40 protein-coding genes and 1 pseudogene (1 of these 41 running past the window's edge) are annotated in these 57,671 nt (G+C 63.0%); 17 read left to right on the top strand and 24 right to left on the bottom strand.

What is annotated here, in order from left to right; translation table 11 throughout:
• Positions 1 to 78: 78 nt before the first annotated feature.
• Positions 79 to 369 carry a GIY-YIG nuclease family protein gene (locus IYW40_RS03095; protein ID WP_196399329.1) on the top strand — a complete coding sequence of 97 codons (291 nt, stop codon included), beginning with the start codon at positions 79 to 81 and terminating at the stop codon, positions 367 to 369.
• Positions 370 to 591: 222 nt separating this feature from the next.
• On the opposite strand, the gene IYW40_RS03100 is transcribed toward IYW40_RS03095, so the two are convergent.
• The 3 genes from IYW40_RS03100 to IYW40_RS03110 all read right to left on the bottom strand — a co-directional run bounded on the left by IYW40_RS03100 (position 592) and on the right by IYW40_RS03110 (position 3,906).
• Positions 592 to 2,220 (bottom strand): CTP synthase, encoded by a 1,629-nt coding sequence (locus IYW40_RS03100; protein WP_196399330.1) that lies wholly within the window; start codon positions 2,218 to 2,220, stop codon positions 592 to 594.
• A 105-nt stretch (positions 2,221 to 2,325) separates the two neighbouring features.
• A complete protein-coding gene (gene secG, locus IYW40_RS03105) occupies positions 2,326 to 3,258 on the bottom strand; it encodes a preprotein translocase subunit SecG (RefSeq protein ID WP_196399331.1) in 933 nt (310 codons plus the stop codon).
• A 168-nt stretch (positions 3,259 to 3,426) separates the two neighbouring features.
• Positions 3,427 to 3,906 (bottom strand): hypothetical protein, encoded by a 480-nt coding sequence (locus tag IYW40_RS03110; protein ID WP_196399332.1) that lies wholly within the window; start codon positions 3,904 to 3,906, stop codon positions 3,427 to 3,429.
• A 245-nt stretch (positions 3,907 to 4,151) separates the two neighbouring features.
• Here IYW40_RS03110 and leuB point away from each other — a divergent pair, with 245 nt between their 5' ends.
• Positions 4,152 to 5,261, top strand: a complete 1,110-nt coding sequence (gene leuB / locus IYW40_RS03115) for a 3-isopropylmalate dehydrogenase (protein WP_196399333.1) — start codon at positions 4,152 to 4,154, stop codon at positions 5,259 to 5,261.
• A 14-nt stretch (positions 5,262 to 5,275) separates the two neighbouring features.
• Here the strand turns inward: leuB and folE are convergent, their stop codons facing one another.
• Both folE and IYW40_RS03125 read right to left on the bottom strand, forming a co-directional pair.
• Positions 5,276 to 5,848 carry a GTP cyclohydrolase I FolE gene (folE, locus tag IYW40_RS03120; protein ID WP_196399334.1) on the bottom strand — a complete coding sequence of 191 codons (573 nt, stop codon included), beginning with the start codon at positions 5,846 to 5,848 and terminating at the stop codon, positions 5,276 to 5,278.
• 158 nt (positions 5,849 to 6,006) lie between these two features.
• Entirely contained in the window at positions 6,007 to 7,086 is a 1,080-nt protein-coding gene (locus IYW40_RS03125; RefSeq protein WP_246720601.1) for a hypothetical protein, read from the bottom strand.
• 316 nt (positions 7,087 to 7,402) lie between these two features.
• On the opposite strand from IYW40_RS03125, the gene IYW40_RS03130 reads away from it, so the two are divergent.
• Both IYW40_RS03130 and smbP read left to right on the top strand, forming a co-directional pair.
• Positions 7,403 to 8,659, top strand: coding sequence for a cytochrome c peroxidase (locus IYW40_RS03130; protein WP_196399335.1), 1,257 nt, complete (start codon positions 7,403 to 7,405; stop codon positions 8,657 to 8,659).
• Positions 8,660 to 8,786: 127 nt separating this feature from the next.
• Positions 8,787 to 9,125 (top strand): small metal-binding protein SmbP, encoded by a 339-nt coding sequence (gene smbP, locus IYW40_RS03135; RefSeq protein WP_196399336.1) that lies wholly within the window; start codon positions 8,787 to 8,789, stop codon positions 9,123 to 9,125.
• Here the strand turns inward: smbP and murI are convergent.
• From murI to IYW40_RS03215, 15 genes are all read right to left on the bottom strand, one after another.
• A complete protein-coding gene (gene murI / locus IYW40_RS03140) occupies positions 9,122 to 9,943 on the bottom strand; it encodes a glutamate racemase (protein ID WP_196399337.1) in 822 nt (273 codons plus the stop codon). The genes smbP and murI overlap by 4 nt on opposite strands.
• Before the next feature lie 129 nt (positions 9,944 to 10,072).
• Positions 10,073 to 10,975 carry a tRNA pseudouridine(55) synthase TruB gene (gene truB / locus IYW40_RS03145; RefSeq protein ID WP_196399338.1) on the bottom strand — a complete coding sequence of 301 codons (903 nt, stop codon included), beginning with the start codon at positions 10,973 to 10,975 and terminating at the stop codon, positions 10,073 to 10,075.
• Positions 10,972 to 11,400 (bottom strand): 30S ribosome-binding factor RbfA, encoded by a 429-nt coding sequence (gene rbfA / locus IYW40_RS03150; RefSeq protein ID WP_026222605.1) that lies wholly within the window; start codon positions 11,398 to 11,400, stop codon positions 10,972 to 10,974. The genes truB and rbfA overlap by 4 nt, the downstream gene beginning before the upstream one ends.
• A gap of 151 nt (positions 11,401 to 11,551) precedes the next feature.
• Positions 11,552 to 14,173 (bottom strand): translation initiation factor IF-2, encoded by a 2,622-nt coding sequence (gene infB / locus IYW40_RS03155; protein WP_196399339.1) that lies wholly within the window; start codon positions 14,171 to 14,173, stop codon positions 11,552 to 11,554.
• 37 nt (positions 14,174 to 14,210) lie between these two features.
• Entirely contained in the window at positions 14,211 to 14,864 is a 654-nt protein-coding gene (locus IYW40_RS03160) for an RNA-binding protein (RefSeq protein ID WP_246720603.1), read from the bottom strand.
• Between the two features lie 16 nt (positions 14,865 to 14,880).
• Positions 14,881 to 16,476 (bottom strand): transcription termination factor NusA, encoded by a 1,596-nt coding sequence (gene nusA / locus IYW40_RS03165; RefSeq protein ID WP_196399341.1) that lies wholly within the window; start codon positions 16,474 to 16,476, stop codon positions 14,881 to 14,883.
• A gap of 2 nt (positions 16,477 to 16,478) precedes the next feature.
• Positions 16,479 to 17,234, bottom strand: coding sequence for a ribosome maturation factor RimP (rimP, locus tag IYW40_RS03170; RefSeq protein WP_196399342.1), 756 nt, complete (start codon positions 17,232 to 17,234; stop codon positions 16,479 to 16,481).
• 395 nt (positions 17,235 to 17,629) lie between these two features.
• The gene (gene rfbD / locus IYW40_RS03175) at positions 17,630 to 18,754 is read right to left on the bottom strand and encodes a dTDP-4-dehydrorhamnose reductase (protein ID WP_348644225.1); all 1,125 of its coding nucleotides are present in this window, start codon (positions 18,752 to 18,754) and stop codon (positions 17,630 to 17,632) included.
• Entirely contained in the window at positions 18,751 to 19,827 is a 1,077-nt protein-coding gene (gene rfbB / locus IYW40_RS03185; RefSeq protein WP_196399343.1) for a dTDP-glucose 4,6-dehydratase, read from the bottom strand. Before rfbB ends, rfbD begins: the two co-directional genes overlap by 4 nt.
• A gap of 159 nt (positions 19,828 to 19,986) precedes the next feature.
• Positions 19,987 to 21,888, bottom strand: a complete 1,902-nt coding sequence (gene cysN / locus IYW40_RS03190; RefSeq protein ID WP_196399344.1) for a sulfate adenylyltransferase subunit CysN — start codon at positions 21,886 to 21,888, stop codon at positions 19,987 to 19,989.
• Positions 21,888 to 22,790 carry a sulfate adenylyltransferase subunit CysD gene (cysD, locus tag IYW40_RS03195; protein ID WP_196399345.1) on the bottom strand — a complete coding sequence of 301 codons (903 nt, stop codon included), beginning with the start codon at positions 22,788 to 22,790 and terminating at the stop codon, positions 21,888 to 21,890. Before cysD ends, cysN begins: the two co-directional genes overlap by 1 nt.
• Before the next feature lie 526 nt (positions 22,791 to 23,316).
• Entirely contained in the window at positions 23,317 to 29,331 is a 6,015-nt protein-coding gene (locus IYW40_RS03200; RefSeq protein WP_196399346.1) for a DUF3320 domain-containing protein, read from the bottom strand.
• Positions 29,332 to 29,620: 289 nt separating this feature from the next.
• Positions 29,621 to 32,704 (bottom strand): efflux RND transporter permease subunit, encoded by a 3,084-nt coding sequence (locus IYW40_RS03205; RefSeq protein WP_196399347.1) that lies wholly within the window; start codon positions 32,702 to 32,704, stop codon positions 29,621 to 29,623.
• 16 nt (positions 32,705 to 32,720) lie between these two features.
• Positions 32,721 to 33,863 carry an efflux RND transporter periplasmic adaptor subunit gene (locus IYW40_RS03210; protein WP_210327171.1) on the bottom strand — a complete coding sequence of 381 codons (1,143 nt, stop codon included), beginning with the start codon at positions 33,861 to 33,863 and terminating at the stop codon, positions 32,721 to 32,723.
• 28 nt (positions 33,864 to 33,891) lie between these two features.
• A complete protein-coding gene (locus IYW40_RS03215; protein ID WP_246720604.1) occupies positions 33,892 to 35,502 on the bottom strand; it encodes an efflux transporter outer membrane subunit in 1,611 nt (536 codons plus the stop codon).
• 352 nt (positions 35,503 to 35,854) lie between these two features.
• Here IYW40_RS03215 and IYW40_RS03220 point away from each other — a divergent pair, with 352 nt between their 5' ends.
• The 13 genes and pseudogenes from IYW40_RS03220 to IYW40_RS03280 all read left to right on the top strand — a co-directional run bounded on the left by IYW40_RS03220 (position 35,855) and on the right by IYW40_RS03280 (position 51,894).
• Positions 35,855 to 36,574 (top strand): TetR/AcrR family transcriptional regulator, encoded by a 720-nt coding sequence (locus IYW40_RS03220; protein WP_246720605.1) that lies wholly within the window; start codon positions 35,855 to 35,857, stop codon positions 36,572 to 36,574.
• A 385-nt stretch (positions 36,575 to 36,959) separates the two neighbouring features.
• On the top strand, positions 36,960 to 37,091 hold the full coding sequence (kdpF, locus tag IYW40_RS03225; RefSeq protein ID WP_246720606.1) for a K(+)-transporting ATPase subunit F: 132 nt from the start codon (positions 36,960 to 36,962) through the stop codon (positions 37,089 to 37,091).
• A 31-nt stretch (positions 37,092 to 37,122) separates the two neighbouring features.
• Positions 37,123 to 38,832 carry a potassium-transporting ATPase subunit KdpA gene (gene kdpA / locus IYW40_RS03230; protein ID WP_196399350.1) on the top strand — a complete coding sequence of 570 codons (1,710 nt, stop codon included), beginning with the start codon at positions 37,123 to 37,125 and terminating at the stop codon, positions 38,830 to 38,832.
• A 12-nt stretch (positions 38,833 to 38,844) separates the two neighbouring features.
• Complete coding sequence (gene kdpB / locus IYW40_RS03235; RefSeq protein ID WP_196399351.1) at positions 38,845 to 40,893, top strand: potassium-transporting ATPase subunit KdpB; 2,049 nt, start codon at positions 38,845 to 38,847, stop codon at positions 40,891 to 40,893.
• Between the two features lie 11 nt (positions 40,894 to 40,904).
• On the top strand, positions 40,905 to 41,504 hold the full coding sequence (gene kdpC / locus IYW40_RS03240) for a potassium-transporting ATPase subunit KdpC (RefSeq protein WP_196399352.1): 600 nt from the start codon (positions 40,905 to 40,907) through the stop codon (positions 41,502 to 41,504).
• Positions 41,505 to 41,531: 27 nt separating this feature from the next.
• On the top strand, positions 41,532 to 44,231 hold the full coding sequence (locus IYW40_RS03245) for a sensor histidine kinase KdpD (protein ID WP_196399353.1): 2,700 nt from the start codon (positions 41,532 to 41,534) through the stop codon (positions 44,229 to 44,231).
• A complete protein-coding gene (locus IYW40_RS03250) occupies positions 44,228 to 44,917 on the top strand; it encodes a response regulator transcription factor (protein WP_196399354.1) in 690 nt (229 codons plus the stop codon). The genes IYW40_RS03245 and IYW40_RS03250 overlap by 4 nt, the downstream gene beginning before the upstream one ends.
• Positions 44,918 to 45,287: 370 nt before the next feature.
• Complete coding sequence (locus IYW40_RS03255) at positions 45,288 to 47,294, top strand: hypothetical protein (RefSeq protein ID WP_196399355.1); 2,007 nt, start codon at positions 45,288 to 45,290, stop codon at positions 47,292 to 47,294.
• Positions 47,295 to 47,437: 143 nt separating this feature from the next.
• Positions 47,438 to 47,647 (top strand): annotated as a pseudogene (locus IYW40_RS21615) (sensor domain-containing diguanylate cyclase); the annotation flags it as partial.
• Between the two features lie 63 nt (positions 47,648 to 47,710).
• A complete protein-coding gene (locus IYW40_RS03260) occupies positions 47,711 to 48,325 on the top strand; it encodes a diguanylate cyclase (protein ID WP_246720611.1) in 615 nt (204 codons plus the stop codon).
• 749 nt (positions 48,326 to 49,074) lie between these two features.
• On the top strand, positions 49,075 to 49,257 hold the full coding sequence (locus IYW40_RS03270; RefSeq protein ID WP_196399358.1) for a hypothetical protein: 183 nt from the start codon (positions 49,075 to 49,077) through the stop codon (positions 49,255 to 49,257).
• 76 nt (positions 49,258 to 49,333) lie between these two features.
• Positions 49,334 to 50,884 carry a CHAD domain-containing protein gene (locus tag IYW40_RS03275; RefSeq protein ID WP_196399359.1) on the top strand — a complete coding sequence of 517 codons (1,551 nt, stop codon included), beginning with the start codon at positions 49,334 to 49,336 and terminating at the stop codon, positions 50,882 to 50,884.
• Positions 50,885 to 51,045: 161 nt separating this feature from the next.
• Positions 51,046 to 51,894, top strand: coding sequence for a hypothetical protein (locus tag IYW40_RS03280; RefSeq protein ID WP_246720607.1), 849 nt, complete (start codon positions 51,046 to 51,048; stop codon positions 51,892 to 51,894).
• 51 nt (positions 51,895 to 51,945) lie between these two features.
• Here IYW40_RS03280 and IYW40_RS22030 read toward each other — a convergent pair whose 3' ends face one another.
• From IYW40_RS22030 to IYW40_RS03295, 4 genes are all read right to left on the bottom strand, one after another.
• The gene (locus IYW40_RS22030; RefSeq protein ID WP_281432857.1) at positions 51,946 to 52,074 is read right to left on the bottom strand and encodes a hypothetical protein; all 129 of its coding nucleotides are present in this window, start codon (positions 52,072 to 52,074) and stop codon (positions 51,946 to 51,948) included.
• 119 nt (positions 52,075 to 52,193) lie between these two features.
• Positions 52,194 to 53,900, bottom strand: coding sequence for a protein kinase (locus tag IYW40_RS22200; RefSeq protein ID WP_196399361.1), 1,707 nt, complete (start codon positions 53,898 to 53,900; stop codon positions 52,194 to 52,196).
• 14 nt (positions 53,901 to 53,914) lie between these two features.
• Positions 53,915 to 55,177, bottom strand: a complete 1,263-nt coding sequence (locus tag IYW40_RS03290) for an MFS transporter (protein WP_196399362.1) — start codon at positions 55,175 to 55,177, stop codon at positions 53,915 to 53,917.
• Positions 55,158 to 57,671, bottom strand: partial view of a nitrate reductase gene (locus tag IYW40_RS03295; protein WP_246720613.1) — the 3' portion only. The gene runs 243 nt beyond the window's last position; only the last 2,514 of its 2,757 coding nucleotides appear in the window; its start codon lies off the right edge, out of view; it ends in the stop codon at positions 55,158 to 55,160. Before IYW40_RS03295 ends, IYW40_RS03290 begins: the two co-directional genes overlap by 20 nt.

The raw sequence follows: 57,671 nt of genomic DNA on the forward strand, positions 1-57,671 counted from the left end.
CGTGGATGGCCGGGACAAGCCCGGCCATGACGCGCTGAAACTCTTGCCGCGACGCTCTCTCGTCCGCACCATGCGCCTATGCGTGGCGGTTGGGTTTACATCATGACCAATCGGCCAAACGGGACGCTCTATCTCGGCGTCACCAACCACCTCGCGCGCCGCGCCTTCGAGCACCGCGAGCGCCGCATTCGTGGGTTCACACAACTCTATGGCCTCAAGCGCCTCGTCTGGTACGAACCGCATGACGACATCCGCACGGCGATCCAGCGCGAGAAGACTATGAAGCATTGGCCCCGAGCGTGGAAGGCCCGGCTCATTCTCGAGATGAATCCCGAGTGGCGCGACTTGTACGAGGATCTGGCGAACTGATCGGCGAGGAGAGGATCCGCCTCCTCTCCGCGTCATGCCCGCGCTTGTCGCGGGCATCCACGCGGCGCCGCAGCGCGAGCCCCGCAGCATTTGCGCATCGTCCCGGCGTGGATGGCCGGGACGAGCCCGGCCATGACGGCTGCGCACTCTTTCCGCGTCATGCCCGGCCTTGTCCCGGCCATGACGGGGCTGCACGCATTCCGGCGAATTGGAACTGCTATGTCACACCAACCGGCTCTGCGCCTTCGCCGCGGCGATAAAGCTTGCAAACAGCGGGTGCGGCTCGAAGGGGCGCGACTTTAATTCGGGGTGATATTGCACGCCGATGAACCAGGGGTGGCCCGGGATTTCGACCGTCTCGGGCAATAGGCCGTCCGGCGAAGAGCCCGCGAACAAAAGCCCGCAGTCCTCCAGCCGCTCGCGATAGGCGAAATTCACCTCATAGCGATGGCGGTGGCGCTCGGAGATTTCCGTCTCGCCGTAAATTCCCGCGATGCGCGAACCGGGCTTCAACAGCGCGGGAAAAGCGCCAAGCCGCATGGTGCCGCCAAGACCCTCGCCGACGCCGCGCTTCTCCAGTTCATTGCCCTTGAGCCATTCGGTCATCAGGCCGACGACCGGCTCGGCGCAGGGGCCGAACTCTGTCGAATTCGCCTTGTCGATTCCGGCGAGCGCGCGCGCGGCCTCGATCACCGCCATCTGCATGCCGAAACAGATGCCGAAATAGGGCACGCCGCGCTCGCGCGCGAAACGCGCCGCGAGGATCTTGCCCTCGGCGCCCCGCTGGCCGAAGCCGCCGGGAACGAGAATGCCGTGCACATGTTCAAGATGCGCGGCCGGATCGGCGGTTTCGAAAATCTCCGATTCGATCCAGTCGAGATTAACCTTCACGCGGTTCGCCAGCCCGCCATGGGCAAGCGCCTCGATGAGGCTCTTATAGGCGTCCTTCATCTCGGTATATTTGCCGACGACCGCGATGGTGACTTCGCCCTCGGGATTGTTGATGCGCTGCGTCACCGCGTTCCAGCGGCTCATGTCGGGCTTTGGCGCGGGCTCGATGCCGAAGGCGGCGAGCACCTGCGCGTCCAACCCCGCCGAGTGATAGGCGCGCGGCACGTCATAGATGTTGGCGGCGTCGCGCGCCTCGATCACCGCCTGTTCGCGCACATTGCAGAAGAGTCCGAGCTTGCGGCGTTCCTCGCGCGGGATCTCGCGGTCGGTGCGGCAGAGCAGAATGTCGGGCTGAATGCCGATCGAGCGCAGCTCCTTGACCGAATGCTGCGTCGGCTTGGTCTTCAACTCGCCGGCGCTCGGAATGTAAGGCAGGAGCGTCAGATGGATATAGATGCAGTGATGCGGCGGCAGATCGTTCTTGAGCTGGCGGATCGCCTCGAAGAACGGCAGGCCCTCGATGTCGCCGACCGTGCCGCCGATCTCGATCAGCGCGAAATCCACGTTCTCATTGCCATCGACGACGAACTCCTTGATGGCATTGGTCACATGCGGAATGACCTGGATCGTCGCGCCGAGATAATCGCCGCGCCGCTCCTTGCTGATGATGTCCTGGTAGATGCGGCCGGTGGTGACATTATCCTGCTTCGAGGCCGGGCGGCCGGTGAAGCGCTCATAATGTCCAAGGTCGAGATCGGTCTCCGCGCCGTCGTCGGTGACGAAGACCTCGCCGTGCTGATAGGGCGACATCGTGCCCGGATCGACGTTGAGATAGGGATCGAGCTTGCGCAGCCGGACCGTATAGCCGCGCGCCTGCAACAGCGCGCCAAGCACCGCCGACGCCAAACCCTTGCCAAGTGAGGAGACCACGCCGCCGGTGATGAAGATGTACCGCGCCATGGGACCTAACGCCTAACGCCTTTCCAGCGATTCTGATAGCGGATTCTATCGGGCCGGGGGCGGTTGCCCCCAGCCAAGAACATCGGATGGCGGATTTGACGCCGGTTACTGGGTCGGCGCTTTCCAGATCGTCGAAGGCGCGGGCTTGGTTTCCGGCGCGGCGGGTTTCGGGGCTTCCGCGGCCGGGGCCGGCGCGGCTGGAGCCTCCGTCTTCGGCGCTTCCCACTTCAAGCCGTCACTCTTCGAGGCGTCGGGCTTCGGCGCTTCGGCGGCGGGCGCAACCGCTTCCGCCTTGGGGGCTTCAGCAGGCGGCGCGACGGGCTTCGGGGCTTCTGCGGCCGGGGCCTGCGGAGCCGTCGCCGCTGGGGCCTCGGTCTTCGGCGCTTCCCACTTCAAGCCGTCAGTCTTCGAAGCGTCGGGCTTTGGCGCTTCGGCGGCCGGGGGCGTTGCGGGAGCAACCGCTTCAGGCTTGGGAGCTTCGACAGGCGGCGCGACAGGCTTCGGCGCTTCAGCGGCCGGAGCCTGCGGAGCGGGCTCCTGCGACGGGCGCAGCGCCGGCGCCTCGGCGGCGGGCGGAGTCGTCGCTGGCGGGATTGCGGCCGGCGGCGTCGCTGCAGCCGGCGGCGCCTCTACCGGCGCGCTCTGCTGGCGCTTCTGCTGGGCGCGCTGGAGCTGCTCGAAAATGCTGTCCTTGCCGGGTTCGGGCGCCTTTTCAGGCGCGCCCTGCTCGCCCTTGCCTTCGGTCTTGGGAAGCTCCTTGAGCTGGATCGATCCTGGGTCGAGCGCCTTGGTCCAGTCGTCGCCGCCCTCGCTGCGCCGCTCCCAGGCCGGCAGCACGGTCAGCGCGATGCTGGTGATAAAGAAGATCGTCGCGAGAATGCCCGTGGCGCGGGTGAGCGCATTGGCCTGGCCGCGGCCGGTGAAAACGCCGCTGCCGCCGCCCATGCCGAGCGCGCCGCCCTCCGACTTTTGATAAAGCACCAGAATGACGAGCGCCGTGACCACCATCAGGTGGATCGCGATAATGACCTGCTGCATGTGCACCCTTCCAGCCGCGCCTGAGCCGCGCTCGACGCGCAATCCGTTGGGCGGCCTTTTACACCAAGCGCCACGCGCAAGGAAGGGGATAAAGACCGTGCGATCAGCCGTCTAAACGAAGAATCGCGAGCCTTGCGGCTCGCGATCAATTAGAGTCTCGGACGTCGCTCAATAAAAATTGCCGTCCTGGCCCTTCCACTTCGAGCCTTCTTCGTCGAATCGGGTCTCGTCATTGAAGTCGACGACCTTGCCCGGCTCGATATATTGCTTGTCCTTGATCATCTGGTTCTGGATCGTCGTCGAATAATAGCTCGTATTGTCCGAACAGCCGGGCTTCGCCGCGCCGCCTTCCGGCTTGCATTCGAGATTGGCGCCCTTCGGGAAGCGCACTTTCGCGGTGTAGTAGAACTCATAGCCGGCGTGACCGGCCCCTTCGACGTCGAGCGGCCAGAAGCGCGTGACTTTGAAGTCCTCGATCACCACGTCCTTGTCGAACTTCTTTTTGATGAGATTTTCGAAGACCTTCTTCGCGTCGTCGGGCTTGGGCTCGCAATTGACGAGGCAGAAGGCCTTGGCGGGCGCGACGCCGGCGAGGGCGCCGAACAGGCTAAGCGCCATAATATGCACGATCGTTTTATAGCTCTTCATCTTTGCGTCTCCCAACTGCGCACAGCCTGCGCATCGCTTCTCGCGGACGTCGCTCGTTGATTGACGCGTCTCGCGCGAAGCCCCCTTGCGTTTGACATTTTTCAAGCTGCACGGCTTAACGCGCTGCGGCAAGGGCGGCGTGCCGGGCGAATTGTCGCACGACCAAAAGAGATTTCGCGCGGTTGCGTCGCCTTGTCGCGCGCTCTATTGACGGCGCGAGTTTCAAAGCCGACGACGAGGTATTCATGGCCGCTTACAAGCTTCTGCTCCTGCCGGGCGACGGCATCGGTCCGGAAATTTCCGCCGAGGCCGAGAAGGTCCTCGCCCTTCTGAACGAAGCGGGCGTCGCGCGCTTCGAGGTCGAGCGGGGGCTCGTCGGCGGCGCCGCCTATGACGCGCATAAGCAAGCCATCAGCGAAGAAGACATGACGCGCGCGCTTGAGGCCGACGCCGTGCTGCTCGCCGCCGTCGGCGGGCCGAAATGGGACGGCGTGCCTTATGACCTGCGTCCCGAATCCGGCCTGCTGCGCCTGCGCAAGGATTTGGGTCTTTTCGCCAATCTGCGCCCGGCGATCTGCTATGCCGCGCTGGCCGACGCTTCTTCGTTGAAGCGCGACATCGTCGACGGCCTCGACATCATGATCGTGCGCGAATTGACGGGCGGCGTCTATTTCGGCGAACCGAAGGAGATTACCGATCTCGGCAATGGCCAGAAACGCGCCGTCGATACGCAGGTCTACGAGACCTATGAGATTGAGCGCATCGGCCGGGTCGCCTTCGAACTGGCGCGCAAGCGCGGCAACAAGGTGACCTCTTCCGAGAAGTCGAATGTGATGAAGTCGGGCTATCTGTGGCGCGAGGTCATCACCGCGCTGCATAAGCGCGAATATGCCGACGTGACGCTCGAACATATGCTCGCCGACGCGCTCGGCATGCAGCTCGTGCGCTGGCCCAAGCAGTTCGACGTGATCGTCACCGACAATCTGTTCGGCGACATGCTGTCCGATGAAGCCGCGATGCTCACCGGCTCGCTCGGCATGTTGCCGTCGGCTTCCCTCGGCGCAGCTGACGAAAAGGGCAAGCGCCATGCGATGTACGAGCCCTGCCATGGCTCGGCGCCGGACATCGCCGGCAAGGGCATCGCCAATCCGATCGCCATGATCGGCTCGCTCGGCATGGCCCTGCGTTACAGCTTCGATCTGCCAAAGGCGGCCGACGCCATCGACGCGGCGATCGCCAATGTGCTGGCCAAGGGATTGCGCACGGCCGACATCAAGGGCGACGCGACGTCAACCGTCTCAACGAAAGAGATGGGCGACGCCATCGTCGCGGAGCTGAAGATGACGCTGTCGTAAGGCGTCCGCGCGATTTACTTCCCGTGCACCATGCCGAGGAATTCCTCGCGGGTGCGCGGGTCGTCGCGGATGACGCCGAGCAGGCGGCTCGTCGTCAGCAGCGAGCCGGTGGTGTTGACGCCGCGCAGCGTCATGCAGCTGTGCTCCGCCTCGATGACGACGCCGACGCCCTGCGGCTCCAGAATATCCTGGATCGCTTCGGCGATCTCGGCGGTGAGCTTTTCCTGAATCTGCAGCCGGCGCGCGAAGCCATGCACGACCCGCGCGAGCTTTGAGATCCCGACCACACGATTGTTCGGCAGATAGCCGACATGCGCGCGCCCGGTCACTGGCAACATGTGGTGTTCGCAGAAGCTGACGACGCGAATGTCCTTCAATACCACGAGCTCGTCGTAGCCGCCGACCTCGTCGAAGGTGCGCTTGAGATAGTCGCGCGGATCGACTTCATAGCCCGCGAAAAGCTCGCGGTAGGAGCGCGCCACGCGCTCCGGCGTGTCGATCAGACCCTCGCGACTAGGATCGTCTCCCGCCCATTCGATGAGAACCCGCACGGCCGCTTCTGCGTCAGCTTGAGTGGGCTTGGCCATGCCTTAGCTCTCCAGGATCTTCGAGGCGGATCGCGCCGCCCAGTCGCTGGATAAAGTCACAGGCTATGGCGTTTGGCAAAGGCCACCGCCGCTCCATTCGCCAAAAGAAAAACGCCGGCGCGGGGCGCGTCGGCGTTTCGATGGCTCCACGCGTTCGCTCAGCGCCCGAGCCCGATCGCCGATCCGACACTGTTCACGGTGCGCTTGACGAAGCCGAACGGACCGTCGCTCGGGGGAGGCGGCGGCGGAGCCGCCGGGGCAGGCTCGGGCATCGCGACGGCCACCGGCGGCGGCGCCTCGGCGGCGGGCTTGGCTCGGCTGGCGACCGGCTTCGGCGGCTTCTTCTGCTTCACCAACTTGGCGCGCGGCGCGGGTTTTGGCGTTTCAATCGTTTGTTCGGCCGCGCTCGGCGGCTGCGAAACTGGCGCGGCGGGCGCAGTCGCTTGCGGCGGCGTCAGCGCAGCGGCTCGCGGCGGAACGGCCGCGGGCGGCGATGTCGGCGCAGGGGCCGACGGCGCCGTCGCCGGCATGGGAAGCGGCGCCGTCGCCGTCATGGGCAGTGGCGCGAGTTGCGGCGCAGCCGCGGCGCCGGCGGGAACAGGAATGCTCGCGCCAAGCGGCGCAACCGCCGGCTTCGGCGGCGTCATCGCGGCGCCCGCGGCCGGCGTTGTCTCCGATTGGACGTCCGCGCCAGACGCGGATTCAGCGGCGGCGGCCGCTGGCGGCGCAGGCTCGGCCGGCGCCCTGGCGCTTTCCTCAAGCGCGGGCGCTTTGGCGGCCGCTTCGTCCGTCGGCGCAGTCTCTTGCGGTTGCGGCGCGGCGCTGCCGAGAACGGGTTCAGCGGCTTCCGGAGCGGCCAAAGGCGGCGCCGTGGCCAGCGCCGGATCCTCGCTCGGCTCGACCGTGCTCCACGGCCCCAAGACCCAGGTCAGGGCCGCCAGTCCGGCGATAACCACCGCGGCCGCCGCGAAGAACAAGGCCCGACGGCCGCCTTCGCGTTCGTCCTCCGGCTCGTCGTAGAATTCTTCGTCGGTCGCATGGACCGCGCTCCAAGCTTCCTCTGCGCGCGGCGCCTGAGGCGAAGGACCCGGATTGATCGCTGCATTCGTTGGCGGGCGCTCGAAGCCCTGACCCGGCCCTGCGGTTGGCTCGGGGGCGTGGCCGAGGTCGCGACGCAGTAACTCTTTAAACTCGGCAAATTCAGCCATCAGCTCCTTATCGTCGCCGATATCCATCATGCCTGAACCCTTTCATTGGCCGCGCGCCAAGGACTCGGCGATGAGTCGCGCGCGGTCGCACCATCCGCGCTCAGACAATCGTTAAAATGTGGCTGTACTGCGCCGGGTTGCTTTCAGGACATTAAACCTGCTTAATTTCAGTCTCTTGGATGTGCGTTTACGGCGCAGCTTGCTGCTGCGTGCGCTGCATGCGGCGTAAATGCGCGGCCTTGCTGGAAGATATCCAAATTAACGAAATTGACCTTTGCGCCGCGCGATTCCTAAAGTTTCGCAGGGCGCGAAGAAACGCGCTTGTCTTCTCCAACGGGCTGCTCAAGTGACCCTTTCCTGTCTACGCAAGGCGCGCCGAGCTGCGCTTTGCGCCGTCTTCGCAGTGCTCGGCTCCCCGCTCTACGCTCAGCCCGCGCCAACGCGCGCCGGCGCGGCGGACGAACGCGGCCTGACGGCGCTCGAACTCCTCGGCAAGCGCGTGTTCGAAGACGCGAGCCTGTCGCGTCCGGCGGGCGTCTCCTGCGCCTCCTGCCATGACGCTGCGACGGCCTTTCAAGGCAATAATGGTTCGAGCGTCCCTGCCGTGGCGCGGGGCTCGCTGCCGACGTCTCTGGGCAAGCGCAACACGCCGTCGATCATGTATGCGTCCTTCGCGCCGCCTTTCGAATTCATCGACGATAAGGATGAAGAGACCGGCAAGATCGAAAAAATCCCGGCTGGCGGACAGTTCTATGACGGCCGCGCGAGCGATCTCCTCGCCCAGGTCGAAGGTCCGATGCTCGATCCGCTCGAAATGAACGCCCCGTCGAAACGCTTCGTCGTCGAGACGGTGCGCGATGGCGCCTACGCCGACCTCGTCCGCCAGGTCTATGGCGACAAAGTCTTCGCCGATCCGGACGCCGCCTTCGTGAAGCTCGCGCAAGCGGTCGTCGCCTTCGAGGCGAGCGCGCGCTTTCATCCCTTCGCCTCCAAATTCGACGATTATTTGCGCGGGCAAGCGCAGTTGACGGCGCTGGAGAAGAAAGGCTTCGAACTCTTCAAGGACACGAAGAAGGGCAATTGCCTCGCCTGCCACGCCGGCAAGGAAGATTCGCGCAATCCGCAGGACTGGCTCTTCACCGATTTCACCTATGACGCGCTCGGCGGCCCAAGAAACAAAGCGATTCCGAGCGCGTCGAAGCCTGAGTCGGCTCCCGATCTTGGCCTGTGCGCGCGACCAGGACTCGCTGAAGTCGCCCCTGCGGACTTCAAGGTCGAGAGCGTCTGCGGCGCTTTCAAAGTGCCGACCTTGCGCAACATCGCCGTCACCGGCCCCTATCTGCACAATGGCGTCTTCGACAAGCTGCGCGACGTCGTCGCCTTTTATGCGACGCGCGACACCGATCCCGGCCGCTGGTATCCCAAAGACCGGCGCGGCAAGCCGGCAAAATATGACGACCTGCCGGCCTCCGCGCATGAAAACGTCAACGTCGAAGAGGTTCCCTACGATCGCAAGCCGGGGGAAAAGTCGCGGCTGTCCGAAAAAGACATCGACGCCATCGTCGCTTTTCTCGAAACCTTGACCGATCGCCCAAGACCCTAACGCGCGTCAGCGAGACGCGCAGGCGTCGCGGCTCTTGCGCGGAACCGTGGGCGCATTAATCTACAAAAGCGGAGCTGACGGTAACGGTCAAGGCCGCGTTTAATCAAGGTTATTGGGAGGGGAAACTATGATCCGCAGAACGTTCATCGCCCTCATCTCACTATCGGTCGCGGCGTTGTTCTCGCCAATTGCGCTCGCACAGGAAAATCATGTCGCCGAAGCGATCACCCATACGCGCCAGGCGGTGGACGCCGGTCTAGAAGGCAAGGCCGACGGGGTCGTGGAACACGGCAAGGAAGCTTTGAAGCACGCTCAGGCCGCCCAGAAGGAAAAGTCGAACCGCTTCGTGCGCGCCGGCATCGTCCATCTGAAGCAGGCGATCAAGTTTGGCGAAAAAGGCGACGCCAAGGGCGGCGTCAAGCACGCGAAAGAGGCGCTGGCGAAACTCGACCACGCCCCGCACTAGGCGGTAGGGGCGACAGCGGTCAACGCAAGGCCGTAGCGCGCGAGCGTTGCGGCGAGCGGCGCCGGGGGACGAGCGCCGCTCGTGAAGATGATGCTACGGGAGACCGGCTGGCCTCCCGGCGCATCTGCGCCGAAGCGCTCGACAAGCAATTGATCCGCGCGCCGCGCGATCGCTGGCGCGGGGTCAATCCACTCGACCGGCCAGGGCGCAAGCCGTTTGAACTCGTCGACCAGCAGCGGGTAATGCGTGCAGGCGAGCGCGACGGCGTCCGTGCGCCTGCCGCCTTCTTCCTTGAAGCAGGGAGCAATCTCCGCGGCGATGTCGACGTCTCTCACGCTTTCCCCATGCATGTAGCTCTCAGCGAGACTGGCCAAGCGTTTCGAGCCCACCAGGGTCACCGAGCAATGTGCGGCGAATTGCGCGATGAGGTTTTGCGTATAGTCGCGCGCCACCGTGCCCTGCGTGCCGAGCACCGAGATCATCTTTGACGTGGTGCGCTCGGCCGCCGGCTTGATCGCCGGCACCGTGCCGACGAAAGGCAAGGCGGGCCAATGCACGCGCAAATGGGGCAGTACGATCGTCGAAGCGGTGTTGCAGGCGATGACCACGATGTCCGGCGCGTGCTCGGCGATCAGCCGCTCCATGAGATCCATCACACGTTGGACGAGTTCCGGCTCTTTCCAGGAGCCGTAGGGGAAGCCGGCGTCATCCGCGCAATAGAGATAGTCCGCCGATGGCCGCAGCTTGACGATCTCAGCAAAGACCGTGAGGCCGCCGAGACCGGAATCGAAGACGAGGAGTTTGGGCGGACGGGTCATGTGCAGCGAATCTCGGAGCCCATAGGACAAGCTTCGAGGAACAAGATCAACATCGCCGAAAATGCGGCGTCAGGCGCCTGGCGCACCTGTCCTCGCGATGGTCATCAGCAGTCGGCGAGACACGCTTGGTCAGAACGGCAGATTAAACACCCGCGCCGGCGCCAGCGCGCCCTGGACGATTTCGCCGAAGGCGACCGGCACGCCACCGCAAGCGGCGTAGACAATGCCCTCATGCGGCGCGTCGCGGCCGCGCAAAATCACCGAGCCGCCGCGCCGCAACCGCGCCGCCGTGTCGCGATCGACGACGACGCAAGGCAGTTCGGCCAGTCCAGCCTCGACCGACAGCAGCGCCTCAGCGGCCATGTTCTGAGTTTCGATCTCGTCGAGCGTATAGGCGTCTTCCTCGAGGAAAGGTCCGACGCGGGTGCGTCTCAGCGCCGTGACATGGCCGAAGCAGCCCAATATCCGGCCGAGATCCCGCGCCACCGCGCGCACATAAGCGCCCTTGCCGCATTCCATGACGAATGTCGCGTCGTCGCGAGACGCGTCGATCAGCGTCAGCGAGCGGATCCTGACCGCTCGCGGCTTCAAATCGACCTGCTCGCCCTCGCGGGCGATGTCATAGGCGCGCTCGCCGGCGATTTTGATCGCCGAGAACTGCGGGGGCGTCTGCAAGATTTCGCCGACGAACTGCGGCAGCAGAGCTTCGATTGCGGCGCGCTCCGGCCGCACGGCGCTCTCCCGCGTCGCGCGCCCATCAGAATCGTCCGTATTGGTCTCGACGCCCCAAAGCACGGTGAAGCGATAGGCCTTCTCGCCGTCCTGAACGAAAGGCACGGTCTTTGTCGCTTCCCCGAAGGCGACGGGAAGAATGCCGGACGCGAGCGGATCGAGCGTGCCCGCATGGCCTGCCTTTTGGGCGTTGTAGATGCGCTTGAGGCGCGACACCGCCTGTGTGGACGTGAGCCCGACAGGCTTATCCAGCGCCACCCAGCCGTCGACGACGACGCGGTCCGATTTCTTTTTGCTCATTCCTCAACGCCATCCTCTTTGGCGTCGTCGCCATCGGCGAGATCGCGCTTCACACGGTCGGAACTGAGCAGCGCGTCGATGCGCGACACATTGTCGAATGTGTCGTCGATGCGAAAGCGGATTTCGGGCGCGAACTTCAAATTCACCTCTTGCACAATCTCTCCGCGCAAAAATCGCTTGTGGCGATCCAGCGCGGCGAGCACCTCCGGCTCATCCTTGCCGCCAAGCGGAACGACGTAAATCGTCGCGAGCTTGAGATCGGGACTCATCTTCACCCGCGAAACAGTCACGACATGCTGTTCGAGCACCGGATCGCTGATTTCGCCCCGCGTGAGCAGCCGGGCGGCGGCGTGGCGCACGAGTTCGCCGACACGCAACATGCGCTGCGACGGCGCGCCCGCCTGTGAGTGATGAGCTCTGGACATTTTGGACCCGATGATTGCAGTCGTCTCACGCCCGCGCCTGTGGCGGACATTCCGCGCATGAAGCGTAACGAATGAAGGTAGCGCGGCTCAGCGCAACGAGGATGGCCGGGACGCGCCCGGCCATGATGTTTTTGCGGCGGCGCAGCGCCGCCTACAGCGTTCGCTTGATTTCCTCGACGCGATAGCACTCGATGACGTCGCCGGCGCGCATGTCCTGGTAGTTCTCGAAAGCCATGCCGCATTCCTGTCCGGCCGTGACTTCCTTGACCTCGTCCTTGAAGCGCTTGAGCGTCGAGAGCTTGCCCTCATGCACGACGACATTGTCGCGGATAAGCCGCACATTGGCGCCGCGCTCGACATTGCCATCCGTCACGCGGCAGCCGGCGACCTTGCCGACCTTCGAAATATCGAAGACCTCGAGGATCGTGGCGTTGCCGAGCATGGTCTCGCGCAGCGTCGGCGCAAGCAGACCCGACATCGCCGCTTTCACATCGTCCACGAGATTGTAGATGATGTTGTAGTAGCGGATCTCGATGCCGGCGCGTTCGGCCGCGTCGCGCGCCTCTTTGTGAGCCCGCACGTTGAAGCCGATGACCGCGGCGTTGGAGGCTTCGGCGAGCGAAATATCGGATTCCGAGATGCCGCCGACGCCGGCATGCACGATGCGCGCCCCGACTTCTTCGGTGCCGAGCTTTTCGAGCGCCGCGGCGATGGCTTCGACCGAGCCCTGCACGTCGCCCTTGATGACGAGCGGGAATTCCTTGCGGCCCGCCGTCTTGAGCTGGCTCATCATGTCGGAAAGCGAACCGCGCGCCGAACCGCCGCGCGCGGCGATCTTGTCGCGCTTCATACGCTCGCGATATTCGGCGATCTCGCGGGCGCGGGCTTCCGACTCGACGACAGCGACGCGGTCGCCCGCTTCCGGCGTGCCGCTGAAGCCCAGAATCTCAACGGGGAAGCTCGGACCGGCTTCGGGTCGCGCGGCGCCCTGATCATCGAGCAGCGCGCGCACGCGGCCCCATTGGGTCCCCGCCACGACAATGTCGCCGACACGAAGCGTGCCGCGTTGAATCAGCATGGTCGCGACAGGCCCTCGGCCTCTGTCGAGCCGCGCCTCGATGACCGTGCCTTCGGCGGCGCGATCGGCGTTGGCCTTCAGGTCGAGCACCTCAGCCTGCAGCGCGATCAGTTCGAGCAGCTTGTCGAGATTGGTCTTCTGCTTCGCCGAGACTTCGACTTCGAGCGTCTCGCCGCCCATGGTCTCGACCTGCACTTCATGCTGCAGCAGTTCGGTGCGCACCCGCTCGGGCTTCGCGTCCGGCTTGTCGATCTTGTTGATAGCGACGATCAGCGGCACATGAGCGGCGCGGGCGTGATTGATCGCCTCGATCGTCTGCGGCATGACGCCGTCGTCGGCCGCAACGACCAGCACCACGATGTCCGTCACCTTGGCGCCTCGGGCGCGCATCGCCGTAAAGGCGGCGTGGCCGGGCGTGTCGATGAAGGTGATGGCGTGACCGTTCGGGGCCGTCACCTGATAGGCGCCGATATGCTGGGTAATGCCGCCGGCCTCGCCGGAGACGACATTGGCCTGTCGAATGGCGTCAAGCAACGACGTCTTGCCGTGGTCGACGTGGCCCATGATGGTGACGACCGGCGGACGCGCCGTCAGATCGGCGTCGACGTCGGGCGTGTCGAACAGGCCTTCCTCGACGTCGGATTCGGCGACGCGCTTGACCGTGTGGCCCATCTCTTCGGCGACGAGCTGCGCCGTATCGGCGTCGATGACGTCGTTGATTTTGTGCATCTCGCCCTGCTTCATCAGCAGGCGGATGACGTCGACGGCGCGCTCCGACATGCGGTTCGCGAGTTCCTGAATGGTGATCGTCTCGGGAAGGATCACCTCGCGCAGAACCTTTTCCTTCTGCTCCACCTGACCGCGGAACAGCCGCTGCTGCCGGCGCTTGAATGAGGCGACGGAGCGGGTGCGCTCTTCGTCGGTGCCGGCGGTGGCGGTGGAGACCGTCAGACGGCCGCGATCCTTCATCGCGCCGCCGCGAGAGGGAGTCGGGCGTGGCGGCTGGGGCGGCGTAAAGCCGCCGATGGTGCGCACCGGCGGACGACGCACCGCGGCTTCGCCCTCGGTGCGAATGGGGGCGCGCGTCGCGGCCGGACCAGGCGCGGCAGCCCCGACGGGAGGACTGCGGGGCGCCCCAACGCCGGCGGCGTCAGCCGGCAGCCGGCGACGCGCCTCTTCCTCGGACTTGCGTTTCGATTCGGCTTCGCGCGCGAGACGCTCTTCTTCCTCGCGCTTGCGCGCGTCGGCGGCGGCGCGCTCAGCGTGTTCGCGCTCCTCGCGTTCGTTGCGCGCCTTGGCGTCGATTTCCGCGCGGCGGCGATCGTCCTCTTCGCGCGATTTCGCGTCGACCAGCGCGCGAGCGCGCGCTTCGCGCTCCTCATCGGTCAACGCGCGCAACACGACGCCGGAGCCGGAGCGCGGCGCAGGCGCGGGACGTTGGGTCGCGGATTTCGGCGCGGCCTTCGGCGGCGGCGGCGGCGACTCCGCAATCGGGGCCGTCGCGCCGGCCGGCTTCGCCGGCTCGGGCTGTCCGGGCGCGCGACGCTTCACCTTCTCGACCACGACCACTTTTGAGCGGCCATGGGAGAAGCTCTGACGGACCATGCCATGCTCGACCGGTCGCTGCTTTAAATGCAACGTCTTCGACGGCGCGACGGTCAGAGTTTTGTCGCCGCTGTTCTCGCCTTCGCTCATCCAGTTCCCAATCCTGGGTCGCTACGACCCGTTAACTTTACTCTGCGCAGCCGTTCGGCTTCGCTTCGATTTCGTCGCCCGTCGCCGGCGCGCCGTCGATGCATACGCCCCGATAGGCTGCGAGTCGACGGCATCGCCCGATGAAAGCCGTCGTCGGACCGCTCCCGGCGAGGGCAGCATGTATCACATTTGTGCGGCCCAACGCCAAATCCAATTGCAGCGACGAAAATAAGCCGATGACGGGGGTCGTCGACCCCGCGCGCCGGGCGGCTTGGGCAAGCTTGCGCTTGCCGTCTTCGCCGCCGTCGCGCGCTTCGATAAGGGCGCGGACAGAACCTTGCGCCAGGGCGTCGGCGACCTTGCCGAAGCCGGCCGCAACGGCGCCCGCCTTATTGGCCAGCGACAGCATCTGCAGACAATCGGCTTCGAGCAACCGGTCGACGTCCTCGGCCAGTTGCGGCGCGGCGTCGATCTGCGTCTTCAGCGCGCGCGCGAACAGACGCTTTTGCGCCGCCTGCGCCACGACGTCGGCGCGCGCCGTCACCCAGACGCCGCGGCCAGGGAGCCGCGCCTTGATGTCGGGCGCGAGCGCGCCGTCCGGCCCGCGCACAAAGCGGATCATCGCCTCGGGCGCGCCGCTCTGGCGCGTCACGATGCAGGTCCTCTCCGAAACATGCGGCTCGCGCGTCATGCCCTCGATCAATCCGCTATTCGCCTTCGGCCGGAGCTTCAGCTTCGACCTCGACCGGCGCCACAGGCTCCTCGATCCAGCCCACGCGCACCCGCGCGAACATGATCATCGCTTCAGCCTCTTCACGCGACAGATCAATGCCTTCGAAAAAGCCCTCGTGCTTGGTCGTCTCGCCATCCTTCTTCTCGCTCCAGCCGACGAGGTCGTCCGGCACGCAGCCGGCGAAATCCTCCATCGTCTTCACGTCGTTCTCGCCGAGCTTGACCATCATCGCGCTCGTCAGGCCCTCGATCTCGCGCAGGTCGTCGGCGACGCCAAGCGCCTTTCGGCGCTCTTCGTTCTCCGCCTCGATGCGCTCCAGATAGTTCTTGGCGCGGTTCTGAATTTCCGCGGCGGTATCCTCGTCGAAGCCCTCGATCGTCGCGAGTTCAGGAAGTTCGACATAGGCGAGCTCCTCGACCGAGCGGAAGCCCTCGGACGCCAGCAGCCGCCCGACGACCTCGTCGACGTCGATGGCGTTCATGAACGACTTCGTGCGTTCGACGAATTCCCTCTGCCGGCGCTCCGACTCTTCGGCCTCAGTGAGAATGTCGATGTCCCAGCCGGTCAGCTGCGAGGCGAGACGCACATTCTGGCCGCGCCGCCCGATCGCGAGCGAAAGCTGATCGTCAGGCACCACGACCTCGATGCGTGAACTGTCCTCGTCGAGAACGACCTTAACCACTTCCGCCGGCTGCAGCGCATTGACGATGAAGGTCGCGGCGTCCGCTGACCAGGGAATGATGTCGATGCGCTCGCCCTGCAGCTCGCCGACGACCGCCTGAACGCGGGAGCCGCGCATGCCGACGCAGGCGCCGACCGGATCGATCGAGGAATCGCGCGACACCACAGCGATCTTGGCGCGCGAACCCGGATCGCGGGCGACCGACTTCACCTCGATGACGCCGTCATAGATCTCCGGCACTTCCTGCTTGAACAGCTTCGCCATGAATTGCGGATGGGTGCGCGAGAGGAAGATCTGCGGGCCCCGCTGCTCGCGGCGCACATCGTAGACATAGGCGCGGGCTCGATCGCCCGGGCGAAACATTTCGCGCGGGATCATCTCGTCGCGGCGGATAATGGCTTCGCCGCGGCCAAGGTCGATGACGACATTGCCGTATTCGACGCGCTTGACCACGCCGTTGACGATTTCGCCGATGCGATCCTTGTATTCCTCATACTGGCGGTCACGCTCGGCCTCGCGCACTTTCTGCACGATGATCTGCTTTGCAGACTGCGCGGCGATGCGGCCGAAGTCGAAAGGCGGCAGCGTTTCGGAGATCCAGTCGCCGGACTGCGCCGCCGGATTGCGCTTGCGCGCTTCGGCGAGCGAAATCTGCGTCGAGTCGTTTTCCACCTCGTCGACGACAAGCAGCAGCCGCGAGAAGCGAACTTCGCCCGTCTTGGAATTGATCTCGGCGCGCACTTCGGTTTCCTGGCCGTAGCGCGAGCGCGCCGCCTTCTGCAGCGCGTCCTCCATCGACGCGATGACGATCGAACGGTCGATCGACTTTTCGCGCGCGACGGCTTCGGCGATCTGCAAAATCTCAAGTCGGTTGGCGCTGACGGCCATTGTTAGTCTCCCCTCGAACGGCCGGAGGGCTTTGGTTTGCCGCCGGCCTTCTTGAACTGGGTTTGAACGCCGGCCGGAGCCAGCGGTTTCTGCTTCTGTTGCGCGGGGCCGCGAAAGCGTCCCGGTCCACGGCGCGGACGTTCCTCCGCGTCCGCCTCCTCCTGCTTCTCTTCAGTCTGTTGGAGCTTTCCAGCCCGCAGCGACTCGCGAATGAGCGCCTCGGTCAGCACCAGCCGGCCTTCGTCGAGATCGGCGAGCGGCAGCGACACGGCTTTTTCTTCGTCCGAGCGCGCGTCGGTGCGCTCCAGCGCGAGCGTCGCGCCTTGCCCCTCGCCTTCGACGCCGCGAATGACGCCGCGAAAGCGCTTGCGGCCGCTCGCCACGGGATGGGTCAGTTCGATCTTGACCTCATGACCGATGGCGCGGTGAAAATCCGACAGACGCACCAGCGGACGATCGACGCCCGGAGAAGAGATCTCCAGACGATATTCGCTGGCGATGAGATCGGCGACGTCGAGTTCCGGCGACAGCGCCTGGCTCGCCGCCTCGCAATCATTAACGGTCATCGTTCCGTCCGGACGCTCCGCCATGATTTGCAGAATCGGTCCGTTCTGCTGCAAGAGCCGCACGCGCACCAGTCGGTAGCCCAACTGCCCCAGCACCGGCTCTACAAGATGCGCTACGCGCGCGGCGACGCCGGTCTCACTGACGAGACGCGGTTCGTCAAAGGTCGTGCTGGCGGCGGCGTTTTGCGTCAAGCCTTGTCCTTGAAGCTCTCGAACGATCAAAGCAAAAAGAGCGGGTCCCCGGAGGGCCCCACTCTCAATCGGCGATCATCCGAGAATGATCGTTATGAGATGAAGTTCGGCCCTATATGGCAGGGAAAGGGCCAAAAATCAAGAAATCTTGAAACTAGTCGCTCAGCCGGTCGTCGCACGCCGCACGCAGGGGCGTAAGCCCCCGCCATTGCGGCCTTTGAATTCACATCTGATTTTGCGAGAATTGCACGCGAGAGCGCGTGTTGACCTTGCGGCGATGCGCCCAGGCCCGAATCGCGGACGCGCCATCGCCGCGAAATTCTTCGGGTTTCGTGACGTCTGCGCCGATGACTCTCGCGCACGCGATCGAGCGTTCTCTACTGATGATCGCCGGTTCAGTGGGGAAGTAATCGCGCGACGCAGGCGTTGACGGAGTCGCGCCAGTTGGGCAGCGCGACGCCGTAGCTGGCTTCGAGCTTGGCGTTGTCGAGCCGTGAATTCGCCGGACGGCGGGCCGGCGTCGGATAGTCTGCGGTGGCGATGCGCTTGACGCGCACGGGCTTGCGGCCCTGCCTCTCCGCCGCCGAAAAAATCGCGTCCGCCATGTCCGCCCAGCTTGCTTCACCCTGCCCGGTCATGTGGAAAACGCCACGCAGACGCGGATCGGAATCGTCGACCAGCCTTTCGGCGATGGCGAGCAACGCGTCGGCGATGTCCAGCGCGTTCGTCGGATTGCCGATCTGATCGGCGACGACGCCGATTTCATCGCGCGTTTCGCCAAGACGCAGCATCGTCTTGACGAAATTCGCTCCAAACGGACTGTAAACCCAGGCGGTGCGCAAAACGGCGCAATTCTCGCAGCGCGCGGCAATCTGCCTTTCGCCTTCGAGCTTCGAACGTCCATAGGCCCCGGTCGGGCTGGGTTCGTCGTCTTCGCGATAGGGGCGATCGAGCGTTCCATCGAAGACGTAGTCGGTCGAAAGATGCAGCAGCGGCACCTTCAGTTCGGCGGCGGTTTCGGCGACGAAGCCCGCGCCCGCGCCATTGACGCGCATCGCGACGTCGGGTTCGCTCTCGGCCTTGTCGACCTGAGTATAGGCGGCGGCGTTGACGATGGCGTCGCAGCGCACGCTGCGCAGCGACGCCAGAACCATGTCGCGCGAGGAGAGGTCGAAGCGCGGACGGCCGAGCGCGAGCAATTCGACGCCTCTCGGCGCGCGCTCGATGAGGGAGCTGACGACCTGGCCGGTGAGCCCGGTGACGGCGATGCGCTTCATCCTGCCCACTTTACCCAAAAACCTCCGCCAGATCACGCAGCCGCAGCCATTTGCGATCCTGTCCGACAGCACGGCGCTTCCGGCGGCGGCGGGCCACGCGATCCCGATGTCAGGGTCGTCCGAGGCGACGCCGCAATCATACTGCGGCGAATAGACGTTCGTCACCTTGTAGATGACTTCCGTATCGGGCTCGAGCGTGACGAAACCTGCGCGTCCGACAGACAGCCCCCTGTCGCGCGTCAGGCGACGGCGTCTTCATCTTGCTCGGCAAGAACGCCGAGGCGCTCGCCCCGATAGGCGCCCGAGCGGATTGCTTGCCACCAATCCGAATTGTCGAGATACCAGCGCACGGTTTTGCGAAGACCGGTTTCGAACCGCTCGGCCGGCCGCCATCCGAGTTCGCGCTCGATCTTGGAGGCGTCGATGGCGTAGCGCCGATCATGTCCCGGCCGATCGGCGACGAAGGCGATGAGATCGCGATGCGGTCCGGCGCGCCGCGGACGGAATTCGTCCATGAGGTCGCAGATCGCTTCGACCACGTCGATATTGCGCCATTCGTTGCGTCCGCCGACGTTATAGGATTCGCCGACTTCCCCTTCGCGCGCAACGCGCATCAGCGCGAAGGCGTGGTCCTCGACATAAAGCCAGTCGCGCACATTCTCGCCGCGCCCATAGACCGGCAGCGGCTTCTCCTCGATCGCGTTGATGATGGTGAGCGGAATGAGCTTCTCGGGAAAATGATAGGGGCCATAATTGTTGGAGCAATTGGTGACGATCGTCGGAAGACCATATGTGTGGCGCCAGGCCCGCACGAGATGATCCGACCCCGCCTTCGACGCCGAATAGGGCGACGTCGGCGCATAGGGCGTGTCTTCGCGGAACAGGCCTTCCGCGCCGAGCGCGCCGAACACCTCATCGGTGGAGATATGCATGAAGCGGAAGGCGCGCGCGTGGGCGCGATCGAGCCGCCGCCAATAGTCGAGCGCCGCCCGCAGCATGACGAATGTGCCGACGACATTGGTTTCGACGAAGGCGGCCGGCCCGTCGATCGAGCGATCGACATGGCTTTCGGCGGCAAGATTCATGACGACGTCCGGCTGAAAATCGGCGAAGGCGCGGGCGACCGCCACCACGTCGCAGATATCGGCTTGAACAAAGGCGAAACGGGAACTGTCGGCGATCGGCCGCAGCGAGGCGAGATTTCCCGCGTAGGTGAGCTTGTCGAGAACGAGAATCTGGTCGACGCTCTTGCCGATCACGGCGCGCGCAACGGCCGAGCCGATGAACCCCGCGCCCCCGGTGATCAATATCTTCATCAAAAGCCCGCTTCTCGCGATCGACTCCGCCCTGAAATTCGCGCCCTCACCCGCCAGGGCGCGCCCTATTGCGAAGGCGGCGGTTGTCGCTCAAGCCGCTTACGCGGACTCTGTGGCGGAACAACGTCATGGCGCTGACCTGAGCGACGCCTTGCGCCGCTATACGCTCAGCAATTCGTTCGCCTCGAGATAAGCGATAATCTGGTCAGCAATGGATTCGGCCGAGTGTTCGGCGGAACTGAGCCTTAATTCCGGGGATTCCGGCGCTTCGTAGGGCTGATCAACGCCGGTAAAATTCTTGATCTCGCCGGCGAGCGCGCGCTTATACAAGCCCTTGGGATCACGCTCCTTGCAGACATCGAGCGGCGTGTCGATGAAAATCTCGATGAACTCCTGTTCTCCGACGAGCGAGCGCACCATCCTCCGTTCAGCGCGGAAGGGGGAAATGAAGGCGCAAAGCACGATCAAGCCCGCGTCGACCATCAGTTTCGCGACTTCTCCCACCCGACGGATGTTTTCGACGCGGTCGGCTTCGGTAAAGCCGAGGTCCTTGTTGAGGCCGTGCCGCACATTGTCGCCGTCGAGCATCAGCGTATGGGCGTGACGTTCGACAAGTTTGGATTCGACGAGATTGGCGATCGTCGATTTTCCCGCGCCGGAAAGCCCGGTAAACCATAGGACCGCGGGCGACTGATGTTTGAGACGCGCGCGCGTCGCCTTGGAGACGGATTGCTCCTGAAGATGGATATTCGTGGCGCGGCGCAGAGGAAAGGCGATGATCCCTGCGGCGGCGGTCGCATTGGTGAAGCGGTCGATCACGATAAAAGCGCCCGTCGTGCGGTTTTCATCGTAAGGATCAAAGACGACGGGCGCGGCGGTCGCGACGTTGCAAAAGCCGATCTCGTTAAGGCTCAGCGTCTTGGCGGCGCTCTTTGCGCCAGTGTCCACGTCGAGCTTGTGCTTGATCTCCGTCACGCTCGCGGCAAGAGACCGGCCGTTGATCTTGATCAGATAGGAACGGCCAGGCAGAAGGGCGTCGTCGCTCATCCAAATCAGATGCGCGGCAAATTGGTCGGCGACGTTCGGGCGCGTTGTCGGATGGCAGAGAACGTCGCCGCGCGACGCATCGATTTCGTCGGCGAAGGTCACCATGACCGAGTCCGGCGCAGCGGCGCTGAACAGGTCACCGCCCATGGCGACGATACGCGCGATTTTGGTCTTCCGTCCGGAGGCGGCCGCTACGATCTCATCGCCGACCTGGAGGCGGCCGGAAGCGATGGCGCCGGCGAAACCACGGAAGGCGTCGCTTCGGCGATTGACCCATTGCACCGGCAGCCGCAGCGGCGCATCGGCGCCATCCGTCTCAACGTCGACGTTTTCGAGATAGGCCAGGAGACTGGGGCCGTCACGCCACGGCATATTCGCCGAGTCCGCGACGACATTGTCCCCGTGGCGGGCAGAAATGGGGATTGCTTCGACGGAGCGAAAGGCGAGCGATGCGGCGACGCTTTCAAATTCGCCGACAATTCTTTCAAACACGGCTTGGTCGTAATCAACAAGATCCATTTTGTTGACGGCGAGCACGATGTGCCGAACGCCAAGCAGAGAGGCGATCGTCGCATGTCGCCGCGACTGCGTCAGCAGACCCTTGCGGGCGTCGACGAGCAGTATGGCCAGCTCGGCGTTAGACGCTGCCGTCGCCATGTTGCGCGTATACTGCTCATGGCCGGGCGCGTCGGCCATGATGAACGAACGCGCGGGCGTGGAGAAATAGCGGTAAGCGACATCGATCGTGATGCCTTGCTCGCGTTCGGCCTCAAGTCCGTCGACCAGCAAGGCGAAATCGATCTCCTCGCCCAAAGCGCCATGGCGCAGCGAGTCGCTGCGCAGAGCGGTAAGTTGATCGTCGAAGATCAGCCGACGTTCATAGAGAAGACGCCCAACGAGCGTTGACTTGCCGTCGTCGACCGATCCGCAGGTCAAGACCCGCAAAGTAGGCCGCGGCCGGCTTGGCTGGGCTTTTGCGAGGATTTCCGCTTCTGCGATAAAGGGAGCGGTCATCAGAAATAGCCCTCGCGCTTCTTTCGCTCCATCGACGCAGACTCATCGAAATCGATCAGCCTGCCCTGACGTTCAGAGGTCGAGGCCTGTCGCATTTCCGCGATGATCGCCTCCAGCGTGTCCGCCTCCGATTCGATGGCTCCGGTCAATGGATAGCAGCCAAGCGTTCGAAAGCGCACGCGCCGCGATTCGACGACTTCATCCGGCCCCAGCGGAAACCTTTCATCGTCGACCATGATGTAAGCGCCGTTGCGGCGAACGATCGGCCGTTCCTTTGCGAGATAAAGAGGCACGACCGAGATGTTTTCCGCGGCGATGTAATCCCAGACGTCGGTCTCGGTCCAATTCGACAGCGGAAAGATTCGCATGGTCTCGCCGGCGCCGAGACGGGTGTTGAATATCCGCCAAAGTTCGGGACGCTGAGTCTTAGGATCCCAACCGTGGGAGGCAGTTCGATGCGAGAAGATGCGCTCCTTCGCCCGACTTTTCTCCTCGTCGCGACGCGCGCCGCCGAAGGCCGCGTCGAATCCGCCTTCGTTCAGCGCCTGTCTAAGCGCCTCGGTTTTCATTGCTTGCGTGTATGCGGATGAGGAGCATGTGAAGGGCGAAACGCCGCGCTTTCGCCCGTCTTCATTTGTATGAACGATCAAATCCATTTCGACGCGCGCCGCGGTTTGGTCGCGGAACGCAATCATTTCGCGAAACTTCCACGTGGTGTCGACATGCAACAGCGGGAAAGGCGGCTTGGCTGGAAAAAAGGCTTTGAGCGCGAGATGCAACATCACGCTCGAATCCTTGCCGATAGAATAGAGCATCGTCGGACGCCGGAACTCGGCCACCGCTTCTCGCAAAATGAAAACCGCTTCGGCTTCGAGCCGGCGCAGATGGGGCGTGAGAGGCATTCTTCCTCAAAAATTAGGAAATGAACTCATAGTGTTCGTCGTCAAAGGAGTCGAAAATGTGATATACTGCGTTTTGCACAGGGCTCGCTTGAATCGCCTCACCGGCGTCTACCTCGGTGGATGCGGACCGTAGAAATGTAACTCTGTGCGCTGCAACGATTGGCCAAGGCGTGAGCCGCGCGCCGTCGTCAGGCAATTGATCGAAGCATTCAACCCGTTTCGTCAAACAAAGATTGCGCCATGTCACGGCGCTTGCAAAATGGGTATTTCAGGCGCCCGCGCCGACGATGGCGTGGGATTCAGCAAGCGGCTCGCGCGCAGCTCTCACGCGAGATGATCCGCGCACTTCCCTCGAAAGCAATAATCGCTCTGCGCCATCGCCATGGAGGCCTGCGTGAGCGCGCATCACTGAGGGCGAACGATTTGCGGCCTTTAGCTCGCTTGATTCCGCCCGCTGACGTCGACATTTTGTCGGGTGGCGGAAGAAGCACGATGCCGCCGACGCGGGAGGCGATCTCTCTGGAATCTAGCCGCCTTCAACGCCGCGCGGTTTCGACAAATAGTTTCTCGCCCGATCAAGCGCCTCATCGAGGCGCGCGCGCGCCGTCGCCGCGAGCCGTTCCACGCCAAGCAACCGTGCAAGTGCGAGCGCCGGATCCGGCTCTTCTAAAATATCTTGGTTCGCGGCCACGGCAGAGGCGAGCTCGGCGAGCGAAATTTCTGAGACGGCCCGACGGGCGTCGGCGTCGCGGGGCGGACGATAGTCAATCAACTCCGCGACGGTTCCTTTTTTCCAAATGAAATCGCCGCTCGATTCCGACGTTCTATCTGCATCTTTCAAATGCAGCATGACGCGCTCCCGGATTTTGTTCCCGGTTCGCAGCCACCCATGCGCACGCGCGATACGTTGCGCCAGTATGTCCTCGCGCAATGGCGCTTCGCAATCGACGACGGCCTCCACCATCGCACGTAACGTGCTTCGATATTCCAAGTCATGGAAGCGATCCGGCACGGCGCGGACGATCGACAAATCAGCGATTTTATAATGCGCTCTGTTTGACGTCTCCTCTGACAGCGCGGCGGCTGCAGAGGACGGCGCGCCTGATTGCGCTTCGCGCAAAACGCCAAGTGGCGCATCAGCCGCCGGCGCCAGCGAAATCGTTTCGTCAGGACCGCCGACGCGCTCCTCCCCTTCCTCCCCTGGCGGGCGCGGCGATTCTTCTGCGTCTTCGGATGGCTCCGCTTCGTCTACCGATTGATCGCTTGGTTCGATTTCATGCCCCAAGTCCCAATGCGTCGTTTCGACAGACGTTGACCGGTCTGTCGATGTATGGCGCCAGTCTTCGAGTAACGCCGAGAGCGCATTGTGCAAGCGTTCGGCCGCTCCCTTGGGATCGAACCACCAATCGGTCGACCAGACGCGGAGGATGTTCCATCCAAGGCCGCGCAGCACCTGCTCCCTAACCTTGTCGCGGTCACGCGCCGTTGCGGAACGGTGATAGGTCGCGCCATCGCACTCGACGCCCGCAAGATAGGCGCCTGCACGTTCAGGATGCTTGATCCCGATATCCACTCTGAACCCGGAAACGCCGACCTGCGGCGTTATATGCCAGCCAAGCCGGTCGAGCTCGGCCGCGACCGCTTCCTCGAAAGGCGATTCGGGCGGCCCCTTCGACCCTTGGTCCTGCGCGGGGAGCGCGATAGGGCCGCGGGCCGCGAAATCCAAGAACGTCTTCAGATGATTCACTCCAATCGCCTTAGTCCTGCTGGCGTCGATCTGATCGGCCGTGAACCCCGAAAAGACGAGAAGCTCCTGACGCGCGCGAGTGAGGGCGACATTAAGCCTACGCTCTCCGCCATCGCGATTGAGCGCGCCGAAATCCATGCTGCGCTTGCCGGCCGCGTCCTGCGTGAAGGTTATCGAGAACAGGATCACATCGCGTTCATCACCCTGCACATTCTCGAGATTCTTGACGATCGTGGGCTCCACGCGCTCGTCTGCGAAAAACCATTCGAGATCGGGATTGTCGCGCCGCGCGTCGTCCAGCAAATCCTGGATCAGCGATTGTTGCTGCGCATTGAAGGTGATGACGCCGAGCGTCGGCCGATTCTCTCTCGGCAAATCAAGCCAATGCAGCATGCGTCTCTTCGCCTCAGCCGCGACAGCGAAAGCTTCAATCCGGTTGGTGCGGCTCTTGCCCCGGTCATAAACGCCGTCGGGCACATGCCGGAGTTGAACGGCGCGGTCATCGACATTGGAAGATGGGAAGGTGATCAGCCCATTCTGATAATAGTGGTGATTGGAAAATGCGATGAGCGACTCATTGCGGCTGCGATAATGCCAGCGCAAAGCTCGCACCGGAATGCCGGCCGCCTTTGCTTCGTCCAGAATGCTCTCCAGATCCCTTTCGTGCTCCGCAACCTCCTCGTCATCTTCATTGCGACCGAAAAAATTCGTGGGAGGAAGCTGTTTGGGATCGCCGACGATGATCGTCTGTCTGGCCCTGGCGATCGCGCCGATCGCGTCCCAAGTGGTGATCTGCGACGCTTCATCGAAGATCACGACATCGAAGAGCGCGTGATCGGGCGGTAGATATTGAGCGATCGAAAGCGGCGACATCAACATGCAGGGCGCGAGCTTGGAGAAACTCGACGGCATTGCCGCGATCATCTCCCGAATTGTGCGACTGGGACGTTGCAATTCCATTTGATGTCGCAGCAAGCCAAGCTCCGAACCGCGCGGCACGCTTTGCACGGGCGGCAAGTCATGGGCTAATCCCTTGACGACCCGATGGGCGGCCTCCGCCCGCACGATGTCGTCTATCCGCCTGAACTCTTCGATCGCGTGTTCATGCTGGAACCGTCGAAATTCCCGCAATACCGGATCCGCGTCCAAGGTCGACGGCACCCACCAGCGAGCATAGGCGAGCCTGAAGGCGGCGCCGGATTCTTCGGGCTGAACGGCGCCTGACTGCAGACCGCCGACCAGTTCGCAAAGCCCCTGCGCTTTGGCGCGCTCCCGGACGCCACACCAGGTCGACCAGTCCCTCAGGAGATGCCGCGCTTCGATGAGTTCATGCAGTTGCGCGGAGAGCCTAGACAGCAAGGTTGCCGTTTCCTCATTCAGCGGATCGCGCCCCGATATGGTTGCGAATTGTCTTGCGGACTCCATGAATACGACGAAGGCGTCGGAATAATCTTGCGCGGCCTGACGGACAGGATCTCCCATCGGCGTGCGGAGCGTCGGCGCTATGGCTTGCCCCACCGCCTCCAGTTCTTCCGCCGTCTTGCCCAGGCCAAGCAGTCCTTGCAGGAGGCGATCTGCGCTTTTCAGCAGTCGGTCGACGGCCGCGAGGTCGGTGTCGAGACCTGCGAAGCCGACCGGCTTGGCCGCGAGCCTGTTGCGTTGAACAGAGGCCGCATATGTCTGCATATGCCGCAGGGCTCGCAACGCTGTTTCGGGATCTGGCGCGCCGGACTTCGCGTAGCTTCGCAGGAGTTTTCTGACGCGGCGGCGTCCAAACCAGCTCATCGGCCAGAGCGAGGCCGAAGCCTGCCGCCAGGCGTTATCGAGTTCATGGACCGGGATGGAGAGGAGGACCTCTCGATCAAAGGCGGCGGTCAAACCGGCCTCGGCGGCGCGATAGCCGCGTATTGCCTGTTCAAGTTCGGTCAGCGCCGCGCTCAACTGCCGAAACTCGCGATCGAACAGGACACGGTGATCGACGCCTGCGCCGTCGCGAAGCGCGTCCGCGAAAGAAGCAAGCCGCTGCAGGTCCACAAAGGAAGCATCGTCGGCGGCAGGCAAGTTGATCCGAGCGGCGAATGTGGCGAGCCTGCCGCGCAGGACGCTCGTCTTCGCCTTCAGATCTCCCGCCGCGCCGATAAGACGTTCTTGCCACTGCGAAGACCATTCGCCTACATGGACGAGATCAAGCGCGGGCCGATTGACCACCGATTTGAAGACGCGGCCGAACTCTTCGGCCATCTCCTCCAGATTCAGGCGCGTAGCGAGGTCATGGGTGTCCGTCGACGGCCAGGAAAGCGGCGGGGCATGGCGCTCCCGGCCCTGCAAGGCGACGCCGAGCGCGGCGTACGGCGTCAGCCCATTGACGTGCTGTCGATGCAACGCCTCCACATAGGCGTTCAATTGATCGCGGCGGAGTCGCAGTTTTTCGTTGATCGCGACCCAGCCCGACTGATCGAACTGACTGCTGCTCTCCCAGGATTTCTTGAGCTGCCCGAGAAAGCTCCTGCGATCGGTCTTCGACGAATGCAGTTCGAGACAGCGGTCGCCTAATCCATGCTCCCGCAACCTCCGATAAACGACGTCGAGCGCCGCAGTCTTTTCGGCGACGAACAGAACCGTCTTGCCGGCCGCGAGACAACTCGCGATCATATTCGTGATGGTCTGGCTCTTGCCGGTTCCGGGCGGGCCGACGATGACGAAGTCGCGTCCCTCGGCGGCCGCCAGACTGGCGGCGATCTGAGATGAATCGGCGGGCAGCAGCGAAACGATGTCTGCCGGCGCGTAATGGCGATCGAGTTCGCGCTCATCCTTGAAGACTTCGCCATCCGCCTGGAAAGCCTGGTCGGGCGTGTCGATGAGATGCTTGACGACGCGATTCTGGCGAAGCGCCTCCGTACGTTCGATCAGGTCCTTCCACATCAGGAATTTCGCGAAGGAAAAGGTCGAGAGCGCGGTCTCGTCCACCACTTCCATGCCAGGCGCGTCGCGAACCGCCTGGCGCATAAGACTCAGCAAGCGTGGAACATCGACGCCAAATTCATCCCGTGGCAGCTCGCCAGCGAATTGCGGCAAGCGCAAGTCGAATTCGCGCTCGAGAAATTGAAGGAGGGTCGCATTGAACCGCGGCTCGTCCTCGTGAAAGCGCAGATTGAAACGGGAAGAGGCGCTTTTTCTGTCGAGCTTGACAGGGATGAGCAACAACGGCGCCCGATAGCTTCTTTCATCCTCAGCCTTCTTTTTCCAGCGCAGGAAGCCGACCGCGAGAAAGAGCGTATTGGCGCCGCCCTCGGCGAAATCATTACGGACCTGCCGATCGAGATCGATCAACCGCGCTTCGAGGTGTTTCGCATCGAGCGCGGAGGCTAATTCATCGCGTTGCAAGGCCTCCGTAGCGAAGCGGCGCTGGAGGTCATGTCCGTGGATATCGCGATAGAGGTCCGCGTCACGCTCTCCCAGGGGGTTTTGTTCGGGCAGCGAGATAAGGCGTATCGACGCGCCCGCAGCGAGACGGTCCTCGAGATAGGAGATATCCGTGCAGAGGAAGGGAACGGTCTTCTTCGTGTCCGGAAAGTTGAGAAGCCGATTGCGCAGCGTCAAGTCCAGCAGCTTCTTCTGCCAACGTTCGATCCGTCCGGCCGCCGTCGTCGGCTTTTCTATGGCAATGTCAGCTGGCGGTTCATCCATCGTCGGCGCAGGCGGCAGCGGCAATTCGACCGGCTCCGCCGGGATGACGTCGACGACCGCGTGCGACGGCTCATGGGAGGCGAGCGGCGTGACGCCGCCGCTGCGCGACCGGCGCACGTCGATCGCGGCGACGAATTCCGCGCGCCGAACTTCGTCAAGCCGGCTTTCGACCAAGGCCTGGGCTTGTTCCAGCGTCATAGGGGGACGATTGGTGACGCCCGTCGTCTCGAATATAATCATCTCGCTGGAGGCCAACGCCTTGCGAATTTCCATGACGTCGGGTTCGATGATATTCGACAAGGTTCGCTTCGCCAGCCAGACGCCGACGGCCGCGTGACCGCGAAATAGCAGGAGGATTGGGTAGAGTCCGGCCGCCTCCAGAGCCGCGCCGAAGAGCAGCGTCGTATCGAGACATGTCGCGAGGCCTTCGGTCAAAATTGTGGAAGGCCGTCGTATTTTTTGCCCTCGCTCTTCGAAGCTTGCCGGCGGTTCGGCGTAATGCAGCGAAAGCCCGGCGACGGCCGAGTAGATCGCCGCGGTGAGCAGAAATACGCGCTGTGGATTTTCGCTTTGATAACCGTCAAGCGCCGACGAATGGCCATGAGCCGCGAGCCGTTCGGCGGCGGCGCGCAATATTTTCGCGACCGCCGGATCGTTTGGCATAACGAATGCGGGAAGAAGTTGGGCCATGTCGCCAACGCCGCCCCACTCGTCGCGCGCGAGCAGACGAACCTTACTTCTGATCTCGGCCAGTGTCCGATCGCCCGCTGATAACGTGAAGACAATCTCGCCGCGCTCGGATTCGTTCAGGCCTGCAAGATAGGCCGGATCGAGTTCTACTTTTCGGTCCGCGAGCGACAGGCGATCGCCGGCTGCGACTCGATCGACGGCCCATCTCTTGCTTCGCAGAAATGGCGGGTTAGAGACGAGCCGGAGTTCGCAGCCCCCGAAATTCTCCGCCGTCGAATTATTGACCGCGATCGAGCGGATCACTGGAATCGCGTTTTGGAAGGAAGCATAAGTGAAGCTGCCGGCCACATCCGCCAGAACTTCAATTGCGCGTGTAGTGTCCGAATTTTCTATCGTGTTCGAAACAATATTTTCCATGGCGGCCCCCGGTACGCCCCATCTTCGGAGCGATCCCGACGGAATGGTAATACATGGGCTGCCTTCGGACCAGTTGCTAAGGGATCGGCGAAGCTCGTAGCGTAGATGCTGGCGTGATCGCCGACTTCCGACAATCTAATCTGGCGAATATGCCCTACAGTTAGTTAAAGACGCAGCGCGTTTAGTTAAAAATCAGAGCATTCCTAGGGCTCGGACCCATAAAGTTGTTTCCGAAGCCGCGCGAATAACGCGTTCATGGATCGGCTTTAGCAACGATCTCCGACCGCATTTATGAATGCGCTGGCGACACAAGATCCAGCGCGGCCTTCTTGCGTGACCCCGAATGGTCCGCCGCGAGGACGAGATAGACCGCGGGCAGAACAAACAGCGTGAACAAGGTGCCGATGGAAAGGCCCGAGGCGATCACCAGACCCATGTTGAAGCGCGACGCCGCGCCCGCGCCCGCCGCCATGATGAGCGGGAAGACGCCGAGCACCATCGCCGCGGTTGTCATAAGGATCGGACGCAGGCGAATGGACGTGGCCTCCAGGATCGCTTCCCGTTTCGACTTGCCGCCGTGCTGCAATTCATTGGCGAACTCCACGATCAGAATGCCATGTTTGCTGATCAGGCCCATCAACGTCACGAGGCCAACCTGGGTGTAAATATTGATGCTCGCGCCGCCAAAGCCGAGCATGATGAACACCAGCGCGCCGGCGATCGACATTGGGACGGATACGAGAATGATCAGCGGATCGCGGAAGCTCTCGAATTGCGCGGCCAGCGCCAGAAAGATGATGATGAGGGCGAAGCCAAACGTCACCGCGAAGCCGCTCGACTCCTGAATGAACTGACGCGAGGGTCCGGCGTAGTCGATCGTATAGGTCGCGGGCAACGCTTGGCGCGCGATCTCTTTCAGCGTGTCGAGCGCCTCGCCGGCGATGACGCCAGGCGCGGCCACGCCAGAAATCGTCACCGAATTGATCTGCTGGAAATGATTGAGCGATTCGGGAACGATGGCGGTTTCGAGCTTGGCGACGGTCGAAAGCGGCGCCAAGGTGCCGTCCGCCGTCTTGATGTAATAATTCAAGATCTGATCCGGATTCAGTCGAAACCGTTGGGCGACCTGCGGAATGACCTTGTACGAACGGCCGGCGAGCCCGAAATATTGCGTATAGCCGCCGCTCAGCGCGGTGGTGAGCGCGCCGCCGACGTCGATCATTCTCAGGCCGAGTTGCGCGGTCTTTTCGCGGTCGATGACAAGCGACAACTGCGGCTGATCGATCTTGAGATCGGTGTCGAGGAACATGAACTTTCCCGTCGCCAGAGCTTTCGACAGGAATTCGCGGGAGATGCCGTCCATCTTCTCGAAAGGGTCGGTGCTCTGGAAGACGAATTGAATCGGCAAGCCCATCGAGCCGGGGAGCGGCGGCGGCTGGAAGGCGACGAAGCGCACGCCCGCAACGGCGCTCAGCTCCTGCTGGAGCATCTGCTGCAACTGCTCCGCCCCGACCTTGCGCTCATCCGCGGGCTTGAGCACGACGCCGGACAGATTCGCCGCCGGCGAATTGATCTGGAACACGCTGTCGGTCTCTGGATGCTTGGCGATGATTTTATATGCCTGATCGGCGTAGTACAGCTTTTGTTGGAGAGTGGCGTTGGGCGCCGGAGTCGCCTGCGCCAGAATGATGCCCTGATCCTCGTTTGGCGCGAGTTCGCTCTTGGCGCTGGCGTAGAGCCAATAGATGCTCGAAAGCACCAGCCCGCCGAAGACGAGCGTCACCGGGACGTAATTGAGGGAGGAGTCCAGCAGGCGGTGATAGCGGTCCCGGACGGCGTCCATCCGCGCATCGATGTAGCCGACGATGCGGGACTCAAGCGTCTCCTCGCCTCGCTTCGGAGGCTTGAGCGCGAGAGCGCAGCTCACCGGCGACAAAGTGAGCGCGACGATGCCCGACACAGTGACCGCCGCCGCCAGAGTGAACGCGAATTCGACGAAGAGCGCGCCGGTGAGGCCGCCCTGAAAGCCGATCGGCACATAGACGGCGATCAGCACGATCGTCATCGCGATGATCGGCCCGGCGAGTTCGCGCGCCGCCTGCAGCGCGGCGTCGACAGGCGTCAGGCCTTCGCCGAGATGCCGGTTGACGTTTTCGACGACAATGATGGCGTCGTCGACCACGAGGCCGATCGCCAGCACGAGCGCCAGAAGCGTCAGCAGATTGATCGAGAAGCCGAAAGCGAGGAGAAACGTCAGCGAGCCGATGAGCGAAAGAGGGATCGCCATGATCGGGATCAGCACCGAGCGCCATGATCCCAAAAACACGAAGACGACGGCGGTGACGATGAGGACCGCTTCGATGAGCGTGTGAATCACCTCGTCGATGGAGCTGTTCACGAAATTCGTCGTGTCGTAGACGATCTCGCTATTCAAGCCTTGCGGCAGCGCTTTGAGAATGTCGGGATAGGCGTCTTTTACGCCTTTGACGACATCGAGCAGATTCGCGTTCGGCGCCACGAGAATGCCGATATACACCGCCTGCTTGCCGTCGAACGACACCGAGGATTCATAGTCGTCCGCGCCGAGCGTGACATTGGCGACGTCGCGCAGCTTCACATTGGCGCCGTTCACCTGTTTGACGACGAGGTTGCGAAACTCCTCGAGTGAATGGAGCGACGTCGCCGCCGAGAGATTGACCTGAACCCATTGGCCCTTGGTCGAGCCGAGGCCGGCGATATAGTCGTTGCTCTGGAGGGACGCCGCCACTTCGCTGGCGGTGAGCCCATAGGCGGCGAGCTTCACCGGATCGAGCCAGGCTCTAAGCGCAAAGGTCTTGCCGCCGATAAGCTCCGCCGTCTGCACGCCCGGCACCGATTGCAGACGCGGCTGCACGACGCGGATGAGATAGTCCGTCACCTGGCTCGGCGTGAGGATGTCGCTGTTGAAGCCAATATACATAGCGTCCGTCGTTTGGCCGATCTTGACGGTGATGACGGGACGCTGCACGGCCTGCGGCAATTGGTTGAGCACCGAATCGATCTTGGTGCTGATCTCGGTGAGCGCCTTGCCGGAATCATAGTTCAGCCGCAGATTGGCGGTGATCGTGCTCACCCCGATCTGACTCGTCGAGGTGAGATAGTCGATGCCATTCGCCTGCGCGATGGCGTTTTCGAGCGGCGTCGTGACGAAACCGGCGACGGTCGCCGGATCGGCGCCAAAATAGGACGTCGTCACCGTGACAACGGCGTTTTGCGTGCGCGGATATTGCAGCACGGACAGAGTCGCCAGCGATCTCAGGCCAAGCACCAGGATCAGCAGGCTCACCACGGTGGCGAGCACCGGGCGGCGCACGAAAATGTCAGTGAAACGCATTTTGCGAAATCTCCGTTCACTGATCCACGGGCTTGGGATAGGCGTCGACAGGCGGCGACGGCTCTTGCGAAACGGCGAGCGGCGCGCCGTTGCGAAGCTTGACCTGACCGGCCGTAACCACCGTGGCGCCTTCGGGCACCCCTTCGAGCACCGACACTTCGTCGCCGCGCGCCTCGCCGAGCCGAACGAAGGCTTGGTGCGCGATGAGCCCGGAGCCTTGCGGCGCCTTCTTATCGGCGCTCTCCTCGCTTTTTTGCGCAAGGAACACCGAATTGCCGAAAGGCGCATAGACGATCGCCGTTTGCGGCAGCGTGATGAGGCGCTGGGGCTTGCCGGTCGCGATTTCCACCGAAGCGAACATGCCGGGACGCAGCTTGCGTTCGCCATTGGCGAGGCTCGCGCGGATCTGCACGTTGCGGCTCGCGAGATCCACCTTGGAGCTGATGGCGTCGATCTTGCCCGCAAAGCTCTGGCCGGGAAAGGCGTCGACCGTCGCGGCGATGGTTTGTCCAACCGAGACGCCATTCAAGTCCTGCTGGGGCAGAACAAAGTCGAGAAAAATCGGATCGAGCGCCTGCAAGGTCACGATCACCGTTCCGGCGCCGATATATTGGCCAAGATCAATCTGACGGATGCCGAGCCTTCCGCCAAAGGGCGCGAGCAGAGTCTTTTGCGCGATCACCGCCTCCTGCTGAACGACTTGGGCGTTGGCGCTTCTCAGATTGGCGATGTCCGAATCCACTGTCGCCTGGCTCACGGCCTTGATTTTGAGCTGCGACTGGTCGCGGCGCAGGTTGATGGCGTTGAGCTCCGCCGTGGCTTTCAACGCTTCGAGCCGGGCGTTGTCCGTATCCTTGCGCAGCTCGACGAGAATCTTCCCCGCCTCGACGTCCTGGCCCGACTGGAAGTGGATCTTCTCAACGATGCCGGAGGTTTCGAGCGCGAGGTCCGCGCCATTGACGGCGCGGAACGTGCCGATCGCTGAAAACTTCGGGCGCCATTCCCGATAGGCGGCCGTCGTCACCGACACGGTCTGCGGCGGATTGGCCATGGAGGCGAGGAACCGCCCGATCATCATCGAGCGGAAACTGACGAAGCCGTATAGGGCTGCGAACACGAGGGCGACGCTCGCCAGCATGATCATCATGGGCTTGAACATCGATCCGAGACGGTCTTGCAAAAGCGTGTTAACGGGCACGGGAGCGTTCCTCAGCCTCGGCGCGTATGGCCGCCGCGATCGGCAGGGTTGAAATGAGGTCGGTGGGTTTGGGAAGCGACGCCGGCGTCTCGTCGATGCGATTCCACCAACCGCCGCCGAGCGCCTGCATCAGCGCCGCCGTGTCGGAGAAGCGCGCGGCCTGCGCCTGGACACGATTGAGACGGGCGTTGAGCAGGGTTTGCGCGGCGTTGAGCACCGTCGGATAGGTGGTCGAGCCGGCCGAATATTGGGCTTGCGAGATATCCAGGCTTTCGGCGGCGGCCTTTTCAGCCGCAACCTGCGCACGCAGCGTCTCCGCGTCATGCTTGATCGCCTGCAAGGCGTTGGCGACATTCTGGAAGGCGCTGATCACGGTCGCGCGATATTGCGCTTCCGCCTGTTCGAGCGCGGCGAGCTTCGCCTCGCGCTGATGGAACAATCTGCCGGCGTCGAACGCCTGGCCGGAGAGCTGCGTCGCAAGATTGTAGACCGAGGTCTGCGGCAAGAATAATTGCGAGAAATTCGAAGCCTGACTGCCGCCATTGCCCGTCAGCGTGAGCTGCGGCAGCATATTTGCCGTGGCGACGCCCACATTGGCGCTTGCCTGATGCAACTGCGCCTCCGCCGAAAGAACGTCAGGACGCTGGCGCACCAGATTGGAGGGCAGGCTTATCGGCAGATCGCGCGGCAGATGCAGATGCTCGATGTCGATCGCCTCTCCCTTGTCGTCATTAGGAAAGCGGCCGAGATAGGCCATGAGCTGATTGCGAGTCTGCGCCCGCGCCTTTTCGAGCGGCGGCAGCGTCGCTTGCGCCTGAGCGACAAGCGCCTTTTCCGAGACGACGTCGGCCGCGCTCACGGCGCCGAGTTCGAAGCGCTTCTGCAATATGTCGAGCTGCTTCTGATAGGCGGCGATGAGATCGCGCGTGACCTTGATCTGAGACGCGTATAAGGAATCGGTGATCGCCGCCGTCACGACATTGGCGGTGAGCGCGAGATAGGTCGCCTCGAGCTGGTATCGCTGATATTCGGCCGCGGCGACATCGCTCTCGACCGTACGTATCGTCTTACCGAAGACGTCGGGCGTGAAGGACACGGCGGCATTCGTATTGTGGAGCGTATAGATGAGCGCCGTCGGTCCGCTCGACGAGGAGCTTTGCGATCCGCTCGACGACGAGGAGCTTTGCCCGAGGCCGCCGAATTGCGCCGTCGTCATTTGCGTGCGCGCGACGCTCTGGGTCAGAGTGGCCGACGGAAAGAAGGAACCCACATCGGCTTCCGTGGTCTCCCGCGCCTGGCGAAGCGCCGCTTCGGCGGCCGCGATGTTTGGATGATTGTTCACCGCCTCGGCCACGAGCGCCGAAATCTGCTTCGAGCGGAATAATCGCCACCATTCCCCCGGAATGTCATGGCCAGGAACGAGCCTTTGTGCGCCGCCGCCCGCGATGGCCGCCGATTGGGTGACGCTAACAGGCTTGCCCACCGCATAGCCCGCGCCCAAGGGCGCGTCGGGCGCGGCAAAGTCGGGGCCCACCGCGCAGCCGGAAAGCAACGCGGCAAGCAGAGGCGCCAGCGCTGCCGCCCTGCCCTTTGCGCGCATCAATGTCCTTTGGCGCCGATCGCTCTGGGCGATGTTTCGCGCCTTCGGACTCTCCGCCAGAACAGCGGGGCGATCCCCCCCAAGCGTTTTGAGCAACGACCGGAATATTTGAGGCGCCCTCCGTCTCATGTGGGACCCAGGTTAAACTGAACGGTTCAGTTTTATGCTTGCCCTTCGGCGCGTGTCAACGCTAAAATTGAACTGGGTCGTTCAGTTTGAAACTTTTCAAAAGTGGGCCGATAGATAACGTCACACCACCGGCGTTCGGCGGTTCAACCTCGGTGGAGGTGTGCGAAATGAGCGGATGGCGCGGGGGCAGAGCCTTGAAGCAAGAGTCGGCGGCGTCGCCGGTATGAAGACTGAAATCGAGGAACCCGCCATGAAGAGCCCGTCGACGGATCATGCGACGGCGGCAGGATCGACAGAGGCGCATGTTGCGGGACGGAAGGAATGTTCCGTGATCGAGGCCGCGCGAAAATTATTCCTTGAACAGGGGTTCGCCGAGACGAGCATGGACGCGATAGCGCGGTCCGCTTGCGTGTCGAAGGCCACGCTTTACGCTTATTTTCCGAGCAAAGAAGCTTTGTTCGCCTATTTGATCGAAGCGGAATGCCGCCTGAAAACGAGCAGGCTGCAGATGCCAGATCTCGATATCGGCCTTGTCGAGGCGCTTCGAAGCTTCGCGCGTCAATTTGTCGAGGTGTATATGACGCCGGAGTCGATGGCGTTCTTTCAGGCGATTTCCAGTGAGCGCATGCGCTTTCCGCAACTCTGCAGGCTCTTTTTTGAAAGCGGGCCAAAAAACGAGCTCATGCGCGTCGCGGCGTTGCTCGAAGAGGCCAAAGACCGCGGCCTGCTGACGTTCTCAGACGCGACTGAAGCCGCTAGCCATTTTTTGAGTCTTGTCCGCGGGGACCTCCCGCTTCACACGGCGCTCGGTCTCGAACCGAGAGCCGAAGCCTCCGTTAACGCGATGGTCGACGCCGGAATTGATGCTTTTCTGAGAGCATACAGGCGAGAGGGAACTTCGCGCATTGCAACGAGATGTCGCAACAGGACCGCTTCAAACTAAATTTACGATGCGAATATCTTTGATCGCCACCTAATCTATCCATTTTCTCACCACCCTAGACGACCCGCGAGCGAGCGCCATGTGAGTGGCCTCCACCAGCCGAAATCCTAATAGCGCCTTTACATCATTCTCGCGCAAATTGCGGTTCGTCATTCTCGTTTGGTGAAGACCGAAGCGAGAACGCGACATTAAAGTGAGATGCGCTCATGCCTCTATCTCTCATTGGCCTCGGCGTCGCGGCCTTTATCTTTGTGATCGCGAACAATCTGTTTCACGAGTTGCGCGCGCGGCGTGCGCGCATTGATTCACGGCGCCGGTGAGCGCGGAGAGGAACACATGCTCGATATTCTGTACGTTGGCCTCGGTCTTTTCCTGTTTGCGGTCGTTGGCGCCTACGCGCGGGCCTGCGGGCGCCTTTAGGGAGAACCGCATGTTTGAACCTGTCATCGGACTGATCGTCGCCGTTCTTCTCGGCGCCTATCTCGCCTATACGCTGCTCCATCCGGAAAAATTCTAAAGGGAGGCTCGGCGCATGCCGGGCGTTCGCCATGACTTCCATTGGGCTGGCGCAAATCGCCATCGTCCTGCTTGCCGTTATTGTCGCGGCTATACCGCTCGGCAATTACATAGCCGCCGTCTTAGCAGGCGAGCGCAGCCTGCTCTCTCCCGCGCTCTCGCCCATTGAGCGCGTCTTCTACAGACTCGCCGGCGTTGATCCTGCGCGGGAGCAAAACTGGCTTGCATACACGATGGCGATGCTCGCCTTCAGCGTCGTCGGATTTGCGTCCCTCTACGCCCTGCAACGACTCCAGGCCTATCTGCCGCTCAATCCTCAGGGCTTTAGCGGCGTTCCCTCTGATCTCGCCTTCAACACGTCGATGAGCTTCGTCACCAACACGAACTGGCAAAACTACGGCGGCGAGTCGACGATGAGCCACCTGACGCAAATGCTCGGCCTCACCGTGCACAATTTTGTGTCCGCTGCGACGGGCCTTGCGATGGCGTTTGCGCTGGTGCGCGGTTTCTCACGCGCCGAATCGCCGACCATCGGCAATTTCTGGGTCGACCTCACCCGATCGACGCTTTACGTGCTCCTGCCGATGTCGATCGTCGTCGCGCTCGCCCTGGTCGCTCTCGGCGTGCCGCAAACCCTTCAAGGCTCGATCGAAGCGACGACGCTCGAGGGCGCGAAGCAGACGCTAGCCATAGGCCCGGTCGCGAGCCAAGAGGCGATCAAGGAACTCGGCACCAATGGCGGGGGCTTCTTCAACGCCAATTCCGCGCATCCTTTCGAGAGCCCGAACGCCCTTTCCAACATGCTGGAAATCTGGGCTCTGCTCGTCATCCCCTTCGCGACGGCCTTCGCCTTTGGGCGTGCGGTCTTTGACTATCGACAAGGTCGCGCGATCGCCATCACCATGATGATCGTGCTTGTCGCGGGCGTATCCGTCGCTTACTGGGCCGAGGCAGGCGGCAATCCGTTGCTGACGGAGATCGGCGTCGATCCTTCGCCCGGCAATATGGAAGGCAAGGAGGTCCGCTTCGGCCCTGCGATGAGCGCGCTATTTGCAACGTCGACCACGGGCACGAGCTGCGGCGCGGTCAACTCGATGCATGACTCCTTCATGCCGCTCGGCGGTCTCGTGCCCTTGTTCAACATGCTGATGGGCAGCATCGCGCCGGGCGGCGTCGGCGCCGGGCTCTACGGCTTTCTGGTGCTGGCGATCATCGCCGTTTTCATCGCCGGGCTTATGGTCGGCCGCACGCCGGAATACCTCGGCAAGAAGATTGAGACGCGCGAGATGAAGCTCGCGATGCTGGCGGTGCTGATCTATCCGCTCAGCGTGCTTGTCTTCACCGGCGTTTCAGTCATGCTTCAGACCGGCCTCGCCAGTCTGAACAACGCCGGCCCGCACGGGCTTTCCGAAATCCTTTACGCATTCGCTTCAGCGACGGATAACAACGGATCGGCTTTCGCAGGCCTGACGGGCAATACGCCTTGGTACAACACGACGCTCGGCGTCGCGATGCTGTTCGGACGCTTCGCCTTCGTCATTCCCGTGTTGGCGATCGCCGGCGCGTTCGCGGCGAAAAAGAAGGGCGCCGCCTCGGTGGGAACCTTCCCGACGCATGGGCCTCTCTTCATTGGCCTGCTGCTCGGCGTCATCGTCATCCTCTATCTGCTGCAATATTTCCCGGCGCTCGCGCTCGGCCCCATCGTCGAGCATTTCGCGCTGCTTGCCGGAAAAACCTTCTAAGGAGCATGTCAGATGTCGCATAAGGTCGCCGCTCCCGGTCTATTCGACGCCGCGATCACGAAGCGCGCCGCGCTCGACGCCTTCAGGAAGCTCGATCCGAGAGTCCTCGCCCGCAATCCGGTGATCTTCGTCACGGAAATCGTGTCGGCGGTGGTCGCGGCGTTCTTTGTGCGCGATCTCCTTGCGCAGAACGGCGCCGCCTTTTTCTCGGGGCAGATCGCCGCCTGGCTGTGGTTCACCGTGCTCTTCGCCAATTTCGCCGAAGCGGTGGCGGAGGGACGCGGAAAGGCGCAGGCGGACGCCTTGCGCAGGACGCGTAGCGATTCACACGCCAAACGGTTGATTGATCCGCAGAACAAGAGCGGCATGAAGGACGTCTATGAAGGCGTGTCGGCGCTCGATCTCAAACTCGGCGACCTGGTGCTGGTCGAGGCGGGCGAACTCATCCCCGGCGACGGCGAAGTGATCGAAGGCGTCGCCTCGGTCAACGAGTCGGCGATCACCGGCGAGTCCGCGCCGGTCATCCGCGAGGCGGGCGGCGACCGTTCCGCCGTGACCGGCGGCACGACGGTTCTCTCCGACTGGATCAAGGTCAAGATCACCGCGGCGCCCGGTTCGACCTTTATCGATCGGATGATCGCGCTCGTCGAGGGCGCGCAGCGGCAGAAAACGCCGAACGAACTTGCGCTGTCGATTCTCCTGTCCGGACTGACCATCATTTTTCTCATCGTCTGCGTGACGCTTTGGCCGCTCGCGATCTACTCCGGCGCGGCGATTTCGGTCACCGTGCTGATCGCGCTGCTCGTCTGTCTGATCCCGACGACGATCGGCGGACTCTTGTCGGCGATCGGCATCGCCGGCATGGACCGGCTGATCCGCTTCAATGTCATCGCCACCTCGGGTCGCGCTGTGGAGGCGGCGGGCGACGTGGACACGCTGCTCCTCGACAAGACCGGCACCATCACCTTCGGCAATCGCATGGCGGACGAGTTCGTTTCGGTCGAAGGCGTTTCGGAACATGCTTTCGTCGAAGCGGCGCTGCTTGCTTCGCTCGCGGATGAAACGCCGGAGGGGCGCTCAATCGTCGCTCTGGCGAAAAGCGCGCTTGGCTCTTCGGCGCCCGACCTCGATCCGGACGCGCAGATCGTCCCCTTTTCGGCGCACACGCGCATTTCCGGCGTTGATCTTCCCGGCCGGACGCTGCGCAAGGGCGCCGTCGACGCGGTCGCGGCGCAAGCTAAGTCCGTTCCCGTTGATTTCGAAGCCGCTGTCGAGCGCATCTCGCGTTCGGGAGGCACGCCTCTCGCCGTGTCGGAAAACGGCATGCTGCTGGGCGTCATACATCTCAAAGACATCATCAAGCCCGACATAAAATCGCGCTTTGCCGCCTTGCGCGCGATGGGCGTCAAAACCGTGATGGTCACCGGCGACAATCCGATCACCGCCGCGGCGATCGCCGGAGAAGCGGGAGTCGACGACTTCATCGCGCAAGCCAAGCCCGAAGACAAACTCGCCTATATTCGTAAGGAGCAGCAGGGCGGCCGCCTGATCGCCATGTGCGGCGACGGCACCAATGACGCGCCGGCGCTGGCTCAGGCGGACGTTGGCGTCGCCATGCAGACGGGCACGCAGGCGGCGCGCGAAGCCGGCAATATGGTCGACCTCGACAGCGATCCGACAAAGCTCATCGAGATCGTCGCGATCGGCAAACAGCTGCTGATGACGCGCGGTTCGCTGACCACCTTCTCGATCGCCAATGACGTCGCCAAATATTTCGCGATCATCCCCGCGCTGTTTGTCGTCGCCTATCCCGAACTGGAGGCGATCAACATTATGAAGCTCGCCTCGCCGCAGTCGGCTATCCTCTCGGCGGTGATCTTCAACGCGCTCATCATTATCGCGCTCATCCCGCTCGCGTTGAAGGGCGTCCCGTACCGGCCCGTGGGCGCCGCCGCCTTACTGCGACGAAATCTGCTGATCTATGGGCTCGGCGGGCTCGTCGCGCCGTTCATCGGCATCAAGCTCATCGACCTCGCCGTCTCGGCCATTCATCTCGCGTAAGGAGCTCTCAGATGCTCTCCCAAATTCGCCCGGCGATCGTCATGATCGTTCTCTTCACCGCGCTGACCGGAATCGTCTATCCGCTCGCGATCACCGGGGTCGCACAACTCGCCCTGCCGACGCAGGCGAATGGAAGCGTGATCGAACGCGACGGAACAGTGATCGGTTCGGCGCTGATCGGACAGAACTTTGCCTCCGATCGCTATTTTCACGGCCGGCCTTCGGCAACGACAGGCTCCGACCCAGCTGATCCTTCCAAGACGGTCGACGCGCCCTACAACGCAGCGAACTCGATGGGCTCCAATCTCGGGCCGACGTCGAAGAAGCTTGTCGACCGCGTCAATGCGACGATCGAGGCGGAATTCGCCGCCGGCCGCGTCGATGTCGTCGCCGCTGACGCCGCGACGACGTCCGCCTCCGGCCTTGATCCGCATATTTCGCCGCAGTTCGCGCTGGCTCAGGCGGCAGCCGTCGCCAAGGCCCGCAGTCTCAGCGAGTCGCAGGTGCGCGCCGTAGTCGAAGCGAATGTCGAAGGGCGCATTCTTGGCGCGATCGGCGAGCCGCGCGTAAATGTGCTCTTGCTGAATTTGGCTCTTGATCGCTTACAATAGAGGTGACGCCCGAGAAGGTAGACGTCTTTGGCCCGCGATGACGGAGACTTCGACCGCCGACCCGACCCCGATGCTCTCCTTGCCCTGAGCGACAAGGAGAGCAAAGGGAAACTTCGCGTGTTCCTCGGCGCCGCGCCCGGCGTCGGCAAGACCTACGCGATGCTGGCGCGCGCGCAGACGGTCAAGGCCGAGGGCGTCGATGTTGTCGTAGGCGTCGCGGAAACTCACGGACGCTCTGAGACGCAAGCGCTCCTCAACGGTCTTGAGACGCTTCCACGCCGCAAATGCGAATACCGCGGTCGGATCATCGAGGAATTCGGCATAGACGCGGCGCTGGCGCGAAAACCTCAGCTCATCCTCGTCGACGAACTCGCGCATACCAACGCTCCGGACAGCCGCCACCCCAAACGCTGGCAGGATGTCGAGGAGCTGCTCGACGCCGGCATCGACGTCTGGACGACGCTCAATGTCCAGCATCTTGAAAGCCTCGCCGACGTCGTATCGCGCGTCACCGGCGTCGCGGTACGCGAGACCGTGCCGGATCGCGTCCTGCAGAACGCCGCCGACGTCATCCTTGTCGACATCACGCCGGAAGAACTGCTGCAGCGACTGAAGGACGGCAAGGTCTATGTTCCCGAGACCGCAAGACGCGCGACGCAGAATTTCTTCACGCCGCGCAACCTCACGGCGCTGCGCGAACTTGCCCTGCGTCGAACCGCGGAACGCGTCGACGATCAGATGGTCGACTTCCTTCGACAAGGAGCGATCGAAGGCCCCTGGGCGACGGCGGAACGCTTGCTCGTCTGCGTCGGCCGCGATGCAAACTCCGAGGCGGTGGTTCGCGCCGGCGCGCGCCTCGCCACCGCCCTCAACGCCACCTGGATTGCGCTTTACGTCGAGCGCGCCGGCCAGGAAGAAGAATCTGCTGAGGTCGTGCGAAGCGTCGACCAGGCGCTCAGGCTCGCGGAACGGCTCGGGGCGGAAATCGCCCGCACGCCAGGCGACGATCTCGCAGGCGAAGCGCTGCGTTTCGCGCGACGCGAGAATATCACGCAGATCGTCTTGGGCCGCTCGCGAGCGCGGCCGTTTTCTCGACTGCTGCGGCGCTCGCTGACCGACGAAATTCTTCGGCGGTCGACCGATATCGCGGTTCACGTCGTCGTGCAGGAGGACGGCCCGCCGGAAAGCCGACAGGCTCGGAAATTGCCGAGCTTGTCACAGACATGGCTCGGCTTCGGCGGCGCTGCGGTCTCCGTCATGATGACGGTCCTCGTCGGTTATGGCCTCGAGCGCTGGCTCGGCCTCGTCAATCCGTCGGTCATCTTCCTGCTTCCCGTGGTGCTTTGCGCCGTGTGGTTAGGGATGTGGTCCGCGATCATTGCTGCGGTTCTGTCCTTTTTCGCCTGCGACTTTTTCTTTTTCAGTCCGCGCTATGAACTCACCATTTCGCAACCGCAGGAATTTCTAACGCTCGTCGTCGCGTTGGTGGTCGCCGTCATAACGGGAATGCTCGCGAGCAAAATGCGCACTTACGCGCAAAACATGCGGCAGCGGTCTCAAGCCGTGCAGTCGCTGTTCGAATTCTCTCGCAAACTCTCCACGATAGCGACGCTCGACGACATTCTCTGGGCCTCCACTCTGCAGATTCAGAAAGCCGGCGAAGCGTCCAGCGTCATCATGCTGATCCCCCAAGAGGGCGGTTTGAAAGTGTCGGCGGCCTGGCCGCCGGTCGATCGCATGGACGCCGGCGAACTTGCCGCCGCCCGTTGGGCGCTCGAAAAAGCCGAGCCCGCCGGATGGCGGACGGATACGCTGCCGAATGTGCGTTTTCAATTCCGGCCTCTCGCGACGGCGCGCGGCGTCGTCGCCGTTTGCGGGATCGAGCCCAAGACGCCCGAGGAGCCGCTTTCCGCCGCCGCCGAAAGCACGATTTCTTCACTGATCGAACAGACCGCGATCGCGATCGACCGTTCGATGCTCGTCGGCGAATCTGTCAAAGCGGCGGCTCTCGAGGAAAATGAAAAACTACGGACGATTCTGCTCTCCGCCCTGTCGCATGATCTGCGCACGCCGCTGACCTCGATCACCGGCGCGGTGACAAGCCTGCGCGAACTTGGCGAGAAGCTTCCGCCGGAGGATCGCAAGGACCTTCTGCTGTCGATTGAAGAAGAGGCCGGGCGCCTGTCGCGCTTCATCGCCAATATGCTGGACATGTCGCGCATCGAGTCGGGCGCGGTGGCGCCGCGCAGCGATCTCGTCGATGTGGCGGAGGTGATCCGCAGCGTCCTGGAAAGAGCCAAGAGAAGTTTTCCAGGCAAGGATACTTCGATCAGCATCGCGCCCGACCTTCCGCCTATTCGCGGCGACGCCAATCTGCTCGGACAGGTTCTCTTCAATCTGATCGACAATGCGCATAAATATGGCGGACCTGCCGGCGCGATCATTCACGCCCGGCGCGAAGGAGGCGACGTCCTCATCACCGTGACCGACGAAGGGCCTGGCGTGAAAGCCGCCGACCTCGAGCGCATTTTCGAGAAATTTTATCGCAGCGGGCGTGTTGACGGCCGCAAGGCCGGAACTGGGCTGGGCCTCTCGATCTGCCGCGGTCTGGTCAGGGCCATGGGCGGAACCATCGTCGCACAAAGCCCTGCCGCCCGCCGTCGAGGCACGAGACTCATCATGCGTTTTCCTGCCGCGGGCGAATCGAAGCGGGGCGTGGCGGCATGAGCGGCGCGCGCGTCCTCGTCGTCGACGATGAACCTCAAATACAGCGCGTCTTGCGGCCTTCGCTGACGGCGAGCGGCTATGAGGTGCGCGAAGCGGCGACAGGCCGCGAGGCTCTCGCGGCTGTAGGCGAACATTCGCCCGATCTCATCATCCTCGATCTTGGCCTTCCGGACATGGACGGCAAGGAAGTGCTGCGAAAGCTGCGAATCCTTACGCGAACGCCGGTGATCGTTCTCTCGGCGCGCGACCGGGAATCGGAAAAGATCGCCGCGCTCGATCTCGGCGCGGATGATTACGTCGAGAAGCCATTCGCGATGGGAGAGCTGCTGGCGCGCATGCGCACGGCCTTACGTCATTCCCAGGAAAAGACTTTGGAGTCGGAACGCGTTGCGGTCGACGGACTTGTCGTGAATGTACATAAGCGCATGGTGACGAAAAATGGCGCGCCGGTGAGACTGACGCCGAAGGAATTCGATCTTCTGGCTTTTCTCACGCGACATTCGGGCCGGCCGTTGACGCATCGGGAAATCCTCAAGACCGTTTGGGGGCCTGCGCATCAGAACGACAGTCAATATTTACGCGTCTTCATTGGCCAGCTACGGGCGAAGATAGAGGAGAACGCCGCGACGCCCAAAATCATCGTGACCGAACCCGGCGTCGGCTACCGATGTATCGAGTCCGAGTGAGAGGGACTTGTCCTGTGACCGGTCACGCTGCGTTTAAACGCAAGACTCCAGCTTCATCCAATTCATAGGCTTTATCAGGCACTTAATTTGATAATTTGTATTTCATTTTGATATGAAGGCGCCTCAGATCCGCCCTGCGCACTTCGCAAATCCGCTTCGCGCCGAGCCTTATTGCGAAGGCGGCGGTTGTCGCTCAAGCCGTTACGCTGACTCTGTGGCGGAACAACGTCATGGCGCTGCATAAGAATGTCGCGCGGCCGCGCGCCCGATGGCGCTGAATTGCGCGATTGCTGCGCGCGCGGATATGCTTCCCCAGACTTCAGCTTCGCATGGCTACGGCGCCATGCCTCACGCTCGGGCGCGGCCGTCAATGTGGAGAGAGCAGTTCGACTATTACTGGGATGGGCGGCGCCGGCTGGCCATCGGCTGGTTCGAGGGCGCCGAACGCGCGACGGTCCGGCCGGAACTCACGGTCGTCTCGGCGCGCGACGAGCGCTTTACGAGCGCGCCCACACTCGTCGACGTCATCGGCGCCGCGCGCTGGCGCGCACGCGTCATTGTCGTTGATGTGCCTCCTGAGCACCGATTCGTCCGACTGACCGCCGCCGACGGCGCCGATCTCATCCTGGCCCTCTCTGCGGAGCGCGAGCTGCCGCAGGGCGGCGACTGGCGTCTGCTCCTGACCTTGCTGCCGGACGCCGGCGGCGCCGACCCCGTCGCCTTTCGGCTGGCGGCGTTTCCGGCGCGGGGCGACGTCGAACGGCTGTCGCGCGAGCAGACCGCGGCGGGCGGCGCGCGATTGGTATGGGCGATCGGCCAGCGCCGCGTCGTCGAACGCGCCGACAACGCCGTCGTCATCCGCCTCGCGCCGACGCGCCGCATCTTCCCGGCCTATCAAAGCCGACTCGTCCTGGAGGCGGCGCCGTTCGAATCCTCGGCGGCCGCCGACGCGCGCGAGGCGCCCTTCGCCATCATGGAGCATTGGCTGCGCGAACCCGGCGCGCCGCGCATTATCCTTCGCCTGCGAATTCCCGATTCAATCGAAGAGAGCGCCACGTTGCTCGGCCGGTGCAGCGTCGCGCTGGCGATGAATCAGCGCCGGCGGCTGAAAGGCTGGACGCTTGAGCAGCGGTCGGCGGGAGAACCCGCCGTCGATCCGCTCACCTTCGACGACCTGCGGCAGGCGACGGGCGATCCGCATGAACATCCCGATGCGGCGGAAACGGCGGAGCCGGTCGTCGTCGGCAATCTTTTGGCGCTGCTTGTCGATCCCGAAGAGGCGGAGGTCGACGGAATCGCCTTGCGTCGCAGCCGCGAGAAAGCCGCCCCCGGCATGGGCGAAACCGCGGAAATCGAATTTTACGGCGCGGCCCTTGGCGACGACGTCGGCATCGTTTGCCCGGCTGCGGGGCCCGGCGATCTCGGCATCGCCCCGATTGATCCCGGCGGGCCCGCCTTCGCACGGCTTTTTCGCGTTGAAGGCGACGGGCTCGCGCCGCGCCGCGCGACGGATGACGACGGCCTTCTCGACGAGCTCATGCGCCGCGCCGCCGACGCCGCGCGCGCCGCGACCGGCGCAGCCGCCCGCGCCGTGGCCGAACGCGCCGCCGGTCTGAAGGGCCGGCGCGACAAGTTTGTCGCTTCGCTGAACGGCGCTCTGGCGCGCGCGGAAGTCGCTGCGCGTTTCGAGCCGCCGGGCCTGTGGGATGCGCTCGAGCCCTTGGCGCAAGCGAGCTTCGCCGCGCTCGTCATCGGCGAGACGGGGCCGGCCCGCGCGCGTCTGCAGCAGCTCGGCGGCTATGGCGCCTTCTGCGCCGATCCCGCGCTTACGGCTGGAATTGCGGAGGGCGGCGAATTTGCGCAATCCGCGCGCCTTTCCGCCGAAACCGCGCCAGCGCGCGTCGCGCCTTCTCTGCTTGCCCGCTATCTCGACGCGTGCGGCGCCCAAGGCATGGCGCCGGCTGGCGTTGACGCCACGCAAGAAGCGCGGCTCATGCGCGCGCTCTTGAAGGAACCGGACGTCGCCGCGTTGCGCGAGGCGCGCGTCGCTCTGGCGATCGACGACGGCGTCCGGCGCGAAGCGGCGAAGGCGGCGCGACTCATCGTCGACGCCGCCGCGGTCGAGCGGGCGCGCGCGCATTTTGCGGAAGCTGGCGCGAGGGACGCCGCCGACATGCTCAACGCCTATCTTGACGTACGGCGCGCCGGCGGCTGGACGCCGCCGCATGAAGCGCCGACTCTCGCCGCGCTCGTCGCGCGCGCCGGCGTCGAACTCGACGCCGCGCGGCTCGAAGCCGAAAGCCTCGCGCAGGCGCCGCCGGCTCAGGAGCGGTCGAAGGGATTATTGGCTGCGATGCGCGGCTTATTTGGACGCTGATGGCCAAGGCCCGCGCGGATTCCCCGCTCGCTTGCAAAGCTGCGAAAGCGGCAACCAGGTCCCTTCTCAAGAATGTGACACTGAATTGGAATATTCTGCCGCGGAACGCGTGGCGCAAGCTACGCTGAAACCTTCGGTGCCTCATGCCCTTTTCCAAATTGAGCCGCGAGCAAAAGCGGACGACTCTGAATGAGCTCCGGCAGTCGCTTTTTCAGCACGAACTCTGGTACGAGAACTTCAACAGAACGATCATTTGCGATCAGGTTCCCGACGAGCGGGACTTCCAGGAAGATGCAAACCACAGGTGGCCGCTCGGACAATGGCTGCATGGCGCTGGCGCCAGTCGTCTGGGTTCGCACCAAAGTTTTTCCCAGATTTTGCTCGCGCATGAGCTTATGCACCGGCACGCGGCAATCATGCTGCGAACCGCGTCGGAGCACCGGTCCATTCCTCTCGACGACTATGAATTATTCCTGTCGGCCCTCAAGCAGGTTCGCGCCCAATTAGTGACCATCAAGCACGAACTCGAGGATGCGCTTCGTAATCGCGATCCGTTGACGGGCGCAGGGAACCATATCGCGATGTTGACGGCGTTGAGCGAGCGGCAGGCCCTCGCGCCGAGACCCACATGTCTCGCGATGATGGATCTGGATCACTTCAGGGAGGTGAACGACACATACGGCCACACGCTCGGCGATGAATTTCTCGTGCAATACGCAGAATTCGTGATGTCCCACTTGCGCCCCCATGATGAGTTTTTTCGCTTTGGAGGCGAGAAGTTCCTCTACTGCGCCGCGGATGCGGACCTGGAACAGGGTCGCGCAATCGCAGAGCAGTTACGAAAAGGCTTATCGGACAGGGAATTCTTCGTCGAAGGCTATTTGCCGCTCACAGTAACGGCTTCCTTCGGGCTTGCGCTCCTCGACCCATCCGTTCCGGTCGAGCAATCGATCGAGCGCGCCGACCAGGCATTGCACGCCGCCAAAGCCGCAGGTCGCGATCGGATCGCGAATTGGCAGGCGCCAAACTAGCCCAACATCGGCGGACGAACTCGCACGCGCCGCTGAGGCGGCGCGCGACTCGCACAGCAGCAACCCCGCCGCCGCGACACACCCATTGGCGAGAGGTAGAACTCGCCCGTCATGAGAGCGTAACCGAAAGGCGATAGCGATGCGGCTTTCAAAACCCGGAAATTTTCGCCCCGCCGGCGCCGAGTCGGCGGGGTTTTCTGCTGCGCAGGGAGAGCACGCATAGGCGCGATCACCGACCTAAAGCTGAAGAGGTCCTCTCGGCCTTGAAGGGCGGCTCCTGCTCAATCTATTCAAAACGTGGTGGTCAGGCGACGCTTGCCGGAACGTACGCGTGTTTCTAGATGAAGCGTACATGCAATCCAGGAACTTTGTTCAATCCGATGTTATCATTAATGTTTGGTAACACGGGAACCGGAGTTCGACGAACCTGGTCCTGCGAGAATGTTTAGCGCTGAACGCCGTTCAATCGCGGCGCGGTTTATTCGCCGCGCCTCCGAAGGATTTTGTGGCGAGAAGCTGCTCGCCCACGTACATGGCGATCGCCCCGAGGCGACAATACGAGATTTGACGGTAGGCGCTTTTATAGCGGTCACCCGAAAACAAGTGGACCAAGCTGCGGTTCTCGCCATTTATGACGTTGCCATTCTGCTTCGTCAGGCGAATAACTTGAGTCTGTAATCGATCGTGGCCGATGCACACTTGGCTCAGACCATCAATTCGATGCAAAGTCACGGGTTCAAGAGGACGACATGACAGATAGCGAAAAAACCGAAGCGGAAATTTTGCAGCAGTGGATTGAGGCTGTCGGCGGCAGCATCTCTCTTGGAGAGAGCCTGTTGAAATCTGTAGAGGTGTCAAAAAGAGGCGATAAGCTGACGATCGTGCTGAAGAAAAAGAAGCAGAAAAAAGGGTCCGACCAAACACAGCCATAGTCGCTCCGGACCGACCCGCCGCGGTAGCGCCTGTCGATCGCTACGCGCCGCTACAAAAATGATATAAATTCGTCACATGAGCGAGATCGAGCTAAAACTCTTGCTGGACAAGAAGATGTCGAGTGAGATTTGGGCGCGCGTGAAGGCGTCGAAGCTGGCTCACGGCGCTCCTGTAACGAGAACGCTCAGAAGCATTTATCTCGATACGCCCGAGCACGCACTGAACAAAGCGGGAATTGCGCTGAGGCTCAGGCGCGATGGGCGGCGGTGGATTCAGGGCGTAAAAACCAGGGCGACATTGCATGGCGGCCTTTCGCAGGTCGGCGAGGTAGAGAACCCGGCGCCTGGCGGACGCCTGTGTCTCGATGCAATTTCTGACTCATCGATTCGGGAGGAGATCGTTGACCGCGTCAACGGCGCCCCGCTTCAGCCCGTTTGCGAGACGGTGATCACGCGCAGGACGAGCGAGCTGACGCTTTCGGACGGGACGCGCGCGGAGCTCGCGCTCGACATTGGCGAAGTTCGGGCCGGCGAACGCTCCGCTGAACTCTCCGAATTGGAAATCGAACTCCTCGCAGGCAACGCAAGCGGACTGTTCGACATTGCGCTCATCCTGGTTCCCGATGGCGGGTTGCAGTTCTCCCGACTATCCAAGGCCGCCCGCGGCTATTTGTTAGCCGAAGAGGGGCGGATCGATCAGCCGCTCGCGCCCCGCAATGCTCAAGATATTTTGCTCGATCCGGCGCAAACCGCCGAGCAAGCGGCGCGTGACGTCTTGCGCGAATGCCTCGATCAGATCGCCACGAATGTGCTCGTCGTTCGCCAGCTGGACGACGACGAAGGACCGCATCAGCTGAGGGTCGGCCTGCGGCGGTTGCGCAGCGCATTCTCGGTCTATGCTTCCGTGTTGGGAAACGCGGTGATGAAACGGCTCGACGGCGAAGCGCGTTGGCTTGGCCGGGAGGTCGGGAGCCTGAGGGATCTCGATGTGGTGGCGAACGACATGGCGCGGCGGGAAGCCGAAACTCATCCCGACGAGCCCGGACTTTCAGCCCTCGCCGATGTGGTCTTGCGGCAGGCGCGAGAACGGCGCGAGCAGCTGCGCAAGCTTCTTGCCGGCGCGCGCGTGCAGGCGTTCCTCATTGATCTTGCGCGGTTCGTGGAGACGCGTGGCTGGCTTGTCGCGCAAGATTTCGGCCAGACCGAGCGGCTGGCGGCGCCAATTGCGGCCTTAGCGCGCCAGTCTCTCAACAAGCGCTGGAAGAAGACCGCTAAGCATGCTCAGGGACTTGCGACGCTGACCGTTGAACAGCGCCACGAGCTGCGCAAAGAGCTCAAAAAGCTGCGCTATGCAGTCGAGTTCTTTTGCTCCTTATATCCGGCGAAACGAATCGATCCTTTCTTGAAGCATCTTAAGAAGCTGCAGACCGTGTTTGGCGACCTCAACGACGCCGCGACAATGAAAGCCATGTTCACGGGAACGGATGTTCCCGGCGCCGAAGCTCCATCGGTACAGCGCGCCATCGGCTGGATGATCGGGGCGAGTCAGGCGCGCGCTGAATTGGGATGGATCGGCGCCAAGGCGCTCTGGAAAGATCTCGAACAGACCCGCCCGTTCTGGAAATGACGACGTCGCAATCGCCGCGCCAATGGGCGTTTCCTTGGTAATCTTTGGATTGCCCTTGGCGCTATGTTACCAGGTAAATGGTTGGACGTTGAGATTGCGGCCGCGCGACGCGATGCGCGCTGTCTTGTTGATGGATGTCGGATATTGGGAGACTGAAATCTATGCAAAGCGATCCGTTCAGCGAGATCAACGCCACCTTCCGAACGCTTTACGGCGCAAATCGCGACGAGGTGTTCGCATCGACGCCGGTCTCTGCGATCACATTGATCGGGACCGGCGAAATCTGGCGTATTGAGCATGGCGCAGTCGTAAAATCCTATCCGCCGACGCCGTGGCTTTCGCAGGTCAAGTCGCTGATGCATGCGGTCATCGGCGTCCAGGGAACCTGGGCGCGCCTGGTGCGTGGGAAGGACCTTGAGTCCGCACGGCTTGCGGCTGTCCGCCTGAATAGGGCGCTGGAGGAGGCCGTCTCGCGTCTGTCGCGCGAGCTGCCCGCCGAACTTGTGTCTCCCGCGCAAATCGTTCTCGGTCAGCTGCTTCAGCTCTCAGTCAACTGGGCCGCAGGTCAGATGGCGACGCCTGCGGAGCTCCCGGAAGCTCTCGAAAAGGTTCAGGTCGAACTTGAAAAGATTATCACCGCAGTGGGAGAGGCGGTCTACGCATCCATCGTCAGAGGCTTGCACGGCTTCATCGACGAGACTGACCCGGCCGTTTGGGAGACCTGTCTCGTCTGCGTTTGCGGCGTGGCCTTTGGGCGCCGCGACAATATTGAAATCGCAGCCGCCATGTCGTTGATGGGCGAAGAATCGGTCGGAACGCGGCTTCTCTATCTCGAGAATGCGCATGATCTGCCTCAGGCCATGGCGTGTTTGGCTGCGGCTCTCGCCGATAGGGATCTCGGAGAAGGCGTTTTCAATGATCCCTATCGTATGTGGCGCGATCTTCTGGGCGACGTCGCCGCGAGGCATGTTGGTAAAGGTTTCTTCCCGACGCTCGGCCGCGATCGATGAAGATTGTGTTCTGCGCGTCGGCCAGAGCCGACTGCGCGCGACCGCGAAGCGTCAGAAGAGCCCCGCATTATAGGTGGCGACGTGACTGAATTCGCCAAGGGCCATGGCGATGTTGAGCGCTTCGGTGGCCAATGCGATGGCGACGACTCCGAAAATGCCTGTCGTGATGATCGGTCCCATGACGTTCTCCCTTCTGCGTTAATCAGAAGTTAAGGAGAGACGCGCGCTGGCGCTGTGCGCCGACGCACAAGCCTTGAGCGCCGGGAGCGCCCGGCTCAAGGAGATTCCCTACGCCGCCCCTAGCGATAGAAAAGCGCGACCGCCAACAAGAGCGCCAGCAGCAAACAGAGCGTCTGCCAGAACACGACAGGGTTGCGTTCGTAGAGGGATTTTTTGCGCAGCGTCAACGGCTGCGCGCGCGCCGAGCCGTTTTCAAGCTCGAAGGCAAACTCCAACACGTCGCCGAAACGATCGGTGCGCTCGACGGCGATCGCTTTGACGATGGCGGCGTCGAGCCAGGACGGAAGGTCGGGTCTCTTGTGGGCGAGCGGCGGCGGCCTGGTGAAGCGAGGTCGGCTGAAGGGCTCGATTTCGCCGTAAGGATAGCAACGGCTGAACATGCGATAGACCGTCACGCCGAGCGCATAAAGATCCGACGCTTCGTCGCCGGCGGCGCCGTCGAAAAGCTCCGGGGCCATATAGCTCGGCGTGCCTGGCGCATGCGCTTCCGGCAAATTCTCAAGATTCGGCGCACGACAGACGCCGAGATCGACGAGACGCAGCCCGCCATCCTTGAGCAATATAATGTTATCCGGTTTGATGTCGCGATGGATGACGCCGCAGCGGTGCAGGGTCGCGATGGCGCGCGACAGGCGCGTGGCGATCGAGGCGCCCTCAGCAAGGTCGATGCGCGGTTCGCGCCGCAGCCGCCGCTCCAACGTCTCGCCATCGTAATATGGCATCACCGAATACAGCCGGCTTTGTCTGCCCGGGTGCAGTTCGACAACTTCGCCGATGAACGGACTTCTCACCCGCGCAGCAACCCAGGCTTCATTGACGAAGGCGAGCCGGTAGGCTGCGTCATTGGCGACGCGCGGATGCGGAAATTTCAAAACGACCGCTTTTCCGTTCTGCGTATCCGTCGCCCGCATCAGCCGACTGTAGCGCCCTTCGGAGAGAAGGTCGTCAATTCGAAAATCATCGACAAGATCTCCGATCGCCGGCAGCTCGCCAATCCGTAAGGCTGCGAAGGCGCGCGACAGGGCGCGCTCGTCGGCGGGCGGCACATCGACGACGTCAACGACAAGCGCAGTGACATTGTCATGGCTGCCCGTGTCGAGCGCCGTCTGAACAATCCTCTCCGACGTTTCCTGCGGCCCGCCCCTTTCGGCGAGCAGCGCACGAAGCTTCGCGTCTGGCAACACGCCATGAACGCCGTCCGAACACAGCAGAAATCGATCATGCACATTGAGACTATGCATTCCTTGGTCGAATAGAAGCGCATCGTCGAAGCCGACCGCGCGAAGGAGCGCATGCGCGAAATCACCGCGACCTAAGGTGTGATCTTTCGTCAGTCTTTCGAGGCTGGCGCCAGCGAGTCGGTAGACGCGCGTATCGCCAACATGGAGAATAAAGGCCGTTCGGCGCGACAAGATCAGCGCGCTGAACGTCGTCGCCATGCCTTCCAATGAAGGATCGACTCTCGACTGAGCGGCGATCCAGCTGTTCGCCGCTTCGAGCGAGCGGGCGGCGGCGCGACTGACGCCCAAAGTCTCCGGCTGCGCATAGTAGCCGTCGATGAAGGCGCGGACGGCGGTTTCAGCCGCCGCGCGCCCGCCCTTGTGGCCGCCGACGCCATCGGCGACGGCGGCGACGACGCCCTGCAAGGCACCGGCGCCGCCTGAACCCAGGCAAAATGCGACATAGTCCTGGTTGTCGGGCCGTCGGCCTTTTTGCGTCGCAAAGCCCGCTTCGATTCGAAGATCATGAACGACGCGGACCGACACGGCTGTTCCTCAGCTCAGATTCGCGCGCCGGAAACGGCGCCCCAGGTCGTGCGCCAGCGCGTCTTAACGAAGATCAAACCGACGAGACCGAGCAGCGCAAGGAAACCGAAGAAGACGAACCCGGCGGTGAAGCCGCCCGTCGCTCCTTTGGAGTAAGCGAGCGTCTTGGCGAGGAAAAATCCGCCAAACCCACCCGCGGCGCCGACGAGGCCCGTCATCGCGCCGATCTCCCGGCGGAACCGCTGCGGCAGCAATTGAAACACCGCGCCATTGCCCATGCCGAGCGATAGCACGCCGACAGAGAACAGCGCCACCGCTGCAAAGGCGACGGGCGGCAGCTGCATCAGACCCCATCCCGCAACGCCTTTCGCCGGGGCCGGTCCCGCCGGCAGAAAGGCGACGGCGAAATAGCAGGCGGAAACGAGAACGAAGAGGAAGCACAACGTCTTCACCCCGCCGATGCGGTCCGCGATATAGCCGCCGACGGGCCTGAAACCCGAACCGAAGGCGACGATCAGCGCCACCATGAGGCCCGCGGCGACTCCTGTGGCGTGATACTGCGTCGTGAAATAGAGCGGAAGCGCCGAAGCGAGACCAACGAAGCCGCCGAAGGTGATGAAGTAGAAAAACATGAACCAGCGGCTGTCGGAGTCCGCGAGCATTCTGCCGTAGTCGCCAAGAGCGATCGTCGTTTTGCCGCCGGGCGCGTCCTTAGCGGCCAGCGAATAAATGAGCAGCACCAGAACCATCAGCGCGAGCAGCACGCCATAAACGGCCTGCCATCCGTAGGCCTCGGCGATCGACGGCGCAAAAAGCGTGTCGAGCACGACCCCCATATTGCCGGCGCCGGCGATGCCCATCACCAGACCCTGGTATTGCGGCGGATACCAGCGGCCGGCCTGCGGCAAGGCGACGGCGAAGGAGGCGCCGGCGACGCCGAGGGACAAGCCGAATAGCGCGATGGCGATCGAGCTGCTCAGGCCAAAGACGCACACCAGAGATACGGCGAACATCACGATCGCCTGCGCGAGGATTCCCGTCATCTTCGGGCCGATCGCGTCGGCGAGGAGGCCGAGCGGAACGCGGAAGAATGCGCCGCCGAGAACCGGAATCGCGACAAGCGAGAGTTTGTCCTCGACGGAAATCGGCATGTCTTTGGCGATGTAGATCATCAACGGCCCGAGCGAGACCCAGGCCATGAAGCTGATATCAAAGTAGAGGAAGGCCGCAAGCAGCGTCGGCCAATGACCGGCCTTTTTAAAATCCGACAGTTTCATCAGATGCTCCTTCTTTCATGCGTGTTGGATCCTCTCGCGCCAAATCCATCGCAGACTTGGCGGCGAGAGAAATTTTGATGAGACGTTGAATTTCCGGTCGGCAGGAGCCGCAATTGGAGCCTGCGCGGGTGGCCTTGCCGACGTCGGGCGCCGAGCGGCAGCCTTGCTGGATTGCGGCTTCGATTTGCTTTTGGCCGACGCTAAAGCATGAACAGACGAGCGGACCGTCATCCGTCAGTTGTCGGCCCGAGCGACCGGACAACAGCGACAGTCGCTCTGACTGATCGAGACGATCGCGGGCGAAGAGTTCGAGCGCCAGGTCCCAGGATTGTGCAACGGGAGACAAAGCCCAGATGAGCGTTGCGCGGTCCTCGACGAAGGCGGCGCCCGAAAAGCGGCTCTTCGTCTCATCGATCAATTGTGCGACATCTTCGCTCGCCGCAGCGGCGCGGATGATGTCTGTCCAGTCGTCATCTGACAGGTCGGCGGCGACGCGGTAGCCGTAGCCATTGGCGACGGCGATTCGCGCCCACCATACGCCCTCGGGCAGCGTGATCGAGCCGCGCGAGAGGAGGAAGCCCTGGCGCGCAAAGCGTAGCGGCGTGACGGCGGCGGGCGTCGCCTTGGATTCCGGCTGACCCGAGAAGGGGTCGACGAAGGGCGCGACGAGCGCGCCAATGCGCGCATCCTCGGCGGTTTCATCGGTCCAGTGGATCGGCGCGAAAACATGCCCGGCGGGCTGACGATCCGTCGCCACCGCGCGCAAGACGCAGCTTCCATAGGGCGTCACGACGCGAGCGAATCCGCCATCCTCTACGGCAAAGCGCTCAGCGTCCGACGGATTGATCTCCAGGAAGGGTTCAGGAAGATGCCGCGCAAGGCGGGGGCTCGCGCCCGTGCGCGTCATCGTGTGCCACTGATCGCGGATGCGGCCGGTGTTGAGCCGGAGCGGGAAGTCGTTCGTCAATGTGGTCGCCAACGTCGGCTTCGCCGGCGCGATGAATGTGGCTCGTCTGCCCTGCGAGAAGAACGCGCCGTCGGCGAAGAGGCGCGCGCGGCCCTTGCCGTCGCCATCGCGGATTGGCCACTGCGTCGGCTCGAGCGCGTCATATTCAGCGTCGCTCAGCCGCGCCAGCCCGCCGATATTGAAAGCGCGCGCGCCATTATTCTCGAACGCCGAGAGGGCGGCGTGTTCGCGAAAGACGTCGGCGGAGGAAAGGTAGTCGAAGCCTGCAAAGCCCATGCGTCGCGCGACATCCGCGAAGATCGCCCAGTCGGCGCGCGTTTCTCCCGGAGCAGGCATAAAGGCGCGCTGACGCGAGATTCGGCGCTCCGAATTCGTCACCGCGCCACTCTTTTCGCCCCACGCCTGCGCCGGCAGGAGCAAATGCGCGCCGCTATTGATCGTGTCGTTCGACGTCACATTATCGGAGACGATGAAGAGTTCGAGCTTGCCGAGAGCGGCGCGCGCGGCATTGGCGTTTGGAAGCGACGCCGCCGGATTGGTTCCGACGACCCACAGCGCCTTGATGTCGCCGCGCGCGATGGCGTCGAACATCTGCACCGCCTTCAATCCGTCACGCGCCGCCATGCGCGGCGCATTCCAGAAGCGGCGAACGCGGTCGATGCTGTCCGCGTCGAAGCCCATATGGGCGGCGAGGCTGTTGGCGAGCCCGCCGACTTCGCGCCCACCCATGGCGTTGGGCTGACCCGTGAGCGAAAAGGGCGACGCGCCGGACTTGCCGACGCGGCCCGTCGCGAGATGGCAATTGATGATCGCGTTGACTTTGTCCGTTCCCTGCGCCGATTGATTGACGCCCTGCGAGAAGGCGGTCACGGTGCGCGTCGTTCGCGCGAAGAGTTCGAAGAAGGCCGCAATATCGACCTCACGCAGCTGCGTCGACATTGCAGTCGCTTCGATCGACGGCGCAATGTTCCGGGCCGCGGTCAGAGCGCTTTCGAAACCGGTTGTGTATTGGCGAATGTAGTCGGCGTCGAAGGCGCCGACTTTCGCGAGATAGACAAGCAGTCCGCAAAACAGCGCCTGATCCGCGCCCGGCGCGATCTGCAGAAACAAGTCGGCGCTTTCGGCCGTCGGCGTGCGGCGCGTGTCGATGACGACGAGCTTGGCGCCGCGCTCCTCCTTGTTGCGCATGATGCGCTGGAACAGAATGGGATGACACCAGGCGGCGTTGGAGCCGACGAGCACGATGAGGTCGGCTTCGTCCAGATCCTCGTAACAGCCCGGCACGACGTCGGCGCCGAAGGCGCGCTTGTGGCCCGCGACCGTTGAGGCCATGCACAGGCGCGAATTGGTGTCGACGTTGGCGGAGCCGATGAAGCCCTTCATCAGCTTATTGGCGACATAATAGTCCTCGGTCAGCAGTTGACCGGAGAGATAGACGGCGACGGCGTCGGGACCGTGCTCCTCGACGATGCGGCGAAATCCGTCCGCGGCCTGGTCCAGCGCCGTATTCCAACTCACGCACGCGAA

This window comes from Methylocystis sp. H4A, from assembly GCF_015709545.1.
Taxonomy (GTDB): domain Bacteria; phylum Pseudomonadota; class Alphaproteobacteria; order Rhizobiales; family Beijerinckiaceae; genus Methylocystis; species Methylocystis silviterrae.

Coding starts and splice junctions, on each gene's coding strand:
- IYW40_RS03095 (WP_196399329.1), top strand. CDS start 79: ATGCGTGGCGGTTGGGTTTACATCATGACCAATCGGCCAAACGGGACG.
- IYW40_RS03100 (WP_196399330.1), bottom strand. CDS start 2,220: ATGGCGCGGTACATCTTCATCACCGGCGGCGTGGTCTCCTCACTTGGC.
- secG (WP_196399331.1), bottom strand. CDS start 3,258: ATGCAGCAGGTCATTATCGCGATCCACCTGATGGTGGTCACGGCGCTC.
- IYW40_RS03110 (WP_196399332.1), bottom strand. CDS start 3,906: ATGAAGAGCTATAAAACGATCGTGCATATTATGGCGCTTAGCCTGTTC.
- leuB (WP_196399333.1), top strand. CDS start 4,152: ATGGCCGCTTACAAGCTTCTGCTCCTGCCGGGCGACGGCATCGGTCCG.
- folE (WP_196399334.1), bottom strand. CDS start 5,848: ATGGCCAAGCCCACTCAAGCTGACGCAGAAGCGGCCGTGCGGGTTCTC.
- IYW40_RS03125 (WP_246720601.1), bottom strand. CDS start 7,086: ATGATGGATATCGGCGACGATAAGGAGCTGATGGCTGAATTTGCCGAG.
- smbP (WP_196399336.1), top strand. CDS start 8,787: ATGATCCGCAGAACGTTCATCGCCCTCATCTCACTATCGGTCGCGGCG.
- murI (WP_196399337.1), bottom strand. CDS start 9,943: ATGACCCGTCCGCCCAAACTCCTCGTCTTCGATTCCGGTCTCGGCGGC.
- truB (WP_196399338.1), bottom strand. CDS start 10,975: ATGAGCAAAAAGAAATCGGACCGCGTCGTCGTCGACGGCTGGGTGGCG.
- rbfA (WP_026222605.1), bottom strand. CDS start 11,400: ATGTCCAGAGCTCATCACTCACAGGCGGGCGCGCCGTCGCAGCGCATG.
- infB (WP_196399339.1), bottom strand. CDS start 14,173: ATGAGCGAAGGCGAGAACAGCGGCGACAAAACTCTGACCGTCGCGCCG.
- IYW40_RS03160 (WP_246720603.1), bottom strand. CDS start 14,864: ATGACGCGCGAGCCGCATGTTTCGGAGAGGACCTGCATCGTGACGCGC.
- nusA (WP_196399341.1), bottom strand. CDS start 16,476: ATGGCCGTCAGCGCCAACCGACTTGAGATTTTGCAGATCGCCGAAGCC.
- rfbB (WP_196399343.1), bottom strand. CDS start 19,827: ATGAAGATATTGATCACCGGGGGCGCGGGGTTCATCGGCTCGGCCGTT.
- cysN (WP_196399344.1), bottom strand. CDS start 21,888: ATGACCGCTCCCTTTATCGCAGAAGCGGAAATCCTCGCAAAAGCCCAG.
- cysD (WP_196399345.1), bottom strand. CDS start 22,790: ATGCCTCTCACGCCCCATCTGCGCCGGCTCGAAGCCGAAGCGGTTTTC.
- IYW40_RS03200 (WP_196399346.1), bottom strand. CDS start 29,331: ATGGAAAATATTGTTTCGAACACGATAGAAAATTCGGACACTACACGC.
- IYW40_RS03205 (WP_196399347.1), bottom strand. CDS start 32,704: ATGCGTTTCACTGACATTTTCGTGCGCCGCCCGGTGCTCGCCACCGTG.
- IYW40_RS03210 (WP_210327171.1), bottom strand. CDS start 33,863: ATGTTCAAGCCCATGATGATCATGCTGGCGAGCGTCGCCCTCGTGTTC.
- IYW40_RS03215 (WP_246720604.1), bottom strand. CDS start 35,502: ATGCGCGCAAAGGGCAGGGCGGCAGCGCTGGCGCCTCTGCTTGCCGCG.
- IYW40_RS03220 (WP_246720605.1), top strand. CDS start 35,855: ATGAAGACTGAAATCGAGGAACCCGCCATGAAGAGCCCGTCGACGGAT.
- kdpA (WP_196399350.1), top strand. CDS start 37,123: ATGACTTCCATTGGGCTGGCGCAAATCGCCATCGTCCTGCTTGCCGTT.
- kdpB (WP_196399351.1), top strand. CDS start 38,845: ATGTCGCATAAGGTCGCCGCTCCCGGTCTATTCGACGCCGCGATCACG.
- kdpC (WP_196399352.1), top strand. CDS start 40,905: ATGCTCTCCCAAATTCGCCCGGCGATCGTCATGATCGTTCTCTTCACC.
- IYW40_RS03250 (WP_196399354.1), top strand. CDS start 44,228: ATGAGCGGCGCGCGCGTCCTCGTCGTCGACGATGAACCTCAAATACAG.
- IYW40_RS03255 (WP_196399355.1), top strand. CDS start 45,288: ATGTGGAGAGAGCAGTTCGACTATTACTGGGATGGGCGGCGCCGGCTG.
- IYW40_RS03260 (WP_246720611.1), top strand. CDS start 47,711: ATGCTGCGAACCGCGTCGGAGCACCGGTCCATTCCTCTCGACGACTAT.
- IYW40_RS03270 (WP_196399358.1), top strand. CDS start 49,075: ATGACAGATAGCGAAAAAACCGAAGCGGAAATTTTGCAGCAGTGGATT.
- IYW40_RS03275 (WP_196399359.1), top strand. CDS start 49,334: ATGAGCGAGATCGAGCTAAAACTCTTGCTGGACAAGAAGATGTCGAGT.
- IYW40_RS03280 (WP_246720607.1), top strand. CDS start 51,046: ATGCAAAGCGATCCGTTCAGCGAGATCAACGCCACCTTCCGAACGCTT.
- IYW40_RS22030 (WP_281432857.1), bottom strand. CDS start 52,074: ATGGGACCGATCATCACGACAGGCATTTTCGGAGTCGTCGCCATCGCA.
- IYW40_RS03290 (WP_196399362.1), bottom strand. CDS start 55,177: ATGAAACTGTCGGATTTTAAAAAGGCCGGTCATTGGCCGACGCTGCTT.